The 57,671-nt window shown below is 36.4% G+C and carries 62 protein-coding genes and 1 pseudogene (2 of these 63 cut by a window edge); 46 read left to right on the top strand and 17 right to left on the bottom strand.

The window, feature by feature from the left end; genetic code table 11:
• The 3 genes in view from HX004_RS10050 to HX004_RS10060 are tightly spaced (at most 12 nt apart) and all read left to right on the top strand, a layout consistent with a single transcriptional unit that may run on beyond the window.
• Window positions 1–887, top strand: the 3' portion of a protein-coding gene (locus tag HX004_RS10050; protein ID WP_286442360.1) for an HlyD family secretion protein. Its footprint begins 100 nt before the window's first position; the window shows 887 of its 987 coding nt (coding positions 101–987); the start codon falls outside the window, past its left edge; the stop codon is at window positions 885–887.
• Between the two features lie 12 nt (window positions 888–899).
• Complete coding sequence (locus HX004_RS10055; RefSeq protein WP_286442361.1) at window positions 900–2,066, top strand: ABC transporter permease; 1,167 nt, start codon at window positions 900–902, stop codon at window positions 2,064–2,066.
• A complete protein-coding gene (locus tag HX004_RS10060; protein ID WP_286442362.1) occupies window positions 2,056–3,264 on the top strand; it encodes an ABC transporter permease in 1,209 nt (402 codons plus the stop codon). The genes HX004_RS10055 and HX004_RS10060 overlap by 11 nt, the downstream gene beginning before the upstream one ends.
• A gap of 24 nt (window positions 3,265–3,288) precedes the next feature.
• Here HX004_RS10060 and HX004_RS10065 read toward each other — a convergent pair whose 3' ends face one another.
• A complete protein-coding gene (locus tag HX004_RS10065) occupies window positions 3,289–4,128 on the bottom strand; it encodes a DUF6929 family protein (protein ID WP_286442363.1) in 840 nt (279 codons plus the stop codon).
• Window positions 4,129–4,190: 62 nt separating this feature from the next.
• On the opposite strand from HX004_RS10065, the gene HX004_RS10070 reads away from it, so the two are divergent.
• From HX004_RS10070 to HX004_RS10085, 4 genes are all read left to right on the top strand, one after another.
• The gene (locus tag HX004_RS10070) at window positions 4,191–5,066 is read left to right on the top strand and encodes a PPK2 family polyphosphate kinase (protein WP_286442364.1); all 876 of its coding nucleotides are present in this window, start codon (window positions 4,191–4,193) and stop codon (window positions 5,064–5,066) included.
• 154 nt (window positions 5,067–5,220) lie between these two features.
• Window positions 5,221–6,600: an MATE family efflux transporter gene (locus tag HX004_RS10075; protein ID WP_286442365.1), complete on the top strand. Its 1,380-nt coding sequence runs from the start codon at window positions 5,221–5,223 to the stop codon at window positions 6,598–6,600.
• A gap of 7 nt (window positions 6,601–6,607) precedes the next feature.
• Window positions 6,608–6,853 carry a DUF8828 family protein gene (locus HX004_RS10080; protein ID WP_158961209.1) on the top strand — a complete coding sequence of 82 codons (246 nt, stop codon included), beginning with the start codon at window positions 6,608–6,610 and terminating at the stop codon, window positions 6,851–6,853.
• A gap of 297 nt (window positions 6,854–7,150) precedes the next feature.
• The gene (locus HX004_RS10085; RefSeq protein WP_286442366.1) at window positions 7,151–8,392 is read left to right on the top strand and encodes an MFS transporter; all 1,242 of its coding nucleotides are present in this window, start codon (window positions 7,151–7,153) and stop codon (window positions 8,390–8,392) included.
• A gap of 88 nt (window positions 8,393–8,480) precedes the next feature.
• Here HX004_RS10085 and mgtE read toward each other — a convergent pair.
• The 8 genes and pseudogenes from mgtE to HX004_RS10125 form a co-directional block, all read right to left on the bottom strand.
• Window positions 8,481–9,797, bottom strand: a pseudogene (mgtE, locus tag HX004_RS10090) (magnesium transporter); the annotation flags it as partial.
• 103 nt (window positions 9,798–9,900) lie between these two features.
• Window positions 9,901–10,170, bottom strand: a complete 270-nt coding sequence (locus tag HX004_RS10095) for a hypothetical protein (RefSeq protein WP_286442367.1) — start codon at window positions 10,168–10,170, stop codon at window positions 9,901–9,903.
• A gap of 162 nt (window positions 10,171–10,332) precedes the next feature.
• On the bottom strand, window positions 10,333–11,643 hold the full coding sequence (locus HX004_RS10100; protein ID WP_286442368.1) for a DNA recombination protein RmuC: 1,311 nt from the start codon (window positions 11,641–11,643) through the stop codon (window positions 10,333–10,335).
• A 133-nt stretch (window positions 11,644–11,776) separates the two neighbouring features.
• Window positions 11,777–14,629, bottom strand: a complete 2,853-nt coding sequence (carB, locus tag HX004_RS10105) for a carbamoyl-phosphate synthase large subunit (RefSeq protein WP_286442369.1) — start codon at window positions 14,627–14,629, stop codon at window positions 11,777–11,779.
• Window positions 14,630–14,772: 143 nt separating this feature from the next.
• Window positions 14,773–14,934 carry a 50S ribosomal protein L34 gene (gene rpmH / locus HX004_RS10110; RefSeq protein WP_002990519.1) on the bottom strand — a complete coding sequence of 54 codons (162 nt, stop codon included), beginning with the start codon at window positions 14,932–14,934 and terminating at the stop codon, window positions 14,773–14,775.
• A gap of 335 nt (window positions 14,935–15,269) precedes the next feature.
• Window positions 15,270–15,902 carry a response regulator transcription factor gene (locus HX004_RS10115; protein WP_286442370.1) on the bottom strand — a complete coding sequence of 211 codons (633 nt, stop codon included), beginning with the start codon at window positions 15,900–15,902 and terminating at the stop codon, window positions 15,270–15,272.
• 6 nt (window positions 15,903–15,908) lie between these two features.
• Window positions 15,909–18,152, bottom strand: coding sequence for a tetratricopeptide repeat-containing sensor histidine kinase (locus HX004_RS10120; RefSeq protein ID WP_286442371.1), 2,244 nt, complete (start codon window positions 18,150–18,152; stop codon window positions 15,909–15,911).
• Between the two features lie 30 nt (window positions 18,153–18,182).
• Window positions 18,183–18,779: a hypothetical protein gene (locus HX004_RS10125; RefSeq protein ID WP_286442372.1), complete on the bottom strand. Its 597-nt coding sequence runs from the start codon at window positions 18,777–18,779 to the stop codon at window positions 18,183–18,185.
• Window positions 18,780–18,941: 162 nt separating this feature from the next.
• On the opposite strand from HX004_RS10125, the gene HX004_RS10130 reads away from it, so the two are divergent.
• Window positions 18,942–19,448 carry a hypothetical protein gene (locus HX004_RS10130; RefSeq protein ID WP_286442373.1) on the top strand — a complete coding sequence of 169 codons (507 nt, stop codon included), beginning with the start codon at window positions 18,942–18,944 and terminating at the stop codon, window positions 19,446–19,448.
• 70 nt (window positions 19,449–19,518) lie between these two features.
• Here the strand turns inward: HX004_RS10130 and HX004_RS10135 are convergent, their stop codons facing one another.
• Both HX004_RS10135 and HX004_RS10140 read right to left on the bottom strand, forming a co-directional pair.
• The gene (locus HX004_RS10135) at window positions 19,519–19,983 is read right to left on the bottom strand and encodes an SgcJ/EcaC family oxidoreductase (RefSeq protein ID WP_286442374.1); all 465 of its coding nucleotides are present in this window, start codon (window positions 19,981–19,983) and stop codon (window positions 19,519–19,521) included.
• A gap of 59 nt (window positions 19,984–20,042) precedes the next feature.
• On the bottom strand, window positions 20,043–21,284 hold the full coding sequence (locus tag HX004_RS10140) for an ABC transporter permease (protein WP_286442375.1): 1,242 nt from the start codon (window positions 21,282–21,284) through the stop codon (window positions 20,043–20,045).
• Between the two features lie 512 nt (window positions 21,285–21,796).
• Here HX004_RS10140 and hisS point away from each other — a divergent pair.
• A complete protein-coding gene (hisS, locus tag HX004_RS10145) occupies window positions 21,797–23,167 on the top strand; it encodes a histidine--tRNA ligase (RefSeq protein ID WP_286442376.1) in 1,371 nt (456 codons plus the stop codon).
• A 73-nt stretch (window positions 23,168–23,240) separates the two neighbouring features.
• Here the strand turns inward: hisS and HX004_RS10150 are convergent, their stop codons facing one another.
• On the bottom strand, window positions 23,241–23,960 hold the full coding sequence (locus HX004_RS10150) for a S24 family peptidase (protein ID WP_286442377.1): 720 nt from the start codon (window positions 23,958–23,960) through the stop codon (window positions 23,241–23,243).
• A gap of 80 nt (window positions 23,961–24,040) precedes the next feature.
• Between HX004_RS10150 and HX004_RS10155 the strand changes: the two genes are divergently transcribed.
• The 26 genes from HX004_RS10155 to HX004_RS10280 all read left to right on the top strand — a co-directional run bounded on the left by HX004_RS10155 (window position 24,041) and on the right by HX004_RS10280 (window position 41,389).
• Complete coding sequence (locus HX004_RS10155; protein WP_286442378.1) at window positions 24,041–24,214, top strand: hypothetical protein; 174 nt, start codon at window positions 24,041–24,043, stop codon at window positions 24,212–24,214.
• Entirely contained in the window at window positions 24,211–24,360 is a 150-nt protein-coding gene (locus HX004_RS10160) for a hypothetical protein (protein WP_286442379.1), read from the top strand. Before HX004_RS10155 ends, HX004_RS10160 begins: the two co-directional genes overlap by 4 nt.
• Window positions 24,344–24,544 (top strand): hypothetical protein, encoded by a 201-nt coding sequence (locus HX004_RS10165; RefSeq protein ID WP_286442380.1) that lies wholly within the window; start codon window positions 24,344–24,346, stop codon window positions 24,542–24,544. The genes HX004_RS10160 and HX004_RS10165 overlap by 17 nt, the downstream gene beginning before the upstream one ends.
• Window positions 24,545–24,784: 240 nt before the next feature.
• Entirely contained in the window at window positions 24,785–25,018 is a 234-nt protein-coding gene (locus tag HX004_RS10170; RefSeq protein ID WP_286442381.1) for a hypothetical protein, read from the top strand.
• 572 nt (window positions 25,019–25,590) lie between these two features.
• The gene (locus HX004_RS10175; RefSeq protein ID WP_286442382.1) at window positions 25,591–25,941 is read left to right on the top strand and encodes a hypothetical protein; all 351 of its coding nucleotides are present in this window, start codon (window positions 25,591–25,593) and stop codon (window positions 25,939–25,941) included.
• Window positions 25,938–26,396, top strand: a complete 459-nt coding sequence (locus HX004_RS10180) for a CHAP domain-containing protein (protein ID WP_286442383.1) — start codon at window positions 25,938–25,940, stop codon at window positions 26,394–26,396. Before HX004_RS10175 ends, HX004_RS10180 begins: the two co-directional genes overlap by 4 nt.
• 14 nt (window positions 26,397–26,410) lie before the next feature.
• Entirely contained in the window at window positions 26,411–26,920 is a 510-nt protein-coding gene (locus HX004_RS10185; protein WP_286442384.1) for a hypothetical protein, read from the top strand.
• A 162-nt stretch (window positions 26,921–27,082) separates the two neighbouring features.
• Window positions 27,083–28,288, top strand: a complete 1,206-nt coding sequence (locus HX004_RS10190) for a DUF2586 family protein (RefSeq protein WP_286442385.1) — start codon at window positions 27,083–27,085, stop codon at window positions 28,286–28,288.
• A 1-nt stretch (window position 28,289) separates the two neighbouring features.
• Window positions 28,290–28,709: a hypothetical protein gene (locus HX004_RS10195; protein ID WP_286442386.1), complete on the top strand. Its 420-nt coding sequence runs from the start codon at window positions 28,290–28,292 to the stop codon at window positions 28,707–28,709.
• A 66-nt stretch (window positions 28,710–28,775) separates the two neighbouring features.
• Window positions 28,776–29,090, top strand: a complete 315-nt coding sequence (locus HX004_RS10200) for a hypothetical protein (protein WP_259189520.1) — start codon at window positions 28,776–28,778, stop codon at window positions 29,088–29,090.
• Window positions 29,091–29,324: 234 nt separating this feature from the next.
• Window positions 29,325–31,247 (top strand): tape measure protein, encoded by a 1,923-nt coding sequence (locus HX004_RS10205; protein WP_286442387.1) that lies wholly within the window; start codon window positions 29,325–29,327, stop codon window positions 31,245–31,247.
• A 1-nt stretch (window position 31,248) separates the two neighbouring features.
• Window positions 31,249–31,845 carry a DUF6046 domain-containing protein gene (locus HX004_RS10210; protein WP_286442388.1) on the top strand — a complete coding sequence of 199 codons (597 nt, stop codon included), beginning with the start codon at window positions 31,249–31,251 and terminating at the stop codon, window positions 31,843–31,845.
• Window positions 31,820–32,821, top strand: a complete 1,002-nt coding sequence (locus HX004_RS10215) for a hypothetical protein (protein ID WP_286442389.1) — start codon at window positions 31,820–31,822, stop codon at window positions 32,819–32,821. The genes HX004_RS10210 and HX004_RS10215 overlap by 26 nt, the downstream gene beginning before the upstream one ends.
• Window positions 32,822–33,313, top strand: coding sequence for a hypothetical protein (locus HX004_RS10220; protein ID WP_286442390.1), 492 nt, complete (start codon window positions 32,822–32,824; stop codon window positions 33,311–33,313).
• 16 nt (window positions 33,314–33,329) lie between these two features.
• Entirely contained in the window at window positions 33,330–33,539 is a 210-nt protein-coding gene (locus HX004_RS10225) for a hypothetical protein (RefSeq protein WP_286442391.1), read from the top strand.
• Window positions 33,536–33,880 carry a hypothetical protein gene (locus HX004_RS10230; protein WP_286442392.1) on the top strand — a complete coding sequence of 115 codons (345 nt, stop codon included), beginning with the start codon at window positions 33,536–33,538 and terminating at the stop codon, window positions 33,878–33,880. Before HX004_RS10225 ends, HX004_RS10230 begins: the two co-directional genes overlap by 4 nt.
• The gene (locus tag HX004_RS10235; RefSeq protein ID WP_286442393.1) at window positions 33,861–34,139 is read left to right on the top strand and encodes a hypothetical protein; all 279 of its coding nucleotides are present in this window, start codon (window positions 33,861–33,863) and stop codon (window positions 34,137–34,139) included. The genes HX004_RS10230 and HX004_RS10235 overlap by 20 nt, the downstream gene beginning before the upstream one ends.
• A 10-nt stretch (window positions 34,140–34,149) precedes the next feature.
• A complete protein-coding gene (locus tag HX004_RS10240; protein ID WP_286442394.1) occupies window positions 34,150–35,037 on the top strand; it encodes a hypothetical protein in 888 nt (295 codons plus the stop codon).
• On the top strand, window positions 35,030–35,512 hold the full coding sequence (locus tag HX004_RS10245; RefSeq protein WP_286442395.1) for a hypothetical protein: 483 nt from the start codon (window positions 35,030–35,032) through the stop codon (window positions 35,510–35,512). Before HX004_RS10240 ends, HX004_RS10245 begins: the two co-directional genes overlap by 8 nt.
• Window positions 35,509–36,189: a hypothetical protein gene (locus HX004_RS10250; RefSeq protein ID WP_286442396.1), complete on the top strand. Its 681-nt coding sequence runs from the start codon at window positions 35,509–35,511 to the stop codon at window positions 36,187–36,189. Before HX004_RS10245 ends, HX004_RS10250 begins: the two co-directional genes overlap by 4 nt.
• A gap of 1 nt (window position 36,190) precedes the next feature.
• Entirely contained in the window at window positions 36,191–36,706 is a 516-nt protein-coding gene (locus HX004_RS10255) for a hypothetical protein (RefSeq protein WP_286442397.1), read from the top strand.
• A gap of 68 nt (window positions 36,707–36,774) precedes the next feature.
• The gene (locus HX004_RS10260; protein ID WP_286442398.1) at window positions 36,775–38,286 is read left to right on the top strand and encodes a hypothetical protein; all 1,512 of its coding nucleotides are present in this window, start codon (window positions 36,775–36,777) and stop codon (window positions 38,284–38,286) included.
• A 3-nt stretch (window positions 38,287–38,289) separates the two neighbouring features.
• Complete coding sequence (locus HX004_RS10265; protein WP_286442399.1) at window positions 38,290–38,493, top strand: hypothetical protein; 204 nt, start codon at window positions 38,290–38,292, stop codon at window positions 38,491–38,493.
• The gene (locus HX004_RS10270) at window positions 38,484–39,524 is read left to right on the top strand and encodes a hypothetical protein (protein ID WP_286442400.1); all 1,041 of its coding nucleotides are present in this window, start codon (window positions 38,484–38,486) and stop codon (window positions 39,522–39,524) included. The genes HX004_RS10265 and HX004_RS10270 overlap by 10 nt, the downstream gene beginning before the upstream one ends.
• Window positions 39,525–39,529: 5 nt before the next feature.
• Window positions 39,530–40,612: a hypothetical protein gene (locus HX004_RS10275; protein ID WP_286442401.1), complete on the top strand. Its 1,083-nt coding sequence runs from the start codon at window positions 39,530–39,532 to the stop codon at window positions 40,610–40,612.
• Window positions 40,613–40,894: 282 nt separating this feature from the next.
• Window positions 40,895–41,389, top strand: coding sequence for a hypothetical protein (locus tag HX004_RS10280; RefSeq protein ID WP_286442402.1), 495 nt, complete (start codon window positions 40,895–40,897; stop codon window positions 41,387–41,389).
• On the opposite strand, the gene HX004_RS10285 is transcribed toward HX004_RS10280, so the two are convergent.
• On the bottom strand, window positions 41,372–42,592 hold the full coding sequence (locus HX004_RS10285; RefSeq protein WP_286442403.1) for a DUF445 domain-containing protein: 1,221 nt from the start codon (window positions 42,590–42,592) through the stop codon (window positions 41,372–41,374). The two genes, HX004_RS10280 and HX004_RS10285, sit on opposite strands and share 18 nt — an antisense overlap.
• A gap of 227 nt (window positions 42,593–42,819) precedes the next feature.
• Window positions 42,820–44,502: an RluA family pseudouridine synthase gene (locus HX004_RS10290; protein ID WP_286442448.1), complete on the bottom strand. Its 1,683-nt coding sequence runs from the start codon at window positions 44,500–44,502 to the stop codon at window positions 42,820–42,822.
• An 83-nt stretch (window positions 44,503–44,585) separates the two neighbouring features.
• On the opposite strand from HX004_RS10290, the gene HX004_RS10295 reads away from it, so the two are divergent.
• The 10 genes from HX004_RS10295 to HX004_RS10340 all read left to right on the top strand — a co-directional run bounded on the left by HX004_RS10295 (window position 44,586) and on the right by HX004_RS10340 (window position 53,335).
• A complete protein-coding gene (locus HX004_RS10295) occupies window positions 44,586–45,197 on the top strand; it encodes a hypothetical protein (protein ID WP_286442404.1) in 612 nt (203 codons plus the stop codon).
• Between the two features lie 168 nt (window positions 45,198–45,365).
• The gene (ffh, locus tag HX004_RS10300) at window positions 45,366–46,703 is read left to right on the top strand and encodes a signal recognition particle protein (RefSeq protein WP_286442405.1); all 1,338 of its coding nucleotides are present in this window, start codon (window positions 45,366–45,368) and stop codon (window positions 46,701–46,703) included.
• An 85-nt stretch (window positions 46,704–46,788) separates the two neighbouring features.
• Entirely contained in the window at window positions 46,789–47,676 is an 888-nt protein-coding gene (locus tag HX004_RS10305; RefSeq protein WP_286442406.1) for a bifunctional 5,10-methylenetetrahydrofolate dehydrogenase/5,10-methenyltetrahydrofolate cyclohydrolase, read from the top strand.
• 115 nt (window positions 47,677–47,791) lie between these two features.
• Window positions 47,792–48,856, top strand: coding sequence for a DUF2971 domain-containing protein (locus HX004_RS10310; RefSeq protein ID WP_286442407.1), 1,065 nt, complete (start codon window positions 47,792–47,794; stop codon window positions 48,854–48,856).
• A gap of 12 nt (window positions 48,857–48,868) precedes the next feature.
• Complete coding sequence (locus HX004_RS10315; RefSeq protein WP_286442408.1) at window positions 48,869–49,324, top strand: bleomycin resistance protein; 456 nt, start codon at window positions 48,869–48,871, stop codon at window positions 49,322–49,324.
• A 143-nt stretch (window positions 49,325–49,467) separates the two neighbouring features.
• The gene (locus tag HX004_RS10320) at window positions 49,468–50,193 is read left to right on the top strand and encodes an MBL fold metallo-hydrolase (RefSeq protein ID WP_286442410.1); all 726 of its coding nucleotides are present in this window, start codon (window positions 49,468–49,470) and stop codon (window positions 50,191–50,193) included.
• A gap of 154 nt (window positions 50,194–50,347) precedes the next feature.
• Window positions 50,348–51,622 (top strand): YncE family protein, encoded by a 1,275-nt coding sequence (locus HX004_RS10325; protein ID WP_286442411.1) that lies wholly within the window; start codon window positions 50,348–50,350, stop codon window positions 51,620–51,622.
• Window positions 51,623–51,636: 14 nt separating this feature from the next.
• On the top strand, window positions 51,637–52,233 hold the full coding sequence (locus HX004_RS10330) for a Crp/Fnr family transcriptional regulator (protein ID WP_502888478.1): 597 nt from the start codon (window positions 51,637–51,639) through the stop codon (window positions 52,231–52,233).
• 44 nt (window positions 52,234–52,277) lie between these two features.
• Complete coding sequence (locus HX004_RS10335; protein ID WP_286442413.1) at window positions 52,278–52,922, top strand: hypothetical protein; 645 nt, start codon at window positions 52,278–52,280, stop codon at window positions 52,920–52,922.
• 11 nt (window positions 52,923–52,933) lie between these two features.
• Entirely contained in the window at window positions 52,934–53,335 is a 402-nt protein-coding gene (locus HX004_RS10340) for a DoxX family protein (RefSeq protein WP_286442414.1), read from the top strand.
• A 26-nt stretch (window positions 53,336–53,361) separates the two neighbouring features.
• On the opposite strand, the gene HX004_RS10345 is transcribed toward HX004_RS10340, so the two are convergent.
• Window positions 53,362–54,102: a phytanoyl-CoA dioxygenase family protein gene (locus HX004_RS10345; RefSeq protein ID WP_286442415.1), complete on the bottom strand. Its 741-nt coding sequence runs from the start codon at window positions 54,100–54,102 to the stop codon at window positions 53,362–53,364.
• Between the two features lie 159 nt (window positions 54,103–54,261).
• Here HX004_RS10345 and HX004_RS10350 point away from each other — a divergent pair, with 159 nt between their 5' ends.
• The gene (locus HX004_RS10350; protein WP_286442416.1) at window positions 54,262–56,043 is read left to right on the top strand and encodes a MutS-related protein; all 1,782 of its coding nucleotides are present in this window, start codon (window positions 54,262–54,264) and stop codon (window positions 56,041–56,043) included.
• 158 nt (window positions 56,044–56,201) lie between these two features.
• Here the strand turns inward: HX004_RS10350 and HX004_RS10355 are convergent, their stop codons facing one another.
• Window positions 56,202–57,014: a purine-nucleoside phosphorylase gene (locus HX004_RS10355; RefSeq protein ID WP_286442417.1), complete on the bottom strand. Its 813-nt coding sequence runs from the start codon at window positions 57,012–57,014 to the stop codon at window positions 56,202–56,204.
• On the bottom strand, window positions 56,974–57,671 hold the 3' portion of the coding sequence (lpxK, locus tag HX004_RS10360) for a tetraacyldisaccharide 4'-kinase (protein ID WP_286442418.1). It continues 340 nt past the right edge of the window; only the last 698 of its 1,038 coding nucleotides appear in the window; the start codon falls outside the window, past its right edge; its stop codon occupies window positions 56,974–56,976. Before lpxK ends, HX004_RS10355 begins: the two co-directional genes overlap by 41 nt.

The following is a 57,671-nucleotide window of genomic DNA, read 5'->3' on the forward strand; positions in this document are numbered from 1 at the left end:
TACAAGGGCAAGTGGATGCAACTCAAATTAATGTATCGTCTAAAATTCCAGGAAGGATTGATGCTATTCTAGTCAAAGAAGGAGATAAAGTACAAGCAGGACAAGTATTGGTTCAGATTAGTACGCCTGAGATAGATGCCAAATTGCAACAAGTAGAGGCTTTAAAAGCTGCTGCTCAAGCACAAGATGCTAAGGCAAATACAGGAGCGCGAAAAGAAGAAATTCAAGCGGCTTATAATATGTGGCAACAAGCGAAAGCAGGAGCTGATTTTGCTCAAAAAACCTATGCAAGAGTAGAAAACTTATACAAGGAAAAAGTAATTCCAGCTCAGCAAAAAGATGAAGCTTATGCTAAATATACTGCTGCTCAAGAGGTTGAAAAGGCAGCCCATGCAACCTATCAAATGGCAAAAAGCGGAGCGAGATCAGAAGATAAGGCTGCAGCTTTAGCGGTGTTTAACCAAGCGAAAGGAGCCGTTGAAGAAGTGTTAATCTACAAAGGAGAAGGCGCAGTAAAATCACCTCAAGAGGGAGAGGTTTATACCATCATGCCCAACAAAGGTGAAATTGTTAATTCGGGTTATCCAATTGTCAATTTAGTCGATTTAAACGATGTATGGGTGAATTTTAATATTCGAGAAGACTTGATGAGCAAGTTCAAAATGAATACTAAATTCCAAGCAAAGGTTCCCGCTCTAGGCAACCAAGAAATTGAATTAGAAGTACAATATATTGCCGTACAAGGAGATTATGCTACTTGGAGCGCTACCAAAGCCAAAGGAGATTTCGATATGAAAACCTTTTTAATCAAGGCCTATCCTACGCAAAAAGTGGAAGGATTAAGACCAGGTATGAGTGCTTTAGTCGTAGAAAGTAGTTTGAAGTAAAAATAAAATAACGTGAGTAAAGGTTTTTTATCCCTATTGAAAGAAGAGTTTAAGCGAATGCTGACAACACCGCGTATTTTGGTGTTGATTCTCGGCATTCCTTTATTGCTATTTCTATACTATGGGGCATTGTTACAAGAAGGGGTTTCTCGAGATTTGCCCGTAACAATCCTCGATTTAGATAAAAGTAGTACTTCACGTAAACTAGCGAGTTTTATCGATGCGAGTTCAGCCATGCAAATTGTTTATGAAGTAAACGATGAGTTAGAAGGACAAAAAACAGTGCGCAGGGGAGATTCTTTTGCGTTAATCATTATTCCTAAGGATTTTCAGAAAAACGTACAAAAAGGAGTAAAAACCAATGTAACTTGTTATTACAACGGGCAATATTTACTACCCGCAGGTTTAATTCAGCGCGATTTTCAAACGGCTGCGGGTTATTTAGCTGCAGGAGTTCGCACTATATCGTTAGAACAAGGTGGTTTAATGCCTAATCAAGCTTTAGCGGCTGTAGCGCCAATCAAGGTAGAAGAGCACGTCCTTTTTAATCCCTATACCAGCTATGAATATTATTTGGGCTTAGCATTTATGCCCATGGCCTTACAAATTATCATGTTGGTGGTTTCGATTTATGTTTTTGGTGTAGATCTAAAATATAGAAAAGGACAAGAATTACTCGAACGCACAAACAATAAGGTTTGGATGGTGGCTATAGCTAAAATTTTGCCCTATACACTAGTGTTTATGATACTTGGACTTTATATGAATGCTTATGTATTCTATAAATTAAGTATGCCCTTTAAAGGAAATTTCTTTGTTTTAAATGCCTTTTTCTTTCTGTTTATTTTGGTGTGTCAAAGTATGGGCTTCTTTTTAGCTTCGGTAATGAATAGCTTGAGAATTGCGCTAACTATTGGAGGAGCTTATGCTGCTGTTGCCTTTTCTTTTGCTGGTTATACTTTTCCACCAGAAGGAATGAGCGGATTTGTACGTGGAGTAAACTACGTATTTCCCTTTCACTCCTATATGCGTTTTGTTGTGAATTACGCCATTCGCGGTATTTCTTTTAACGCCGAACAAGCGGGGTACTTAATTGCCTTTGCCGTATTTATTTGTTTAGGATTGATTGGAATCCCTTTTTATTATAAAAAATTACAGAAAGGAGGCTATGATGCTTAGAGGTTTAATCGAACATTTCGCATTAATTATAGAATCTTGTAAGCGAGAAATCAAAATGATTTTTAAGGATTCTGCTATTGTGATTACGTATATTGTCTGTGTACTCTTAGTTGCTTTTGTGTATTCTTATGTTTATTCGAAAGAGGTGATTACAGAATTGCCCGTAGCTATTGTCAATCAAGATCAATCGAAAATGAGTTTTCAAATTGACCGCATGTTAGACGCTACACCTCAACTAAAAGTCGATTTGCGCACAGCAAGTATGGATTTGGCTCAAGAAGCTTTTTATCAAGAAAAGATTAAGGGAATCATCGTAATTCCAGAACATTTCGGACGAGATTTACAAAAGGGAAAAGTACCAACATTAGGCGCTTATTGCGATGCGTCTTATATGTTGTATTACAAACAAACACTAGGAGCTGTTATGGTTACTGCAGGTACTTTAGGAGGACAAGTCAAGGTCAATAAGATGATGGCAGGAGGAATGCCTATGAAACAAGCGGCAGCAACGAGACGTCCTTTTGATGTAACGGCTAAGCCACTGTTTAATATTAATGGAGGCTATGCTACATTTTTGATGCCTGCTGTGTTTTTAATTGCTATTCAGACGTTACAACTCAATGGAATGGGAATCTTGGCTGGTACATTGCGCGAAAAACGAAAATTTGGTCAAGCCTTTGCTTATGCAACAGGACGTTTTTCTAATTTCTTTTTAACGATTGGGAGAAGTTTAGCTTACCTTATTTTATCGATGTTGATGATGTGGTTGGTTCTTGCAGTAGTAATGCATCTTTTTACGTTCCCTCAACGTGGTAATTTAGTTGAAGTTACCTTGTTTTTAATTCCATTTTTATTAGCGGTTTCCTTTTTGGGAATGACGCTAGCGAATTGCTTTAAACACAGAGAGGATTCGATTATGACAATTACGTTGTTTTCAATTCCAACTTTATTGATGACGGGATTATCCTGGCCAACAACAGCTTTTCCTACAGCCATTAAGGTTGTTTCCTTCTTTGTTCCCTCAACAATAGGAACAAAAGGGTTTGTTGCCTTGACGCAATTTGGCGCTTCTTTGCAAGATGTAAGTGATTTATTTATGCAAATGTGGTTGGTTTGCCTGTTTTACTTTATGTTGGCCGTTTGGACCAATTGGCGTTTGAGAAGAAAAGAAGGGGAAATCCCCTCCCAAGAGAGATAAAAAAAATAGGATCGCAAGGCGATCCTATTTTTGTATGGTTAATTGATAAATGGAAGTCGGTAGTTCTGGATTATCGGGATCTGTACACAAAAAGAAGGAAACCTCTTTTTTACTGTTTTTATAAACCGTTATGCCTTCAAATTTTTGATCGGCACTAATCGTCTTCGTTTTATCAAGCTTCATTTTCTTTGTGTTGATTCGCCCAATAATAGAACCTTTAATTTCTCCATCAGCATAAGTAGAACCCGAATCTTCTGCTGTTGCAATGAAATAGAGGTCTTTATCAACTAAAACAGCATCCGTAAATCCCGTTTGTACATTCTCTAGTTTGGGTAATTTAAAAGGAGTATAGGTAATTCTAAAGTTATCCAAAATGCTCTCTCCTGTTACAACAAATACACCGTTTTGTTGCTTAGGACCATTTCCTCGGTTGAAAAAGTACCAAGTTTCACTGTCGTAAACGACACCTTCAATATTGAAATCTGCATCGTCTAAATGAGCAAAAGCTTTCATGGATTCATAAAGAAGCTCTAATGATTGTTTACTCACAGGTTCGTTTGTCATTTTGTGAATCTCATACAACGAGCTGCGATTGGGTTTAGAACCTGATCCAAATAAATAGTAATTAATCCCGTCAAAAGTCATCGATTCTAAATCGGGTTTTTCTGCTTTGGCTATATTTTCTTGGCCGATATAATCTTCAGTAAGAGCCGTTTTGTTTAGTTGTTTGGATGGAATATCATAGTGATAGAGATACGAACTATCATCGGCAATTAAATGGAGTTTGTCTTCTGCATAATACAATCCTGATGCTGCACTTAAACCGATAATATGGTAAAGGAACTCTAATGTCAGTTTTCTCATGGTTACTTAAATTGAATTTTATAAATTTAATACATCCGAATTACTTAATGAATTAAATTGATATGAGTTTTGAAAATAAATATAAGGCAATAGGGAAGACGAATTTGAGTAAATTATCGACAATTCCCGATTTTGAGATGAGCCCCAAAAAAGCCATACGCAAATTAGAGGAAGTAAGTAGACATCTGAGTAAATTTCAAGAATTGATGTATGCCCACAACCGCTACAGTTTTTTGATTTGCATTCAAGGAATGGACACCGCAGGAAAAGATAGTCTCATTCGAGAAGTATTTAAGTCATTTAACGCTAGAGGTGTGGTGGTGCAAAGCTTTAAGAAGCCCACATCTACTGAATTAGAACACGATTATTTATGGCGACATTATATCGCTCTACCAGAAAAAGGAAAATTTACCGTTTTTAATCGCACCCATTATGAAAATGTATTAGTTTCTCGAGTACACCCAGAAATTGTGTTGAATGAGCGCTTGCCTCAAATTACGAACACAGAGGAGATTGGAGAAGAATTCTGGGAGAAGCGATACAAGGAAATTAGCAATTTTGAAGAGCATATCAGTAATAATGGAGTGATTGTGCTCAAGTTTTTTTTGCATTTGAGTAAAGAAGAGCAAAAAAAGCGCATTTTACGTCGTTTAGGTAAGGAAAAACACCATTGGAAATTTGCTCCAGAAGATGTCCGCGAACGGGAGTTTTGGGAGGAATATCAAAAATATTATGAAGAAGTTATCGAAAAAACAAGCACAAGCGAATGTCCATGGTATGTGATTCCCGCAGATAATAAAGGATTGGGACGTTATATTTTCGCCAATATTTTATTGGAAATTACCCAGCGATTGACCGATGTTAGTTTGCCTGAATTACCAGAAGACATCAAAGAAAATTTGTCGAAGTACAAAGAGCGTTTGCTCAATGAAGAATAGAAACTATACATTAAAAAGAGGGAAGCTTGACTCTCCTCTTTTTATGAAACTTAGGAGATAGGACAGCATGCTTTCGTCATTCTTTATAAAGAATTTGTTAACCTGACTGATTCTTTCATTTTCAAGTCAGTATATTTGCACAAATTTTTAGTACATGAATCTTTCTATTTATATCAAAGAATTTCGATACAATATTCAATTAGCTTATCCGATTATTTTAGCCATGTTAGGACATACTGTGGTTGGGGTAATCGACAATATCATGGTAGGAAAAATTGGACCAACAGAATTAGCAGCCGCTTCATTGGCTAATAGTTTTGTATTTATTGCAATTTCTTTAGGAGTAGGATTTTCTACTGCTATTACACCATTTGTAGCGAAGAGTGATGCCGCTCATGATTTAGAAGAAGGACGATCTACTTTTGTCAATGGATTGTTTCTATGTACAGTAGTAGGTGTTGTACTGTTTTCAATTATTTTTTTAGCAAAACCCTTTTTGGTTTATATGGGGCAACCTGAGGAAGTAACGGTATTGGCTAAACCCTTTTTAGACATTGTAGCACTATCGATTATTCCTTTAGTCATGTATCAAGGGTATAAGCAATTTGCAGATGGAAAATCACAAACGAAAAACTCCATGTACGCGACGTTAATCTGTAATGGAGTGAACTTGTTGTTTAACTATTTACTGATTTATGGAATTTGGATTTTCCCAACGCTGGGCATGCTAGGTGCAGCCTATGGAACTTTAATTTCTCGCATTGTGATGATTATTTACATGCATTTTGCCTTGAAAAGACAAGAGATGTTTAAGCCGTATATGAGTAAGTTGAGTTTGAGCGAAATTAAAAAAAGCGTACTAAAGCAGATTACAAAAATAGGAGTACCTTCGGGATTAATGAGTTTCTTTGAGGTAGCTTTATTTGTAGGAGCCGTTTGGTTATCTGGAATGTTGGGAACAGTTTCTCAAGCAGCCAATCAAATTGCCTTAAGCATGTCTTCCATGACCTTTATGTTTGCCAGTGGTCTGGGAGTAGCCGCGACAATTCGCGTCGGAAATCAGATGGGATTGAAGAACTATACGCATATGAGAACGGTAGCTCGTTCAATTATGTTGATGGCTTTGGGAATCTATGTTCTTTTTGCGTTGTTGTTTGTTGCTTTCCACAATTATATTCCCCTGCTTTTCTTGGATGCTAAAGATGCAGCGAATGCGTTGATGAATGAGGAAGTAATCAAAATAGCCGGACAACTGTTATTAGTAGCTGCTATTTTTCAAATTTCTGATTGTATGCAGGTCGTAACGCTTGGTGCTTTACGCGGATTACAAGACGTAAATGTACCCATGGTTATTACTTTTGTTTCGTATTGGATTGTGGGATTTCCTTTGTCTATTTATTTAAGTCTGTACACGAGTATTGGTACACCTGGAATTTGGATTGGATTACTTGCTGGATTAACTGCTGCCGCTATTCTGCTATACGCACGTTTTTACCAAATATCCAATCGATTGATTAATAATAATTTAAATTAACTATATAATGCAATTACCAAAATTTGTTTTAGCAGATAATACAGATCATTTAGATGATATCTTTATTATACACTTAGAGTTTCCTCGTTTTATCATCAATTTAAACACAGATGAAATTGAGTTTTTAGAAACAATTGAAGAGTCAGAAGAGTCAGAAGTAGAAGCAGAAATGGAAGCTTTAGTGGTACAAGCTGGAGAATTCTACGAAAGAGAAATGGCAAGATATGTAGAATCAGAAGAGTTAGAAGACTAATTCCTTTGAATCAAGAGTCCAAAACAGCGGTAAAGAATTCTCTTTCACCGCTGTTTTTTTGTATTAATTTATCAGTAAAACTACTCTTTTATGCGGTTTGAATGCGGATTGTGGATTTTTGTACTTTGTGTTTTAGTGCAAATGATGCATTTAAGTACGATTTTCAGTGTATTATTTTAACTATTAAAACGATTGCTAATAAAAGATTTCGCTTTTAGTAGTAATGCTATTTTGAAACCTTAAAAAAGGAGGAAAGGGTTAAAATTCCCTACCTTTGTGTACTTGAAAATTTAGGGTATGAACAAAATTTTAAGTATCCAACATAAAGTGTTGGAAAAGGTTAATAAGCAAACAGTATCGCATCAGACGGTGTATCCAATCTTACTGGCGATTAGTTTCGGACACTTGTGTAACGACTTATTACAAGCAGTTGTTCCTGCAACGTATCCACTATTAAAAGAGAACTATCAATTGAGTTTTGCACAAATTGGATTGATTACCTTCTTTTATCAAATGTCTTCTTCTTTATTACAACCTTTAGTGGGGAATTATACAGATAAAAAACCTCAACCGTATTCTCAAATTTACGGTATGTTGTGTACGACATTGGGAGTGATTTTACTAGCTTTTGCCCCAAGTTACCTCTGGGTATTGGTTGCGGTAACTTGTATTGGAATAGGTTCGTCTATCTTCCATCCCGAGTCGTCACGTGTTTCGTATGTGGCCTCTGGTGGGAAACGAAGTTTAGCCCAATCCATTTTTCAAATTGGAGGAAATACGGGTACCGCTTTAGCGCCTTTGTTAGTGGCTTGGATTGTTTTACCGACAGGACAGCAACAGTTGCTTTGGTTCGTTGCCATTGCCATTGTAGCTCAATTTGTCTACTATGCAATAGGAACGTGGTATAAGGGAGTGTTGAGTCATGCAGCTACTAAACAAAAAAAGAAAATTCTAATTCCCGCGTTATCCTCATTCAGAGTCAATAGTGCTATTGTTGTGCTTTTACTCTTGATTTTTTCGAAGTATTTTTATGTAGCGAGTATCTCTAGTTACTTCCAATTTTATACCATGGATAAATTTGGAATTACAGAAGTACAAGCTCAAGTATACTTATTTTACTTTTTAATTGCCGTAGCCTTGGGTACGTTAATTGGCGGTTTCTTGGGGGATAAGGTAGGACGTAAATACATTATTTGGTTTTCTGTTCTTGGAGCAGCGCCTTTTACGTTGCTATTACCTCATGTAGATTTAGCTTGGACAGGTATTTTGATTGTTGTCATTGGGTTTATTATTTCTTCTGCTTTTCCTTCTATTTTAGTTTATGCACAAGAATTATTACCTAAGAAAATCGGGATGGTATCTGGGTTGTTTTACGGTTTTGCCTTTGGAATGGGAGGATTAGGATCTGCGCTGTTAGGCTGGTGGGCCGATCATACTTCGATTGAGTACATCTACAGCGTTTGTGCGTATTTACCATTGATCGGTATTATTGCTTGTTTTTTACCCAATATGAAAAAAGTTACTTTTAGAGAAGAATAGGTTATTACTTCAAAATATAAGCGTTTTTACACTATAAAAAAATCCGATGCATTTGATGCATCGGATTTTTTGTATGAATAGAAGTGATTTACAATAGTTTTCCTGTAAGGAATAAGGCTGCAATGGTAAAGTAGATTATCAATCCTGAAACGTCTACTAAGGTTGCAACAAAAGGGGCAGAGGCCGTTGCGGGGTCCATACCAAACTTTTTCAAAACAAAAGGAATAATAGATCCAGATAAGGTTCCCCATAACACGATGAATAAGAGTGAAATCGAAACACTTAAGCCGACATACAACCAAAATTCACCATAGTCGTAGATTCCCGTTTCTTGCCAAATGAAAATGCGCACAAAACCAATGATTCCCAAAATACCTCCCAGCATCAAACCAGAAGCAATTTCCTTGCGCATAACATACCACCAATCACTGAGTTTTAGCTCTCCCAATGCCATGGCACGAATGATTAAAGAGGCCGCTTGTGAACCAGAGTTTCCTCCACTGGAAATGATTAAAGGAACAAATAAGGCTAAGACAACCGCTTTTTCAATTTCTTGATCGTAGTAACTCATGGCCGAAGCGGTTAACATTTCACCTAAAAATAGAACAATTAACCATCCGGCACGTTTTTTTACTAATTCAAATAGGGGAGTATGCGTATAGGATAAATCTAATTCTTCCATCCCCCCAAACTTTTGAATGTCCTCCGTATCACGTTCCTTAATTTTATCTAAAATATCATCAAAAGTTACAATTCCGACTAGAACACCTTTTTCTGTGATAATAGGTAAAGCAGAACGATCGTATTTCTCAAAGTCATCAAAAGCATCCTCCATTGGAGTGGTTGTGACTAAAGAAACAAAGTTATGGTCGATAAGATCTGCAATTAAGGTCTCTTCGTCCGCCATTAATAATTGTCCGATTTTTAAGTCATCAATCAGAACATTGTGTTCATCAACAACGTAAATATAGTTTAACGTTTCTGCCTTTTTTCCATATTTTTTAATGTGTTGAAAAACTTGTTTAACGGTTTTATTTGCTTTGGTCTGAATGTATAAAGGCGTCATTAAACGCGCAATACTATCTTCTTTGTATCCTATTAAATTCAAAGCAATTTGCTTTTCTGTATCGTTTAATAGGTTGATCGAATACTTGATTAATTCATCAGGAAAATTTTCTAATAATTCCGTTCTATCATCTGGCTCTAAATTATTTAATACTTCAGCATAATCTTCACGCGTCATGCTGCGCACAATCTCTTCCTGAATATTAATCTCTAAAAATGAAAACACTTCGACCTTCAGCTCGGGGGAGAGTTTTAAGAAATGGAGATTTCGTTCTCTTCTTCTCATTTCTGAAATAGCTTCAGCAATGTCGGCTGGGTGCATATCTTTAAAAAACATAGTTAGATTTTTATAAAGTGTTTAACAATCATTTTTTCAATTCGAATGCAAAAGTAAAGCTTAGATATAGGAAATTAAAATTTCTAATCATATTCTAATAATAAAGTTAAACAAAATTAAGCAGACTAGGAGTTAGGAGGAGGTTATATTTTGTTTGTTGATTGGTGTTTGTTGTTTGTTGTTTGTTGATTGGTGTTTGGTGTTTGGTGTTTGTTGATTGTTGATTGGTGTTTGTTGTTTGTTGTTTGTTGTTTGGTGTTTGGTGTTTGTTGTTTGGTGTTTGTTGTTTGGTGTTTGGTGAAATCGGAACGAAGTGAAAATCGAAACAAAGTGAAAATCGAAACGAAGTGAAAATCGAAACGAAGTGAAGATTCATCGAACACCAAAATAAATATAAAATAGGTGAGATATATTCATCGAACACCAAAATAAATATAAAATAGGTGAGATAGATGGTGCCTTTTTGTTTAAAGTAAATACCTTTTTATTTCAGTAAAACCAACCGATACCTCTTAACTGATTTCTGCTAACCCACTCTCTATTCTTGAAGTAAATCAGGATCAATCGTTTTCTTTGTCTTAGCGCCCATATCTTTTAATTTCTGAACGGAAGTCAGCAAGTTTCCTTTTCCTAGACTCAGCTTGTTAAATGCGCTGTCGTATTCGTTTCTTGTTTCGTCCAGTTTTCGACCTATTTTGGTTAAATCGTTGATCAATCCTACAAATTTATCGTGTAACAAACCAGCTTGTCTAGCAATTTCATAGGCATTCTCTTGCTGTTTTTGTTGACGCCAAATGGTTTCTACCGTGCGTAAAGTAGCGAGTAGAGTAGAAGGAGTAACAATGACAATATTCTTTTCAAAAGCTTTGGTATATAGTGTGTTATCAGCATTAATTGCTATAGAAAAAGCGGTTTCAATTGGAATAAACAACAAGACAAAATCAGGACTAGTACCTTTATAAAGTTCGTAGTAATTTTTATCCGATAAGTTTTCGATATGCCTTTTAATCGAGAGAATATGCTCTTGTAAATAGCGGTTTTGCTCCTGTTTCTCGGTTGTGTTGATGTATTGCTCATAAGCAACCAAAGAAACCTTAGAATCGACGACTAAATGACGGTGATCAGGCAAATAAATCACAACATCCGGTTGGAGGCGATTGCCGTTATCACTTGTATAACTTTGTTGGGTTTTATATTCTCTATCTTTTTCTAACCCTGATTTTTCCAACACACTTTCCAAAATCATCTCCCCCCAATTCCCTTGCATTTTGTTATCGCCTTTTAAAGCTTTGGTCAGGTTAAGGGTTTCTTCACTCATTTTAGCGTGCACTTGCTGCAAACCAAAAATTTGTTGACGTAGAGCGGCATGATGATCAATACTCTCCTTGTGCGTTTGCTCTACTTTCTGTTCAAACAAGCCTATCTTCTCTTGTAGGGGAGTAAGAATTGTTTCCATTTGGACTTTGTTGAGTTGAGTGAACTTATCACTTTTTTCTTCTAGGATTTTGTTGGCTAGATTTTCAAATTGTGTGGTGAATTGCTCTTGCAAGGCCAGGGTTTGTTTTTGTTGTACTTCTAGTTTTTCTTTGAAGTTAGCAATCTCCGTTTCTCGAATGGAAATACGGGCAATCAATTCTTGATTGTCTTGTCTTACTAGTTCTGTTTGTTCTTCTAGTTTGTGCTTTTCTTGTTGTAACTGTTGATTTTGCTGAGTAAGAAATTCTTTTTCAGCTAGCAGTTGCAAAGTCTCAGCGGTAGTTGAAGATGATTTGGATGTCTTTTTTCCAAGGAGAAAAACGATGATTAAAACAGCAAGGACCAAAAGTCCAAAAGTAATTTCTTGCGGCATAGTACAACATTTGAATATCCCTCAAAAATAGCGAATATTGAGCGGTTCTCTTGTATTTAAGTTGTCCTTATTTATAGCAAAAAAGGCTAGCTAAATGAATAGCTAACCTTTTTGTTATGAGGGTAAATGGATTTTATTTACTCAAATACATTTTTCTACGAGAATAGATTTCATAGAACTGATCATCTCTTAAGTTGTCGATGAATAAGATGCTTTCTCCTGTTGATTTCATCTCTGGGCCTAAAGCTTTATTCACATTTCTAAACTTGTTGAAAGAGAATACAGGCGTTTTGATTGCATATCCTTTTAACTGTGGGTTGAAAGTAAAATCGGTTACTTTATTTTCACCTAACATTACTTTAGTCGCATAGTTTACATAAGGTTCACCATACGCTTTTGCAATAAAAGGTACCGTTCTAGAAGCTCTTGGATTCGCTTCGATGATGTAAACGATATCGTCTTTAATTGCAAATTGAATGTTGATTAAACCTACTGTTTGTAATGCTACGGCAATCTTTCTTGTGTGATCTTTGATTTGGTTTAATACAAATTCTCCTAAGTTGAATGGCGGCAACATGGCGTGACTATCTCCAGAGTGAACTCCACATGGCTCAATATGCTCCATGATTCCGATAATATACACGTTTTCACCATCGCAAATTGCATCAGCTTCTGCCTCGATAGCTCCATCTAAATAGTGGTCTAACAACAGTGAGTTACCAGGAATTTGGTTTAATAAATCAATAACGTGTTCTTCTAATTCTTTTTTGTTGATGACAATTTTCATCCCTTGTCCTCCCAATACATACGATGGACGAACTAATAATGGGAAGTCTAATTTATCTGCTAATTGCAATGCTTGATCTGCAGTTTTAGCCACACCGAATTGAGGGAATGGAATGTTTAACTCTTCTAATAAAGTAGAGAAACGTCCGCGATCTTCTGCTAAGTCTAAAGCGTCAAAGCTTGTTCCGAAAATCTTAATTCCGTGACGGTGTAATTTTTCTGCTAATTTTAAAGCCGTTTGACCACCTAATTGAACGATTACTCCCTCTGGTTTTTCATGGCGGATGATATCGTAAATGTGCTCCCAGAATACTGGTTCGAAATACAACTTATTCGCCGTATCGAAATCAGTAGAAACAGTTTCCGGGTTACAGTTGATCATGATTGTCTCATATCCTGCTTCTTCTGCAGCTAATACTCCGTGTACACAAGAGTAGTCAAATTCGATTCCTTGACCAATTCGGTTTGGTCCAGAACCCAATACCACTACTTTTTTCTTGTCTGTTACAATACTTTCATTTGAAACATAACGTGTTCCATCTGCTTTTTGAATGTCAGCTTCAAAAGTAGAATAGTAGTATGGTGTTTTAGCAGGGAATTCAGCCGCACAAGTATCCACTAATTTGAATACGCGTTGAATATCCATTTTATCTCTTAAATCGTGTACTTTACTCTCTAGTGTTTTCAACATATGAGCAATTTGTCTGTCAGCAAATCCTTTTTGTTTTGCTTCTAACAACAAATCTTTCGGTAAAGTTTCGATGGTATAGTTTGAAATTTCTTTCTCTAATAAATATAGTTCTTCGTATTGTTTCAAGAACCACATATCGATTTTTGTAATCTCGTGGATTCTGCTCAATGGAATTCCGTGTTGAATTGCATCATAGATGACGAATACGCGATCCCAGCTTGCATGCGTTAATTTATCGATGATTTGGTCATAGTTCGTATATCCTTTTCCATCGGCTCCTAAACCATTGCGTTTAATCTCTAACGATTGAGTTGCTTTGTGTAGTGCCTCTTGGAAAGAACGTCCAATACCCATTACCTCACCTACGGATTTCATTTGCAATCCTAAAGTTCTATCTGCACCTTCGAATTTGTCAAAGTTCCAACGTGGGATTTTTACAATTACATAGTCTAAAGTCGGCTCGAATAAAGCAGAAGTAGATTTTGTAATTTGGTTTTGCAATTCGTCTAAAGTATATCCTAAAGCTAATTTCGTTGCGATTTTTGCAATTGGATATCCCGTTGCTTTAGAAGCTAAAGCAGATGAACGTGAAACACGTGGATTAATTTCGATCGCTACGATGTCTTCTTTTTCGTCTGGAGATACAGCAAACTGTACGTTACAACCTCCAGCGAAGTTTCCAATACTGCGCATCATTTTGATCGATAGATCGCGCATTCTTTGGAAAGTTCTATCCGATAAAGTCATTGCCGGTGCTACCGTGATACTATCTCCTGTATGGATTCCCATTGGGTCCATATTTTCGATCGTACAGATGATAACTACGTTGTCGTTTTTATCGCGTAATAACTCTAATTCGTATTCTTTCCATCCTAGTAAAGCTTTGTCAATTAAAACTTCGTGGATAGGAGAGGCTTCTAAACCTCTAGTTAATAAATCGTCGAAATCTTCAGCGTGGTGTACAAAAGCAGCACCAGTACCTCCTAAGGTAAAAGACGGACGGATAACCAAAGGAAAACCAAATTCTTGAGCGATTTCTTTTCCTTGTAAGTAAGAGGTAGCTGTTTTTGCTGGTGCAACAGGTACGTCAATACGCTCTAATAATTGTTTGAATTGTTCGCGGTCTTCAGTGATATTAATAGCGTTAATATCTACACCAATTAAACGAACACCAAAGTCTGCCCAAATTCCCTTTTCATCACATTCCAAACATAAGTTCAACGCTGTTTGTCCTCCCATAGTTGGTAAAACAGCATCAATTTCTGGATGCGCAACTAAAATTTCAATAATTGAACGTGCAGTTAATGGCTTTAGATAAATATGATCCGCCATAGAAGGGTCGGTCATAATTGTTGCGGGGTTCGAGTTAACTAAGATAACTTTAATTCCCTCTTCTCTTAATGATCTTGCTGATTGTGAACCTGAGTAATCAAATTCGCAAGCTTGTCCGATGATGATTGGTCCTGAACCAATGATTAATACGGTCTTGATAGAAGTGTCTTTAGGCATTTTCTTGTGTTGTTTATTATGTACTCCTTTATTTAAAAAGTAAGTATAGTGTGTGTGATTGTATTGTGATGCTTCCGACAAAGTATAAAAAAAGGCGTTACCACCAAATGAGTAACACCTTTATTTATATTTTAATCAAAACATTAATGTTTATGTTTTGTTTCACAAGAAACAGTTAATTTATGTCTTCCTTTAGCTCTTCTAGCAGCTAATACTTTTCTACCGTTAGGAGTAGACATTCTTTCCATGAAACCATGTTTGTTTCTTCTTTTTCTATTTGAAGGTTGAAACGTTCTCTTGCTCATTGCGTTTATCTTTAAATCTTAGTATTTTACTTCTCAAAAATTTTAGCTTTGATATACTTGCGCCAAAACCGAGTGCAAATATATAAAGTCATTTGATTCTTACAAAGTCTTTTTGTAAAATATTTTTAGAAACTTGCGATTATGACTTATTTAATCTCTATTTCTAAGGAGAAAATAAGTAGTCATCGCATCAAAGATAAGAAAAATATTTTTTTTTAGACCTAAAAACAGTGTTTTGTAGCGCATAAAACTGTTTTTCTTGTTAAGAAAATTAAAAATCTTTCTTTGTATTAAAAAATAGAATTTCAAATCGGTTCTTTGCTGTTTTTCTTTTGTTAGGCTTTTTTAATTAAACCATATTCAATAGCCAATGTAATCACGGAACTTAGATTGGACGTTTGAAATTTTTCTATCAAATTCTTGCGGTGACTATCTACCGTATGGGTACTGATAAAAAGTCGATCTGCAATTTGTTGTGTCGTAAAGCCTTGTGCCGCTTCTATCAAAACCTCTTTTTCTCGTCGCGTGAGTTTGGGAATGGTATTTAAGCCATTTTTATTTTTTTTCTCTAAAACAACTTGCGTCTGCGAACACAAGAAGGTCTGTTGATTATAAACGGTGTAAATTCCTTGTACAATCTCATCTACAGAGGCATTTTTTTGAATGTAGCCTGAGGCTCCTTCTTGTAGGGAACTGTTGATGACAGCATATTCATTGTGTACACTCAACATGATAATCTGCATCTCAGGATGTTTTTTCTTCAAGGCTTTGATCCAATCCAAACTATTGATGTCTTCTAAATTGATATCGAGTAATAAAATGTGAATGGGATTCTTTTTTAATCCCTTCTGCAAGCTATCAATGGAAGGGTAACAACCTGTTACTTGAATGTTTTCTTGCTTGTTTAATATGTTTTTTAATCCTTCTAATAGCAAAGGATGATCGTCTGTTAGCGCTACTTTTATCATGTATATTTATTTAGGAAATTGAAAATCTATACTTGTTCCAAGGTTAAATTCCGAATGGATGTGGAATTCTCCTTTGAGAAATTGTACCCTGGATTGAATGTTATGTAAACCAGCAGATTTGGATTGCTGTACTTGTTCAAGATTAAAACCACAACCGTCATCTTCAATGGTCACCATATACGAATTGTCGCTTTCTACGAGTTGAATAATAATTTGCTGTGGACTCGCGTGTTTCAAGGCGTTATTGACTAACTCTTGAATAATGCGATAAACTAATAGCTGTTTGTCTTGTTGTAAGGTATGGGTATACCCTAAAAATTGAACATCAATATCCAATTGATCGGTCGACATGCGATTGGCATATTCTTTTAAAGCTTCTTCCAATCCGTATTTCAACAGTAAATCAGGCATTAAATTATGGGCTACTCGTCTTAATTCATCCACTGCATTGTCCAGGTGTTCAATAGATTTAGTCATTTCTATTTTATTGGCGTCTGTGATTTTATGTTGGAGTGTACTCAGTTGAATTTTTGTTCCAGAAAGTAAACCACCTAAGCCGTCGTGTAAATCGCGGGCCAAACGGGCACGTTCCTGTTCTTGCCCATCCAATAAGGCTGTTAAGGTTGCAATTTTTGCATGTTGCTTTTCTTTTTCCAACGCGAGGTTATACAATTCTTTTTGTTGTTTCATGCTCTTTGTACGTTGTTTATACACATAAAGCAAAACAAAGAGTAGTATCGCAAAGACAAGAGCCAAGGCTAGAAAATAAGAATTGACTTTTTCTTGGTACGAAAGTGTTTTTTTGAAGTGTTGGATATCCAACAACTTATTGTCATTTTCCAATTGAGACAATTTCAAAGCTTGTGCATGTGTCTCAGTTTCCAATTGACTGATTTCTAGTTTTTTTCGCTGATTTTCCTCTGAAAGTTTTAGATTCTCCAATTCTTGTTGCTGTTGTAAACCTAAGGTTTTCATCAGTTGAATTTGTTGTTCTTTTTTCTCCGAAGACAACTGCAACGTCAATAATTGTTGTTTCTGTTGCTCTTTTTCGTATTGTGCTTCTAGGCGTCTGCTAATTTCGAGCTTATCCTGATTGTAAATAGACTGATAGGTTTGCAAATAAAGCTTGTGAAAGTGTAGGGCACCTAAATAGTTTTCTTCTCTTTCATTGAGCTGAGCTAAACTTTCATAAATGGAAAGCAGGGTGTTTTTATCCGGTAAATGGGTGCTGTTAATTGCAGATAAGGCTGAAAGTAAATAGGATGTTGCTGCTTTTGAATCCTCTTGTTGTAAGGCAATTTCAGCTAAGATCCCATAAGAGGACGCTTGAAAATTAATCTGATGTGTCTCTTGGGCCTGTTGCAAAGCCAGGTTGGCATAATAGGTCGCTTGTTCGTTGTATTGCTTTGGAAAGGCACGCAAATATAGACTCGCTAAATTATTGGCAACAAAGGCTAAATCCGAACGAAAAGGAATTACTTCCTGATTGTTTTCGTAAGTTTTAATGGCTTTTTTGTAATACTTTTCAGCTAAATCACGTGCGTAAATATTATTGGTATTTTGAGCAAACTCGCTTTCATAGAGGTACCCCATCATCATATAAGCATCAAAAAGGGCATTGGGATTATTTTGTTTGATGGCGATATCTAAGGTAAGTTTGCTGTATTTTTCTTGTAGTTCGTAGTCGTCCCAGCTGGCATAGATACTTGTTAATTCTTTATAGGTAGCCGATAAACGACTTAATTTAGTGGGCGATTGAGGCGCTTTTTCATAGTAGGAAACTGCAGTTAGTAAAGATTGAACAGCTTTGGCTTCTTGATTGTCGCGCACGTACATCCATCCATGACAATAATTAACATAGGCCTTAATTTCATCTACGTCAATTTGTTGCACATAGTCTAAGGCTTTCTTAATGGATTTTTTTGCCTCTGTTACATTTTCGTTGAGTTGAGCATTCATCGCCAAAATAGCGTAGAGATAGGCAGCATTGGCTTTGTCCTCTTGTTTTTCAGCGATGCTAATGTTCTCCTTTAATAGCTGAGTAGCTTCTTGTTGCTTTTCTTGAAAAAAAAGTGCTTGAGCATATTTTCCGACAAGTTCAAAACGAGCAGGACTACCAGGTCTTGTTTTGTCATATTGTTCTTTGTAAGTCGTCAATATTTCTTGTCCATATACAGCAGTTGAGGTACAAAAGAGTATGCACCAAAAGATAGTGAGAAGAAATAAGGTTGATTTAAAAGAATGAAACATGAATAAATACTTAGGTATAGGCGAAGTTCGTTATTTTTTAAATGTGATGCGAATTAAATGATGTTCATCGGGATCAATGACATCGTTTAAATTGCGATCGACAACAAAATAAAGATACAATTCACCAATGCGATAGTTTTTCCAAGTAATTTCATTTCCATCAATATTCACCCCATCGAGATTCCATTGATAAATGTCCCATTCTTTTTGCTTACCTATTTTGTTGATGCGATGATCGCTATTTGAGGCATAATATAAATATTGATGTCCTTCTTCGCTTAAATTAGGAAAGAACTGATTTTGATCAAAAGGAGCTGCAAATCCCGTTCCTGGGCTAAAAAACTCAATGTCGTCAAAGGCCATTGATTCATACATATTGGTAAACTGACTGTTGTCCGTTAATAACGCCTTTGCCGAGTAAAAGAGCTCTTTTTTATCTTGGTAAGGTTTGTTTAAAAACTCAATGCTAAAGCGCTCAGGTTTTAAGGTGATGTTTTGTGTTTTTTGATCAACAACAATAGTAGTGTTCCCTTGTTTGATCAAGATGTTTTTTGTTGTAACTTCTTGTGCTTGTGTTACGATAAATGTACTTAATCCAAGGGCTAAGGCTAATAAAAACTTCTTCATAAATAGAAAGATGGTTAGTTGATTACAAAAGTAGTGAATAAGTATTTTTGTTGTACTCCCCAAAAATGATGAGTTTAATCTAGTAGTAAGTTTTTTTAAAATCTTAAAATTAAGTTAATTTTTTTTATTATATTCGTTCTATTACTATTAATATTTACTAATATGATAATTTGGTCTGGACGAGGTATTTTGAGTATATTGTTTGTCATCGCTTGTGTTTTTTTATTTACTGTTTTGTTTGTACTCCTTTTTCCTGAAGAATATAATATCCATGGATTGAGCCTAGGTTTTGTTAGTGGTGGATGGTTGACTTGGTATTTGGGTAGTCAATGGAATGCCGAAGAATTTTTTTATAAAGAAAGTGAAAATCAAATGTATCGTTCCAAAAATAATCACACTTTATTTTGGATTCCCATGCAATATGTGGGGGTGTTATTTGTGGGACTTGGAGTACTAATTTCCTTGACGAAGCATGTATGGATTGGTCTTGCAGTAGCCATACTTGCGATTGTAATGATGGGGTACAAAAAAATAAAATATAGGATAATAGGCGATGTTTCTACGCATCAAGTGACCAAAGAAAGTAAGGTTCCTTCAGTCGAGAAACAGTCTTCTAGTTGGGAAAAACGTCCAGAATCAGAAGATCCAACTCGTTTTATGCCGAAATAAAAAAGATGAATCTACATCAAAAATCACTGCTAAACTGTAGTTTTTTTATTTAAGAGGAGATGAGTGCTTATTACTTCTTGAACTTTCCGTAGTTAACGGCTTCAAAACTGCCATCTGCCTTTTTGATAAAGGTTTCTTTTCCACTTTGCACTTCTGCATTCTGTGCGGCAATGCAAAACCAGATTCCCTCGATTCTTTGCGCGACAAATAAAAATAAGGTATTTCGAATTTGGGGTACTTCGTTTGCAGTTAGCGCTGTTTGGTTGCTCAATCGTATTCGCGCATGGACGGTGGCTATGTCGGCGGTTAAGTATCGAACTTTGGTGCGTTTTAGTTCCAATTTAGCGTGGTTGAAAATAACACGTAAGCCATAGTCATGGGCTTGATAGATTTCTTCTTTCTTTTGCCACCATAGTCCTGTTACATTCACAAAATCGGCGTCTTCTACAAAAATATCGGCTAATTGCTTCGCATCGTATTGATTCCAGCCAGTGACAAACTGTTCAGCAATGTGTTCAGGTAAGGTTCTGTTCATGTTGATTGTATTACTAGCATAAAAATAAGCATACCTTCGATTTTGTGTCAAGAATTAACTTATTCATAACGAAGTGCTTCGACAGGGTCTAATTTAGAGGCTTTGATTGCTGGATATAAGCCCGAAATAACTGCTACAACTAAGGTAGTGATAAAAGCCGCTAGGATGGCAGACCAAGGAATAGCAAAAGTAAAATGCAACATAGCAGTCAATAAATATGCCGTTCCAACGCCTAACAAGGTTCCAATTAAACCTCCTAATTGTCCAATAATGAGTGTTTCCGTAAAAAATTGCTGGGCAATAGTTTTTCGCTTTGCACCCAGTGATTTGCGAATGCCTATTTCCTTGGTTCGCTCTGTCACAGAGACTAACATAATATTCATCAACGCAATCGAAGATCCTAAGATGGTAATCATTCCAATGAGCCAAGCAGCAATATTTAACATGCCTATTTGCTTTTCTAAGGATCTCAACATATCATCGCTGCGTTCAATACCAAAATTAGACTCGTTGACAACAGCTAAGTTTCGACTTGTTCGAAAATCAAGCATAGCCTGATCAATCGCCTGATTTAGAAATCCTTCTTGTTGAATCCCCACTTTAATGGTATAATTAATATTGGCTGTACTGAATATATTTCGCGCAATTTGGATGGGAATAAAAATGCGTTGATCTTCATTTTTGCCAAAGGTACTTCCTTGTTCTTTGAGGATTCCCACAATTTTGAATTTATAACCGCGAATGGAAATAACCTGATCAATTGGCGATTGATCTTTGAACATATTCTTGGAAAAATCAGACCCTACCACACATACAAAGTGATTGTTTTGACAATCGGTATAACTCAATCCTCTTCCTTGATTGATGAATAAACCACTGTTGGAAAAATAATTTTCATCACAACCGACAATGCTGATTTGAGGATCGGTTTTAACGTAATCATTTTTGACTTCAATATTCGTTGCTGCATCGAAAGAAAGAGATACTGTAGCAAAAGGATACTGATAGCGTTCTTTAAAATCAACCGCTTGTGCATAGGTAATCACTGGATTTTCTACTTGATTGGATTGGTTTTTGGCCATTCTTCCTGCGGAATCGTACTGACTAATCGTAAAAGTATTGGCACCCATGGAGGAAAAATCAGCTAAAATAGTATTTTTTAAAGCACTTACTACAGATAAAATCCCCACCAAGGCCCATATTCCAATAGCAATAATAAACACCGTAATAAAGGTGCGAAGCAATTGACTTTTGATACTCGTCGTCGCGATTTTAATATTCTCAAGCGTTATTTTCCACATGTCTGATTAGTAGCTGAAAGGGGTGAAGTGTTACAAGTAAAGATAGGAAAAAGTTGCGAAAGGTGGAAAGAGGAGAGGAGGTGGTGAAATCGGAACGCAGGGAAAATCGAAACGCAGTGAAGATTCATCGAACACCAAAACCAATATAAACTAGGTGAGATAGTTGATGAGGTGATGAGGTGATGAGAAGAGGTTAAACGATTAACCTACCTAACCAATAATCTTTAGATTTGCTTTTTTGTCAGATTACCGATTAAAGAAAAAATATCCTTAAATCAGAAAAAATTTCACCCCTCTCTTCTTTCCTCTCACCTCTTTCTAATTAAAAATAGTTTTGTCTAAACGGAGATTTACAAAAACACAAAAAAGCAACCAACAAAAAAGCAAAAACACAAAAAAGTTGTTTTTTTTCGATTACAAGAAAATTCACCCTTCTCTTCTCTCTTCTTTCCCCTTTCTAATTAAAAAATAGCTATTTTTGTAGCATTAAATAATTTGAAAATTAATTGAAAATGGCAAAGAAACCAGGTATTCCAAAAGGGACAAGAGATTTTTCTTCGATTGAAGTAGCAAGAAGACAATTTATTATGCAAACAATCCGTCATCATTTTGAGCATTTTGGTTTCCATCCAATTGAAACACCTTCTTTTGAGAATTTAGAAACCTTGATGGGGAAATATGGAGAAGAAGGAGATCGATTGATTTTTAAGATTTTAAATTCAGGAGATTATCTAAGTAAGGTAGATGAAGCACTTTTGGCGGATAAAAATAGTTTAAAAGTAACGAATCAAATTTCAGAAAAAGCGTTGCGTTATGATTTAACGGTGCCGTTTGCTCGTTATGTGGTGATGCACCAAAATGAATTGGATTTTCCATTCAAGCGCTATCAGATGCAACCTGTTTGGCGTGCAGATCGCCCTCAAAAAGGTCGCTTCAGAGAGTTTTATCAATGTGATGCTGATGTGGTGGGGTCTAAATCCCTGTGGCAAGAAGTAGAATTAGTACTTTTATATGACCGTGTATTTACTGCATTGGGAATTAATGGAGTGACCATCAAGTTAAACAATAGAAAAATCTTAGCGGGTATTGCTGAGGTTATTGGCGCTAGTGATAAGTTGATTGACTTTACTGTAGCCCTAGATAAATTAGACAAGATTGGCGAAGATGGAGTGAAGAAGGAAATGATAGAAAAGGGCATCGAAGCGGCGGCAATTGAAAAAGTTCAACCGTTGTTTAATTTTACGGGAAGCTTTGAAGAAAAGATTGAGAAATTAGGTCAGTTATTAATCGATTCTGAGCAAGGAACAAAAGGAGTAGAAGAATTGGCTTTTGTCGGAAAAGAAATTGCTCAAATCGGATTGTCAACAGCTGCGCTAAATCTAGATGTTACTTTGGCTCGTGGATTAAATTATTATACTGGAGCTATATTTGAGATTGCTGCTCCTGAAACGGTTCAAATGGGATCCATCGGAGGCGGTGGACGCTATGACGATTTAACGGGAATCTTTGGATTGAAAGACATGAGTGGGGTTGGAATTTCGTTTGGATTGGATCGTATTTACTTGGTAATGGAAGAATTAGATTTATTCCCAGCAACGGTAAATGCGTCTTCTAAGGTGATGTTTTTAAATCTTGGTGATCAAGAAATGAGTTATGCGATGCAAGCAGTAGCCCAATTGAGAGATGCTGGAATTAAAACAGAAATTTATCCAGATAAAGCCAAAATGGGGAAACAATTCCAATTTGCTGATAAGAAAAACATTCCATTTGCTGTATTAGCAGGAAGTGAAGAAATTCAACAACAAAAGTATACGGTGAAGAATTTAGCTTCTGGAGAACAACAAACGGTGAGCTTAGAAGAATTAAAAGCAATGGTACAATAAAAAGTACCAGATTAAATACAAAAAGGAGTAATAAACGAGTGTTATTACTCCTTTTTTTGTCAGGTATATTGTTTTAATTGTGAATTCGAATAGAAGCGCGTACGAGAGCCATAGCTGCGATTTTATTTAAAGGAATATCCTTGTCTTGGTGATGTTGGTTTTGACTCACTAAGCGAACATAAGTCTCTCCTTTTTCTGATTTTTGAAGAAATTTAATCGTCTTATACGTAGAATGATCATCAATAAAAATGGATAGGATATAAATTTCGCCAAAGAAAATGTTGTTGATATCGACATCTACTTTTTTGAAAGCAACAATATCCCCAGCTTTTAATAGGGGATACATTGAGTCTCCCGTAGCATAAAGGGCTCCATCTACACTTGGAAGATTGGGAACACTTAAGTAATCGACGATAAATTCATCATCAAAATCCCCGTTTGATTTAGGTAATAATCCCATAGTAGCCATGGAATTAAATAATGGGATTTTCTGAAAATCCTTGATGGGATCCACTGTTTTTCGGAAGGACACGGTTGGTTCTGCAACGAGATCATCGGGTTGTCCATTGTTTTCTTTTAACATTTGACCTTCCCCTGTAATCAACCACTCTAAATTTAAATCACTGTAAGTTGCGATTATTTTCGCTACAAATACATCTGAAACCGCAGAATTAAGTTTGTCTGCATCCAAAAAACCGCGTTTTATATCGGTATTTCTTAAGAATTCACTGATGTTAATTCCTTTGTATTCAATGTATTGTAGTATTCTTTCCTTTGTTGTTACTATATTCATCGCAAAAATATTTGTTTTTTACTAAAATTGTCGCATATTTGTCTTGTACAAGAAGATCAAACCTAAAAACGAGTAAATATATGGAAAAAATCAACACTTCAATGCGTTTTAACGAAGAATTTCGTTCTCAATTTCCCGCAAACGGTAAAAAAGCCTCCACTTTGATGCGAAAATATGGGTTAGAACCATCTGGTTTTGCGATTTATTTCGCAATGTATTTAAATGCTCCGTGTAATCAAAAACTAGTAGGATGACCGTAAATCAACTGAAAGGCAAACTAGGAGAATTAGAGCTGTGGCTCAAATCAAATGGGGTACATCCCAATTATTCTCTTGTTTTACAAGACAAACAAAGGCTAGAAAAACAATTAAAAGAACGAGAAAATGAATCAAAACTTTGAACGAGAAATAGAGCTTTATGAAGTATTAAAAGCTACAGCAAATACTGGGTATTTTACCATTGGCGAACGCATACAGATTAATCAAGAAAGGGGGTATTTGCTGAGTATAGGGTCAGAAGAAGAATTGCGACCTTATCAACTAGATGCCACCATTGAAGCAAAAGTGCAGGCACTTAAAAAATAACGAAAAAGCGTTTCTCTATACAGAGTAGACCTATGATAAGAAAGAAATCAATGGAGTATAGAGGAGACAAACACTACAATTTACTTTTACTGTTTTGGGGATTTAGAAAGTAAAAGTAAAAAGAAAAGGCTGTAGGATTCATGTTGGAGAGTATCGAGTTGTACAGTTAATTAGAAAAAAATGTTTAATGGGTGTAAAACACAAGCCATGGAGTTTTATGCTAAAAAAGATTTTGTTTGTATGAAGTCACAACAATTAGGACGTAGATTAAATAAGTTGCGTCGATACCAACTCATATTAAATTTGTATAATGAACACAAAACGCCAGATATACCTGTTAGTGTAGTATGGCGTAAATATATATATCCTGTTTATCCTATTTCTCGTACAACCTTATACGAAGTTTTAGGAACAGCCGTGCACAAAGAGTTAACACGTGTAGAAGAAGAGTGTAAACAGATGAATTTATTATAAGAACGGCTAGGAGAAATAAGGCGGTTTAAAAAAAGGATAGAGAGAAGAATTTCTTGCGTTACTAGAAGTAGTAATCCAAGAAATTCTTCTCTCTTTTTTTATGAGTTTTTTTGAGAAAACAGAAAAAGTATACCGTATGCAAGGGTATCCTATTTTGATTTTTTTCTTTTTGAAAAGAGGAGTGTAAGGGGGAGAAAAGTATGGGATTGAACACTTGTGTTTTGAAACTGAACACTTGTGTTTGGAAGCCAAACAACGAATTGAACACCTGCCTAAAATGCTGCAATTTTGTTCTCGAGATGATGAAGAAATAAGTGCTGTATACATCAAATGAGGGTGAAAAGCATACGCTGTCCGAGAGGAAAAACTAGATGATATCATACTTGGGTAAAACCGAGTACTAGGAAGTAAAATCGGAGTTGTACTTGTAATCCATGGAGTTTTATAACAAGTAAAAGTACAATAAAAAAAGAGTAAAACGCCCATAGTAGATTTTCAAATTCATGATACGAATAATCTAGTGTACTTCATTTATCCGTCTGATTTGTCTCAACTATAATAACAGTTCAGGTATGAATGAGACTATGATTGTAGCAGTTGTTGGTTTGGTTTCTTCTATTGCAACTTGGTGGGCCACTCGAAAAAAGAAGAAAGTAGAAGTACAAGCTTCGGAATTGGAAAACGTAGAGAAGTCACTAAAGTATTATAGAGAATATGTAGATGATTTGGGGAATAAGTTGAAGGAAGCAACGACTCAATTATACAATACCTCTCATTTGCACCGAGAAGCGATTGACGAGCTAAATACGGCAAGGCTAGAGATTAAAAATTTAGAGCAGCGACTCGAGATTTTAGCTAAGCAAAACAGGGAACTGATTGCTGAATTAAGGAAGTATAAACAGTTAAACGGAAAGCGAGAATGACAGCATCCAAGCAATTAATCGTACAGGCAAAGAGTCAGGTAAACGTTCAAGAGTGGCCATTGAAGAACAATAAAGGTCCAGGGGTGAAAAAGTATTTAAATAGCGTAGGTCTTGGTGAGGGATATGCTTGGTGTATGGCTTTTGTTTACTGGTGTGTACAAGAAGTTAGTCGAGATTACGGTGTGTCAAATTCCCTAAAAAAAACAGGAGGCGTTTTGGATCAGTGGAACTCACGCGAAAAATTGCGCGTGACAACTCCCCAACCAGGCGATGTATTTATTATGGATTTTGGAAAGGGAATGGGGCATACAGGAATTGTGGTAGAGGTACGCGGGGATTCCATTCTGACCATTGAGGGAAACACGAATGATGAGGCTAGTCGAGAAGGCTATATCGTGGCAGAAAAGAAAAGAAAAATTAGTTCAATCAACAAAGGGTTTATCCGCCCTTTTTAAAGAATTGCAAATCCATGAAAAAGAGTAAACGAAATCTGTTTGTGGTGAGTGTAGTGATGCTTTCTATGGGAATAGTCAGCTGTTCCAGCAACAAGAGAGCCATCAATCTCCAACCTACATCCACAGAAAAAGTAACGCGAACAGTTGAAGAAGTAAAACGGGACACGCTATGGCAAGTAGAAGCAGATCAGAGTCAATATGTAGCGGAACTTGGCATACAAGGCAATAAAATCATTGTGAAAGATGCGAATATCAAGCGCAGTAAACAAAAGGTGTTGCAACCACCAGCCGTCCAAATCCATGGAAATAAGTTGATTGTCGATTGTTATGTGGAGGCTCAACGACTGTTTTTTGAATGGAAAGATCAGTACATCCAAGAGAAAACGGTGAAAGAAGTGAGAATCCCCGTGCCTGTACCTCTTGAATTATCCTGGTGGCAATCTACGCAGTTATGGTTAGGTCGAATCTTCTTGTTGTTGATCGCTGTAGGCGGTGGAGGGTATTTTGTTCAATCCAGAAGGTAAGCAAAGGCATTTGATTGTGGATAAAATAGGTAGAAATGAAAAAGTAAGAGGAAGATGAACGGCTAAAAGGTGCTGTTGAAACAAAAAGGGGTACTACACGATTTATAATAAACACAAAATGAAGAGTGTAGTAAATAGAAAGAAATAAGAAAAACAAAAGTTATGTTACCAAAGATTAATATACAATTTCAAAACGGAAACCTAGGACAAGTGGTTTCTTCTCCCGATGGAGTTTTCGGGTTATTAGCTTCTGCAACTGCTGTAGCCAATACATTCGAATTAAATAAGGCTTATCAAGTAAAATCAATGCGCGATGTAGCAGCGCTTGGAATTTCCGCGGATTCAGCCAATAGCAAATTACACAAAACAGCAAAAGAATTCTATGCAGAAGCTGGTGATGGTGTGGAATTATGGTTGATGGGAATCGATAAAAAAACAAAATTGTCGGACTGGTTTGATGAGAAAGAAGGCGTTGTTTTAGCAGAAACCTTATTAAATGCAGCTCAAGGTAAGTTGAGAGGATTGTTTACGGCTTATGATCCAGATGCTACAATTGAAATTACAGTAGCGAAAGGATTGGATCAGGATGTTGTTGTAGCTATGTCGTTGGCTCAACAGCTAGCTGAAAAATACACCCAACGCGTATATGCTCCTTTCTTTGTCTTAGTAGAAGGATATGCTTTTGACGGAGATAAAGTTGCCTTAGAAAACCTAACAGAGAAAAATTTCAACCGCATTGCAGTTTTACTAGGAGATACAAAAAAAGGGAGTAAAGGAGCGGCAGTAGGTGTTGCAATGGGAAGGTTAGCTTCAATTGGAGTACAAGTGAATATGGGACGTGTTCGCGATGGGGCATTAAAGCCATTAACCTTATTTATTGGCAATACAGTGGTGGATCAATATGACGTAGAAGCCTTGAATGACAAAGGATATAATTCTTTCCGTTTCCACCAAGGAAAAGCAGGGTACTTCATGATTGACGATGTGTTAGCAACAGGTGAAACTGATGATTATCGCAATATCACCAGAAGAAGAACCATCGATAAAGCGTTCCGCCTTGTTTATATCGCTATGCTTGATTTCTTGTTAGACAATAGCAATGTAATGCCCGATGGAACAATCAGCCCTATTTATGCTAAAACAATTGAAAATGCAGTAGAATCGACGATTAACAACGCGATGACAGCTGCTGGAGAATTGAGCGTAGATGGAGCAAATCCAAATGACAGAGGGGTGGTTTGCCAAGTAGATTTAAGTCACAATGTTGTTAGTACAGGACAAATCAAGATGACTGTACAAGTTCGCCCAGTAGGGTATAATCGTTTTATCAATGTAGAATTGGGTTTTGTACCCGTAAATCAAAAGTAATATGGTAGTTGTAGGAGGCCGTGAGTATGAATGGGGTGATATTTCACTCGTATTGGGTAATCGTGAAGTAGTAGGGATTACAGGAATTAAGTATGGAGAAAAAATAGAACGCGAAGCGAGCTATGGTAAAGGACGCTATGCGCATTCCATTCAAAGTGGAAATATCGCTGTCGATGGGGAGATTACTTTACTGCAAAGCGAGGTAATTGCCTTACAGAAAGCAGGCGTAAATCAAAGCTTATTATCCTTGAATTTGGACGCAATCGTGAATTATGGTAATCCATCTGAAGGTGAAGCTATGCGTACAGATCGAATTATCGGTATTCGATTTACAGAAGATGTAAGAGAGTGGAAACAAGGCGATAAACGCGCTGAAATTACATTGCCATTTTTAGCCCTGCGCGTAGTAAGTGGAGTATAAAATAGAATAAAAATCAATTGAAAAAGCCTCCGTAAAGAGGAGGCTTTTCTTTAAAAAACAAAAAAAATGAGTAAAGTTTTTATTGGAGAAGTAACTCCTGAGCAAGTGGAAATGTTTAAACAGCAACATAAGGTTGTGCATAAATTAAAATCAGACAGTGGCGTGTATGCTATTGTTCGCAGACCAACGATGAAAGAAATCGAATACGGTCAGACGATGTTGGCACAAAATAAATTCATTTCTTATAACAAACATCTCTTTGATACTTGTTTGTTAGCACTTAATGAAGATATCCGAGAAGATGAGTATAAAGTCAATGCTTTTGCTTCTCAGATGATGATGGTTGTCGAAATTGAGCGCGTTGAGGTGGAAAAGCTTTAGGAGAAGCACTATTTGAGCGCCGAACGACTTCTCCTACTTCTTCTGGAAAAGGAAAACAACTAACCCAGGAAGAATATTACAAGGCGTTAGACCAATGGATCAGTAGTATTCGAAAGATACATGGAGCTATTCGGTATTATTTGAAGCTAGAACCTTATGATATGGAATTATGGGAATGGGCGCATCGATTTAGAGAGTTGGAATGGATAAGAAAAGAAGAATCAAAAGTAGGACATGGCTAATTTATCAGAATATATAGAAGAAGTAAGAGAGAATACATTTAGTGGAATGCAACGATTGGGAGCAAATCAACTGAATAGTACAAATGCAAATGGGGATGATTCGATACAAGAATCACAGCAATTGCGCCAGAAAGGAGCGACACTTAATGTACTAAAGGAGCGCCAGGGTAAACTTAAAAATGAACGTGCATTAGTCAATTCCAAGGATTTAACGACTCTTCGTGCCTATAACGATGAAGTAAATGCTTTGGAAAAACAAATAAGTAAGCTTGAAAATATTACCTCGGAAAATAAATTGGGCGCCTGGTTTAAAAAAACATTCAACGAATCTTCCTTTGGAAAAATGCTCAATAATCCGTTGTTATTGCTTCAAAAAACACTCAGTGCAGGAATGGAAAATGATTCCCATAAGGTCAGTTTCGAAGTCCTACTTCATTCGGAGAAAGCAGCAAAAAAATTGATGCAAGATCTCAGTGGAATCAAAATGGATCAAGGCGCTTTGTCAGGTGCAGCTGAGGGCATGTTGAGACAGGGAGTAGATCAAAAAGACGTCACTCCTTTATTAAGTTCAATGGGAGATATTTCAGGAGGAGATGGGGAATCTTTGGGGCGTTTAGCCGCTGCTTACACCCAAGTGAATAATGAGGGGAAACTATTAAGTGGGACATTAAATCAACTCATTGGCGCTGGTTTTAATCCTTTGTTGCAAATGTCTCAATCTACTGGAAAATCTATGGAAGAGCTAAAAGCAGAAATGGATCAAGGGTTGATTTCTACTGATAGGTTGAAGCAGGCGTTTTTTGACGCAACAGGAGAAGGAGGACAATTTCATAATATGCTTGAAAAGCAGGCCGATACATTAGGAGGTAAATGGGAGGATTTTATGCGTAAAATAAATGGAGGCTTGATTCAAATGTATGAAGTAATTGGGCCAGTCGTAGAAAAACTGATCGAATTTGGAGGTTGGGCATTTGATGCGGTAGCAAATGGTTTAGAATGGCTTGTAAATAAAATCGAAGAAGGAAATCCTTTGGTATTGGGTTTTGCCTTAGCAGTAGGTGCCGTTATGTTAGCTCTTGCGGTTATGAAAACGGGAATGTTCTTGGCAGCTATAGGGCAAGCTGCTCTAACTACGGTAACGAATTTATCTAGTTTAGCTTGGTGGAAATTGAATGCAGCTATGTTAGCTAATCCCATTACCTTGTTTATAGCGGCTTTCATCTTTGTAATTAGTTTAGTAGCATCCGCTATTTATTACTTCGATACTTGGGGTTCTACGATATTAACTATGCTGGGACCCGTGGGAACTTTGATTAATGCTATTGTTCTAATAGGTAGACATTGGGATAGTATTACAGAAGCGTTTAAAAGTGATGGAATACTCGGAGGATTTAAGCGAATAGGACAAGTGTTATTAGATACGCTTTTGCATCCGATACAACGCGTCCTAGGATGGATAGGAGAATTAACAGATTGGGATTGGGCAAAGAATGCAGGTAAAGAAGTAGAGGAACTAAGAAAGAAATGGGATTTAGTAACTCCTGAAGAAACGGAGGAAAAGGCGGGGATGTTGAATGATATCAAATCAAAAATGGGTTTCGGTGATAACGCTCTACTAAAAGAAATCACAGATCAACAGACTTCTGGTATTGCCGATACTAAAGGAATACTTGGTAAACAGCAAATAGATACGTCGATTAACACCAATCAAGGAGCTCAAAACAACTCAAACGCAGCAGCAACCACTGCAAATGGAGGAACAAAACACAACTATATTACCATTAGTTTAAATGATTTAATAGGAGTTGTCAATATTAACAAAGCTGGATTCCAAGAATCAGTAGAAGACATGGAAGGAGAAGTAACCGATGCTTTACTTCGTCTATTGGGATCCGCTGTAAATGCAGGAAATTAAGATGAATGATATGATATTGAGCTCGTTAATGGGAGGTAAGATTATTAAAAAAGCACCTCCTTTTATAGCGCTAGAAAAAGCTTTAGGTATTTCGGTAGTCTCTCATAATTCAGACCCCTCTTGGAATAATGTAAATAGTCGAGTTGCTAAAGAACAACAGTTTTTTCCATTGACTTTGTCTGTAGATGGAGGAACCGCTTTTACATTACCCTACGAACCTTTAATCAGTATTGAGGGAAAAAATAGTATAGTAAAACGCTCGGTGCTCAAGTATAACGAACAATTTTCTGGAAGTACATATGGTACAGTGAAAGAACGTTGGAGCACAGATGATTATAAAATTTCAATTACAGGTGTTTTACTAGGGGAAAATGAAAGGGGAACTTATGATCAAGCCTTTCCTCGGGAAGACTTCGAATCGTTAAAGTATTATTTGTTGCAAGGCAAGGAAATTGCTGTTACTTCCCCGATTTTTGAAATCATGGGTATTCATTATATCGCTATAGAAGATTTTAGCTTTCCCTTCGTAAAAGGTGAAAATGTGTTGGCTTATGAAATAAAAGCCTTATCTGATGTACCACTACAATTATTTGAATAATAAGATGGTTACCATGTGTTATCAAGTCAGTTTTAAAACTGAGGAAGAAAAGACTTATAACCTCAATCTCTTGCATGCAGTAGAAATTGAGAAGTCTGTGGAAAAATTAGCGGCTACTTGTACCATTACCTTACCTCTTTTTCGCTATAACAATCCCTTGTTTGTCCATGAGGATATTAAACGCGGAACGGAAGTAACGGTCTGCTTGGGGTATGATAATCAGTTGGAAGAAGAGTTTAGGGGCTATGTAACTAAGATTGTGTACAACAATAGTTCCATTGTAATTGAATGTGAAGATGCATTATTCTTGTTTAGAAAGAGTTTGCAAAATGAACAACTCCAGGAAATTACGTTGAAAGATCTACTTATTCATATCAGTAAACAAATAGATCCTACCTATACAATAGATTGTGATTACGAATTTACTTATGAAACCTATACCCTAAACAATAAGACAGGATACGATATTTTGAAGGAGATTCAAGATAACCTCACTGCGAATGTTTGGTTTAATACAAAGGAGAAAATGCTACATGTTCACTTGCTTTACACCGATAAATTGGGAAAAGTAAAATACTCTGCACATCAAAATATAGAATCTTCTACTTTGGAATACACTACAGGAGAAGATAGAAAAGTAGAGGTTATTGTGGAAATTATGGAGGCTAATGGAAAAGCGAAACAAATCAAAGTAGGAGAGCATGGAGGAGAGCAGTTTTCGCTAAAAATTGGAAATGCAAAAGGGAAGGATATTCAAAAATTAGCCAAGTCCATTTATGAAAAAAAGAAAGCAGATCGCTTAAACGGATCCTTGACAAGTTGGTTGGTTCCTTTTGTGTCTCCTGGGTTTACCGTAGAAATTATTGATCAAGAATATCCAGAACGAAGGGGATCCTACTATGTTGCAAGTGTAAAAACTAGCTTTAGTGATGCTGGGGGAGTGAGAACGATTGAACCTGGAATAAAATTAGGATAGATGAGTGCAAAAAATGTAAGACAATTCATCCAACAGATTGTTGGAGATATGTGGAACCTCCCATTTACAGCAAAAGTTACGCAAATAAAAGGAGAGACCTGCTCCATTCAACTCGCTAGTGGATTGGAATTGAATGGCGTCAGGCTCAAGGCAACTCAAACAGGAGAGGAACAAAAAATATTGCTTACGCCTCGAATTGGCAGTGATGTAATTGTTTTCTCTCAAAGTGGGGACCTAAACAATTTATTTGTTGTGCAAATCAATGAAGTAGATAAAATTGAACTTGTAAATGAGGCAATGCAAATTACCTTAGAAGATAAGGTGAGTATCGTAGTGGATGGCGTGGATCTCGGACAAACGTTGGCCAATCTATGTGAGGCGATCAAAACGCTGACTGTTAGTACGGGAACCGGTCCTTCCGGAACGCCCCTACCACCAACGCAACAAAAAATCCAACAGTTAGAACGCGATTTAAAAACATTGTTTAACTAATGTAAAAGGATAAAGTATGGCTTTAGATAAGAGTAAACTAGAAACGGGAATCAGGCAATTGCTTGAAGATATGATGAAAAGAGAAGAAAACTCTTTTGACGAATTTGCGAACCGCTTGGCGACGGTGATTGATACATATGTCAAAGAAGGAGAAATCGAGTATTTAGGCGGATTGGCAAATTCGGGTGGTGCAGTAACAGGAACTATACAAGGAACTATAAAATGAGTAAAAATATTGGAATACAGATTCAGGGAGATAAGGAACATCCTGCTTTCATGGACTTGCACGTTGAGGTGCAACGAGATCAACAAGGCCTCATTATACAAGGAATCGTCGTGAATGATATCGTGGAGCAAAATAAATCCTTGCTTTTGATTACACATCCAGGCGAGTGGAAAATGAATCCAACCTTGGGTGTCGGATTGAGTAATATGCTCTTGGATCACGATTACCTCGCGTGGAGACATCGCATACGCGAACAGTTTGCCCTAGATGAGTTGGTCGTTTATCGCTTGGACTTATTCCCTAATAAACCCTTTGTCATTGATGCAAACTATAAAAAATAACCAATCACTATTTGATTTCGCCCTACAAACCTATGGTAATGTATGTGCCGTATTCGATATTGCTTTAACCAATAATAGTTGTTGTACCGATCTTTTTGAAGTAGGTACGATGCTCGAACTACCCAAAAGTGAATACACTGCAAAAGGTGTTTTGGAGTACTACCACAGAGAGCATATTGAATTGGCAACAGTAGATGGTGAAAATGATGAAATCCCTTTAGAGGAATTCCTTTTGAAAGGGATAACTCCAGTACTATAATACAATAAATATGGCTAGAGAAATAAGAGAAATAAAAAAGCAGATGACCGATCATTATATCGCAAATGCTGCTGTTAGTAAAACATACAACTTAGATCCAGTAAAAACTTTTGAACAGCAATTTAGCAAGGTTTCTATTGAGAATATGTTGTTTGATACCCTTGCATTTGCAATTTGGTTGTTTGAGAAGTTGTTGGATCAAAATAAAGTGGATATCAATGAGGAAATTGCCAAATCGCGTATTCACAATCAAAAATGGTATAGAGAAAAAGCGCTGGACTTTATGTTTGGTCGATCATTAACAGAATCAGATCGTTACGATACAACGGATTTAACCGAAAAGGAAATTCAGGAAGCGAAAATTATTGCCAATGCTGCTCCAGTTAAAATGCAAGGGTATTTGAGAATGAAAGTGGTTAAGCGCAAAGGTGAGGAATTACACCCTTTATCGCCTGCAGAATTAAAAGCATTTGAAAGTTATATGAATAGAGTAACGGATGCAGGAACCTACGTGGTTCCAACAACGAATGCTGCGGATGATTTGAAACTGCATTTAGATGTGTATTACAATGAAATGATTTTGGCTCAAGATGGATCTCGTTTGGATGGAACAGTTCAAAAACCCGTGATAGACGTAATGAATAGTTATTTGAAGAGTTTGCGTTTTAATGGGGCTTTTGTAGAAACTAAATTGATGGATGAGATTCAGAAAATAGAAGGAGTTTCTATGGTTAAAATCGTAGGAGCTTGGTCTAAGTATGGTTTTTATGGCTATGAATCAACAGAAAATCCCAATGTAGGGCTTATTAATGAGGTGAGAATTGCGGATGCGGGTTATATGAAACTCGATGAAACCAATACAGTAGTGAATTACAAAGCTTTTATGGATTATGAATAATGTTTTTTATCTCAATTGGAATCGATTAACCACTTTCTTTATTCCCAAAGTCTTGCGAAAAACATTGATACTAACCTTTATCAATAGTGCTGTTTTACCTTTAAAAGCCAATCATATCGCATTTCTAAGTTTTAAAAAGAATACAGAATACATTTTAAAACACAATGGACAAGTTGTTTATCTACAAAAAATGCTCAATGATAAATTCGATAAGAATGAAAGACGGATAAAAGTAGACAATGTAAAACCAATTATACCGCTTAGGTTGTATTATGTGGAAGATGCTAAACCGTTGTTTTCCTATCATATTGAAGAGGGAAAATCGAAGCATTTTTTTAGAAGTGGACATTATTACAATGAATTTGATTTTATCGTATCAATTCCCAATGATCTAATTGAATCTGAATCTCAGATGCAAGCACAAATCAATTACTATAAACTGTTTTCAAAAAACTATAAAATTGTAACACAATGAAAAAATTAATATTCTCAGGTACTGGGTATCCTGTATCCATAAAAACACTGGAATACCTTCAAGATAATACCCTGAATACGGTTGCAGCCTTTACTAAATCAAAAGTAAATTACGAGGTAATTTGGGGGATGAATCTCAATCTAACAAAGACTCGTATCAGTGATGGAGCGTTTGTTTATAATGGAGAAATCATCCCTTTTACAGGAGGTGTATTAGGTATAGATCCTACTATAACAATTAATGAGTGGATTGACAGTGATACCTTTAATACTAATCCCAATTCCTTAACAGCGGTTGAAACATTACCGGCTTATAGTAGTAAGGTAGGGAGTATAGGAACAGGAGGGATTCATACATTTTCAGTCGCTTCATTGAAGCGATATAAACAACAAGTCGTTATAGATTCTGGGGTAGTTATTCGAACCGAACCAGATGTATGGAAAGGCGTGTTTGATGGAATAATTCATTGTGATCATAAACCGTTAACGGAGGATGAATTGGCGAATACAATGATTATTTACACTTTGACGAGACACAACCAAAATACATCCTATTTAAATGGAGCTAGCCATAATTTGCTCCATCGTTTTTCTGATCATTTTCTTATTAGTGTAAGTATGGCATTAAGTCCTGGGGAATCACCAATGGTACAATGGCAAATAGTAAGATTAAAGTAAGATGAAAAAGCTGAATATAGAGGAGAAATTTGATAATGAAGTAAAACAAAGACTGATTGATAGTCAGTTTATAGCTTCAGAAGAGACGATTGGTGCGGAAGAGTTTAATGACTTGGTCGCTAAGACAAATGAACTTGTGGAGAGGATGAACAAGCAGAAATCAGTACCTCAAGAAATTGAGGAAATTATCGGAACAGATGCTCTTCACTTATTCATTGATAGTTCAGCAGGAGAAAGCATAACGGCAGATTATATGCAAACGACACTAACAGCAACAGTAGAACGATATTTTAACGATTATAGTGATGAGGTGGTGTCTTGGCAGTGGTTTCGAGAATCAGGAGATTCAGTCGAAGACCGCGATTCCGATGCTATTTGGAGTCAGGGAAAAACAGAGCGAATGATTCATCTAACAGAAGAGGATTTTACAGGGAACATTCACCTCAGACCCATCGTATTTGTCTGTCAAGCGATGGTGCACAATCAACGTTTAATTGTTCAAACAAAGATAGGATAATGAAAAAGGGAGTTTTAAATATAAAAGTAGATTATAGACCACTCAATACGTATAAAAACGCAAAAATAATGAGTGGGAGTACAAGGCAGAATTACAATGCAAATACGCGTTATTTCGAACCAGATCGAAGGATTGATCCTTATGTTGTATGGGTTGAATGTGGGGTAAATGACGTACATAAGATTGTCAGTGGTTTGGTTAATAGTAGTTTAACGGATGTGAGCTGGAAAATATCATCTGCTACGGGCTATCAAGAAATTTTAACCACAGACAAGGAATTCAAGATTGGTACTGGCGATGAAAAAGGAAAAATCACCATCTTTAAAAATGTAAGTGATCTTGAACCCGTTACCCTTCTGTTTTCGGCTCGTTTTATCGACGCGACAACAAAACGTGTCGTAAATTTTCAAGAGTCATTCAATCTGGTAACCTTGCCTGTTGCTCAAGCGCCAATAGCGATTGAAACAGCTGCACCAGTAGGATACAATCTCTTTCCAACGGAAAATAATCAGGGGTTAATTTGCCAGGCGGATTTATACCAAGGCAAAGAAAAGGTACCTGCAGCTTACTGGTGGTACAAAGGAACCACCTTACTTACCGAGGCAAATGGATACAAAGGAACTGCCAAAAATCAATTATTTGTACCCGCATCAGCTCTAACAGCAAAGGGAGATATTTTCAAATGTGAAGTGGCGGATTGTTCGGAGTATTTCAATGGGTTAGTTCAACAAAAAGTAGAAGCGGATACTGAAGTAATTGAGTGGAGAAACTTATATCAAACTAGAGGGATGAATATACTCGAAGGCACAAGTAAAAGTTCTACATCAGTTAAATTTGAAGGATGGAATTTATATGCTTATAATTCAAGAAGTGTAGCAAAACCAAATACTTTTTATACTGCAAGTTATTTTGTTCAAAATTCAGATAAAAATATGACGGTTCGAATTTTTGAAGTTGGGAAAGATGGTATACGAATTAAAGAGAGTGATAATGGAAATATAATTCCTGCAGGTAGTAAAGGGGTTACTAGAGTGACAGTAAAAACTGGACCAGAGACTTATTTCGTAGAATTTGTTATTCGCAGAAATACTCCTTTATCAGATACTTCGTTGACTGTATTAGATTTTTCAGAAGCTAAATTAGAAGAAAGTGATATTTTTTCTAATTGGTCACCATCTAAAAAAGATCTACAAGATTTAACAGATAAAAAAACAGCGCAGTATAAATCAAATACGTCGCTTCCGGAAAACTATCGTCCCAATCCCAAACCAACAAAATTGTATACGGACACATTTATGTTGATGAAAAAGTTTCCAAAGTACGAAGAGGAAATTTTGTATCCGACTTCCGTATCGCCTGATTCCACAACAGTCCAAGTGGAAATGGTTTTAAATACGAGTGATGGTATTATCAAACAACCCGAGCGTTTCTTTTCTGTAGGATGGCTCAAACAAGCCAATGGAACCTTTAAATACAAAGGGTTTAAAGTGAAAATTGCCATTGCAGATATTAAAGCATTAAATGAGGCAAACAAACAATTGGACTACGAATTAAGAGAGGATTTAACATTAAAAGCATAAGACGTGATTTACATTATAATGAAGGAAGCTCAGGCTTTAGCAAAGGGAATAATTCCTGAAGGTCACTATTTTCCAACAAATGATGAACAAGTGATTTTTAAAAAAGATCTATTGACCATTCACAGTCAGCAAGGACATAGCATTGATTTTGAATATGAAGAATTAGAAACGGCGCAAGCAATAAATAAAATTGACACATGGAAATAGTAAGAGGATCGAGAACAATTAAATTGGGGAAAAAAGGAGATACCATCTCCAGTTCGTTAATTGCAGATAAACCATTGGTAGCCAAATACCAAAATAATGTAGCCGTTGGAAGTTGGGCAAATGCAGCTGAAAATCGTATCGTTTACGCACAAGTGTTAACCTCATTGACCAATACTCCACTTTCAACGACACAGTTAACTGCTGTAGTTTGGAAATTTAATGGGCAAGTCATCGCCAATACGGATGCGCGATTTGAAAAGACAACCTATAGTATTGGATCAATTCAAGTACCGGCATTGAAAATTAAAGCAGACATTATGAATGGGATTGATACGACAAGTTCAATCGAATTCAATGCTAATGCGTATACAGGTGGATACACCACGGCAATCACTGCCCTTATCAATGTGATGAAGGAGAATATTAGCGTCAACACCTATAGCGCCTATATTATTGATGCTAATGGACGTGGGGCTACTATTACAACAACCTATCCAACGGTTGCCTTAAAGGCAATATTAGAAAAGGGAGGTATTGCCTTAACAACGGGAATTACCTATCAATGGTATAAATCAACCTTAGATGAATCGCTGGATTTAGCGAATGATAGTGTTGCTGATAATCGCATGTTGTTACCTGGAAAAACAGCCCAAACGTTGACCTTAACGGCGGCGGATATTCAAACGTATGATACCTATTTGGTTGATATTTTTGAAAGTGGACAATTGGTGAAAACGGCGATGATGTCAGTACGTGATGAAACGGATTCGTTGGAGTTAATGTACAATGTGGAAGGAATTGAAGATGATTTGCAACCAGGAGGATCTATTAAATATACTCCTAAAGTAGTATACAGAGGAACCACAACGCCAGCTTCAGGTGTATGGACTTACAAATACCAAAAAATCAAACTCAATGGAACAAACGTAGGGGCTCAAACAACAGGAGCTTCATTAACCATCCGATATGCAGATATTGAAGCTGCAGCAGTGGATGAAATAAGCGTGCTATTTGAGGCAACTGAAAATTAAAACATATGGGACAAGTTAATGGATCTAGAACAATACGGCTAAGAGAGCGCATCAAATCGGTGCGCATTCAAGCTACGGCAACGCAGTTTCAAAACAATACGCCTTCTACCATTACATTAAAGGCAATACCCTATAATTTTACTGCTGTAAGTTATGCTTGGTATAAAGGAACGGGAACGACTGTGGTTGGAACGAATCAAAATTTTATTGTAGCCAATACGCAAGTTACAACAGTAGAAACCTATCGCGTAGTGGTGAAAAACAACCAAAATCAAGAATATGAAGATGTAATTTCTATTTCTAAAGTTGTAGATGGTCCTCAAGGACGTCCAGGTCAACTACCTATTCAACGTGAATGGGTGGCTGGTGATGCCTATCGAAACAATGATGAAGTGGTTGATTACATCTATCATCGTGCAACAGATAGTTGGTGGAAGCTAAAATCTGGTTACAACAATGTAACTGCTCAAATCAATCCAACGAATGAATTCATCCGATTGAACTCGATGGAGCAATTAGCGGTTAATTTGTTGATTGTAGAAAATGCAAATATCGCTGGCTTTGTTTTTAAAGATCAACAAATGGTTTCTCAATCGCCTACTCCCGCCAATCCCAATCTTGTTCTTGATGGCGTTAATGGACAGCTTAAAGCGATGAAAGGACAAATCGGAGAATTCAATATTAATGAAGGACTGGAATACAATAAGCAAGGATTTAGGATTGTAGGTCTGCAAGCAAAGGCTTATCAAAAATTTTTTAGATTTGATAGAGATGGACTTAAATTAATTAATGATGATTGGTATAATGGAATGTTCTGTTCTGAAAATGAAAGTGGTTTTATGCAGTGTAATATTGGTAATAATCACAATGTTCGATATGAAATTGAAACCGGTGGGGTTGATTACTACATGAAAATATTTGGTACTGGAAAATATCGAAATGAGACTTATAAGGCTGCTTTATGGATTCAAGCGGTTGCCCATGCTGTAGATGCTATTTTAATTGAGAGAGGGGGCATGACCATAAAAAACGGAGATTTAAATATAAAAAATGGAGTACTCAGAGTAAATGGAAGAATAATAAGTTAGTATAGAGTATTTAATTGATATTAGAATGAATATACAGATTATGTTTTAAGGTATTAAGGTCTGTTGTGCTTGATTATTTATTAGAATCAACGAACATTAATAATTAAAAAAAGATAGCATTGTATATAAAAACACATAAATTAAATTTTATGTGTTTTTTATTTTTTAGATAAAATAATAATCACTTCTGATTTTTTTTAAAATAACTTCTAAACAGAAAACAACCCAAAAATTTATGTCTTACCTTAGCAAAAGGGAAAAAAAGAATTAAAACAAGGGGGTATGTCGGTAGAAAATGTTGGAATACAGGATTTTATTGAGAATTATAAGGCAACGGATCGCGATTGGTTGGAATTAAAATGGAATGGAAAATTCGGTGCGAAGTTCAAAGATGAGAATTACATCTTTAGGCAACAGATTGCAAACATCGTTTGCGATCAGATTCACACGGTGAATCTCGATTTGATACGAGACTTATTTATTGAATTAGGTAAAGCAGCTCAGGTGAGCTTTTCCGTTTTTAAAAACTACCATATTTTAGCCCAAGAACTCTTAGAACGCGGAGGTAAACACTATCTTTTTGATTACATCTGTGCGGCGCATATTTCCTTTGATACCTTTTTGAGTACAGCTAATATTCAACTTTCACCAGAGCGAACAGATGAAATACTATCCCATTTCGATTTCTTGAAGCAAACGGAATCTGATCCTCAAGTACAAAAAATGTTGACGGATCACATCCGCAGTCGTTTCGTAAGCCTACAAGAACTGAGTTAGGCAGTAAATCAATAAACCCACTAAGGTGCCGTTAATTCGGATAAATTGCAAATCTTTACCCACTTCGAGTTCGAGTTTATCGCTGAGTTCTCGACCATCCCATTGATCCACCGTATTGCGAATCAAGGTACTTACTTCCTGTGTATTGCGTAAAGCTAATCGATAGAGCGTTACCTGTGTCCATTGATTAAGGCGCTCTTGTAAATCTGTATCTTGTTCCAACTGTTGACCAAGGGATTGAATGGAATTTTTGATATAAATGCGCAAAGTAGAGTTTTCTTCTTGCAGTTGATCAAGTAACGTTTTTTTAGAGGTTTGCCAAAAATCAGTGAGGTATTGATGGATGACTTCTGCTGTTACAAATTGATGAAGCAAGTCGTGTAATTTTGCTTTCCAAGTGGGAGAAGTAGCTATTTCTTGGATAAGTTGTGTTAACTGTAAGGTAACTTCTTCTCTTACTTTATGCTGTTCATTGGTCTGAATATCCTCCAAGAAAGCGTGTAGTCCTTTAATTAATTGATTGGTAACCGTTTTGCCACCCACTAATCCCAACAGTGGTTTTTTCTCCACAATTTGATTGTAAATTTCCTCCCGATGATTGTCAATGTATACTTGGATTTTAGGGAGAACTAAAGTAATGAGTCGATTGTGCTCATTTTGTTCTACCGCATAGTGAATCCCTTGTGCAAGCAACTGTTGAGTATTGATTTGATCGATGCCTTGTTGGGCTTTTTGGGTTAGAAAATCGATGATTCGTTTTTCATCTAAATCTTTAACAATCGATTGAAGTAGAAAAATGAGCTCTCGCTCTAGGAGTAGTTGATTTTTGGGTTGATTCAACCAAGTAGATAGAAAATGAGCGAGTTGAAGCTTGTCAATATAAGGACGTATGGTAGCAGGGGTAAGAAAATTATCCGTTACAAAAGAACCGAGATTATCGCCAATGTCATTTTTCTTGTTTTCAATTAGATTCGTATGAGGGATTTTAATCCCCATCGGATGTTTAAACAAAGCGGTAACGGCAAACCAATCCGCTAAAGCACCCACCATTGCTGCTTCAGAAAAAGCTTTGACATAGCCCATCCAACTGGCTGGATTGTGTTTCAGTGCATATACCATCCCAAGGTAAATCCCGGCCATGAGTAAAAACAATCCAGTGGCAATTCGCTTGTGTAGTTGAAGTTGAGCTTTTTTATCTGTCATTATCAGTTATGAGTTATCAGTTATCAGTTGAACATCCCTAAATACGGTTGACCGTTTTTTAAACATGATTTAGTACTAAAGATATGATTTTTCTAATGAAGAAATCCTTCAACAAACGACAAACAACTCACAAACAACTCACAAACAACTCACAACAAACAACAAACAACAAACAACAAACAACTCACAACTCACAACTCACAACTCACAACCAACGACAATCACGCTCAAAATCGCTCTTTCACCTGAAAGGAAACCGTTTCATAGGTTTTGGGGTGTTTAAACGTTATAGATTCTGCATGTAAAAATAAGCGACTGCTCTTTGTGCCGTACAAATCATCCCCAACAATAGGGGTATTTAATCCCAGAGGATGAGAGGCATGCATGCGCAATTGGTGTGTTCTTCCCGTAATGGGGTAGAAGTATACTTTTGTTTTTCCGTCTTTTCGTTCGATGACTTCCCATTTGGTTTTTGCGGGTTTACCGTGTTCAAAGCATACCATCTGACGGGGGCGATCCTCAAGATCCACGCGTAGCGGTAGCTCAATATAGCCTTCATCTTCTTGAATAAGCCCATCTAATAACGCAACATAGCGCTTGGTTACTGTTTTTTTGATGAATTGACTTTGTAGTGCTTTATGCGCTTCTTTGTTTTTAGCAATGACTAAAATACCTGAAGTGGCCATATCCAAGCGATGAACAATAATCGGTCCAGTCGCTTTAGGATATCGGATTTTCATTCGCTCGTAGATTGAATCTTGAATATAGATACCGGGAACACTTAAAAATTCTTCGGGTTTATTGACGATGGCAAAATCTTCATCTTCGTAAATCACTTCAATCGGACGTTGTAATTCGGGATTGACAAGTAGCGGATTATCATCTACCTCTAGTCCTTGCAACATATGCCCGAGAATCGGTTCACATTTACCTCGACAAGCTGGGTAGTAGTGTTGGTGTTTGCGAATTTCAGATTTCGGTGATTCTCCCCACCAAAATTCCGCCATAGCAAGAGGTGTATAACCGTTGAGGTAAGCGTATTGCAATAGCTTTGGTGCAGCACAATCACCTGCTGCTGCAGGCGGTTGCTGTAGAGCCGTTTGTTCAAAAATATCCAATAAATCTTGCTCTTCTTTGTTGTAATTAAGAAAGCGATATTGTTGAAATAACTTGCGTTGTAAAGCATTGGATTTTTGCTTTCGCTCCTCTTTTAAATTAGAAAGATGAAGGTCAAAATCAGCAAGGAGCTGTTGGGTTGTAGCAATTTGCTCTTGCCAGTAGACAGTTAGTACACGCAATTCGTGTTTGTCGCGTAAACTCTGTTTGATTAAGTCCTCATTGAAAATTTCAAAATCAGTAGAGCTAAGCAAGAGAATCTGAGTCTCTCTTTCTATTTTACGCGCTTGTTTGAGCTGTTTAAGTGCCTCTTTTTTCTGTGCTAATGCTTCTTTTTCCTCTACTCGTTGTGTTTGTAAAAGACGTTTGGCATTTTGGTAAATATTGTCCTGTTGTAGTTTCTCAATTTTAGCATTGATGGCATTCAAAACCGCTTCTTCTTTAGCGAAAAAGCTGTCTTTGTTCCACAAATCAAATACAGGAGGAACAAAACCATCCAAATGGGTGTAATTTCCCAATTTCCCAGAAAAACCACATAAATAACCCAATTCACCTTTTGAATTTTCTACGAGTAATACCCCAAACATTTTACCAGCAACTAAACACTGCGAATTTGTTGGATCGAATAAAGGGGAAATTAAAACATGCGTTTCCAATTCGCGTTGCAACTCTTCACTGGCCACAATACTCAAGGGATGAGGCTCATAATAAAACGGGAACGTGAATTTTTTTGGTTTATTGATTAGTGAAATATCCGATTGAAATTGTCTAAAAGCTACATCAGGAATCGACATGGGTTTGAATTTGATTGCCACAAAATTACGGATTATTCGCAGAGGAACAATTGGAATTTTTGGAATAAAGATATTCCGTTTTTATGTTAAAAGAAGTATCTTGTCCCTTTGAAATAAACGAGATGAAAAATCCTTCCACTTATCAAGCACCTACGCATTTAACCTCTTTTGTATCCTATGAAAATTCAGCGTATTTTCAAGAAATGATAACGATTGAATGGCGTGGGCAACTACAGTCTTCTTCCCAAGGGAAAAAGTTTAAAATTCACTATTGTGGTGAATATGCAACCGACATTAATCTGTTGGTAAATGATGAGGATTACCCTGTTTTAGTCTATGCTGAAGATATAGAAACACAAGAGCGAATTTTGCTTTTTGACTATGCAAAGCACGGTTATGATGCGATGTTTTGCGAGGAGTATGAGGAAGAAATCCTTCAAGAAAGGGATGGGCAATTACAAGAATTGGAGTTAGGAGGAGAGCATACCTTTGAAATTATCGCTTACGCCTATCACAACATCGATTATGAGGAAGAAATGGAAGAATTTCTAAATGAAAACAATGAAATTGAGTTGCTTTCAGGGGCTGTTATTGCACCAGAAGAATTGAAACGCAACGGATTTGATTTCTTTGGAATCGACGTTGTCAACCAAGATGGAAATCGACAGACGATTGTGGAATTTGAATTGGCTTAATTCAGATACAATTTCAACTGATAAAGGAAAATATCACTTTCAAAAACGGCAGTAAAAATCACAATTACAAGATTATTTTTAAAAAAGACTATTTTCCTGCTTTTGCTTTTTGTGACTTAAGGAGTTAAATAGTATCTTTGGCGCTTCAAAGGATTAAATAATACCGATATGTTTGATAATTTAAGCGATAAATTAGATAAAGCCTTTCATATTCTTAAGGGACATGGTAAGATTACAGAAGTAAACGTTGCAGATACTTTAAAAGAAGTGCGTAGAGCCCTTTTAGATGCCGACGTAAACTTTAAGATTGCCAAAGATTTTACGAGTAAAGTAAAAGATAAAGCCCTAGGACAAGATGTATTGACTACGCTTCAACCAGGTCAATTGATGATTAAGATCGTGAAAGACGAACTTACTCAGTTAATGGGAGGTGAAGCTGCTGGAATCAACTTATCTGGAAATCCATCTGTTATTTTGATGTCAGGTTTACAAGGATCAGGTAAAACAACCTTTTCTGGTAAATTGGCTAACTTCTTAAAAACAAAAAAGAATAAAAAACCTTTATTAGTAGCGTGTGACGTATACCGTCCTGCAGCTATTAATCAATTACACGTTGTTGGAGAACAATTGGGTATTGAGGTGTATTCGGAAGAAGGAAATAACAATCCAGTTCAAATTGCAGAGAACGCAATTAAACACGCAAAAGCAAATGGATTCAACGTTGTGATTGTCGATACCGCTGGTCGTTTGGCTGTGGATGAGGAGATGATGACGGAGATTGCTAATATTCACAAGGCAATTACACCACACGAAACTTTATTCGTTGTGGATTCCATGACGGGACAAGATGCCGTAAATACTGCAAAAGCATTTAACGATCGTTTGAATTTTGACGGGGTAATCCTAACAAAATTAGACGGGGATACAAGAGGTGGAGCTGCCATTTCAATTAAATCAGTTGTAAACAAACCAATTAAATTTATTGGTACAGGAGAGAAAATGGACGCAATCGACGTTTTCTATCCAGAGCGTATGGCTGATCGTATTTTGGGAATGGGAGACGTTATTTCCTTAGTTGAACGTGCACAAGCACAATATGACGAAGAGGAAGCGCGTAAAATCCAAAAGAAAATTGCGAAAAACGAGTTCGGATTTGACGATTTCTTATCGCAAATTCAACAAGTGAAAAAAATGGGTAGCATGAAAGACTTAGTAGGTATGTTACCAGGAGTTGGAAAAGCGTTGAAAGACGTAGAAATTGAAGATGATGCCTTTAAACACATCGAAGCGATTATCCACTCGATGACACCCAAAGAAAGAGCTACGCCTTCTGTCTTAGACGCAAAACGCAAGCAGCGTATTGCCAAAGGATCAGGAACGGATATCCAACAGGTCAACCAATTGTTGAAACAGTTCGATCAAATGAGTAAAATGATGAAGATGATGCAAGGAGCAAAAGGAAAGAATTTGATGCGAATGATGGGACAAATGAAAGGAATGCAATAAATAATAAAAAGAAGGTTTAAGGTTCAACGCGAAGTTTAAACCTTCTTTATTTTACATACAACAACACACTAATTATTACGATTTAATGCAACTACTAGACGGAAAAAAGGTATCGGAAGATATCAAGAATGAAATCGCTGCTGAGGTTCAACAAATGAAAGCTCGCGGTGAAAAAGTACCTCACTTAGCAGCAGTGCTTGTGGGAAGTAACGGAGCAAGTTTAACTTATGTAGGAAGTAAGGTAAAATCATGTGAGCAAATTGGATTTGAATCTACTTTGGTCGCTTTACCTGAAGAAACGACAGAAGAAGAATTGTTAGCGAAAATTAAAGAATTGAACGTTGACCCAGCAATCGATGGTTATATCGTTCAATTGCCTTTACCGAAACACATTGACGAACAAAAAATCCTAATGGCTGTAGATGCAGACAAAGACGTGGATGGATTCCATCCAACAAACTTTGGAAAGATGGCCTTGGAAATGGAAACATTTTTACCCGCTACTCCTTATGGAATCATGGAATTACTGGAGCGCTATAAAGTAGAAACAGCAGGTAAAAACGTGGTGGTAATCGGTCGTTCACATATTGTAGGTCGTCCAATGAGTATCTTGTTGAGTAGAAAAGGATACCCTGGAGATGCAACAGTAACTTTAACACACAGCCGTACTAAAGATATCGCTGCTATTACAAGAGAAGCGGATATTATCATCTCTGCATTGGGAGTGCCTTACTTCTTAAAAGCAGATATGGTTAAAGACGGTGTAACCGTGGTTGACGTGGGAATCACACGCGTACCAGATGCAAACGCTCCAAGAGGGTATGTAATCGCTGGAGACGTTGATTTTGATGAGGTAAGCAAAAAAGCATCTTTCATCACCCCAGTACCTGGTGGAGTTGGTCCAATGACTATTGCCATGCTATTGAAAAATACACTTTTAGCTCGTTCAAGAAGAGCGAAAAAGGGAGAATAATAGGAATGAAAATCTGTTTGATTTAATATAAGTTATTTAGAAAAACCACTGTTAAATCAGTGGTTTTTTTGTTTAAAATTATTTTATATTTTAGTAATTGATAAAATCTGTTAGTTTGGAAAAAATATATAAGTATCGCCCTCTTTCTAGTTTTTTGTTTAAAGAATTATTGTATCAAGAATTATATTTTGCATCTTATACTGAGTTAAATGATCCACTTGACTTAAGTTTACTACTAGAATTTACTATTACTGATAAAGAAGATGTAAGTTATTTAATTTGGTTTTTATTTAAAACTAGTTTGGATATAGATAATGAGAGTGAGAAACTTGTTCAAATAAATTTAATTAACTTTTATAATGATGATGTTTTATTTCATCAATTGAAAGAGGAAATTTACAAAAATGTTCAAAATTTACAGGAACCTATCTATGTACATAAAATAATCGATATCGTTCAAAAAGCCATTAAAAAAACTAGAATAAATGTAGTATTTAACCTTTCTTCCTTTACCAAGGAACTAGAAAGGTTAACAAGTAAATTTTTTCAAAATAGTTATGTCACATGTTTTTCAGAAACAAATGATAATTATTTAATGTGGTCACATTATTCAAGTAGTCATAGTGGAATTTGTTTAGAGTTTAGTTCTGAGTATAGGGGAGACTTTGCGTATGAAAGTAAAGAGTTAAGAAATCCGAATGCTAAAAAGTATGCTGAGAGAGCGTCTGAATGGGATATGAAATCTATTATTTATAAAGATCAGATTTGGAAGGTAGCATATTCTAATGAACAGTCATATGTGAATTTTTTTAAATTTAGAGCAGTTTTTGAAAATGAATTTAATTGTGATTTAATCGGATTATCTAAAAGTTGGACACATGAATATGCAAGAGAACTGCAAAGATTGTTATGTGTAAAAACAAAAGCATGGGAATATGAAAAAGAATGGAGAAGTGTTAGAATTAATTTTGATAGAAAGTTAGAATCAGAAGAGAGAATAGACTATTATCCTGTTGAAGCGTTAACAGGAATATATTTTGGTGTAAATACTCCTGAAAGTGTTAAAATACGAATTTTAAGAATAATGAATCGAAAGAACTCAAAAGTAAATTTTTATAATTCCGTATTGGAGAATAATGGTGATATGTATTTTATTGATTGGGATTATAAAGATGAATAAAAAATAGAAAACATGAAAAGCGAAAATATAAAATGGGCAGCTTTAGTGCCTGAATTAGTTGTTTCGGATATAAAGACGAGTTTACAATTTTGGTGTGACTATCTTGGTTTTGCTATTTTATATGATCGCCCAGAAGAATTCTTTGCCTATTTGATATTAGGCGAAGCTCAAGTGATGCTAGAACAATATGACCCAACCGATCGCAGTTGGGAAACAGGACCAATGGAAAAACCCTATGGTAGAGGTATCAATTTTCAAATTGAAGTAGAAGCGGTAGCTCCAATATTGGAGCGATTGCAACAAGCCAAGTACCCCTTGTTTATTCCTTTAGAAGAACGTTGGTACAGAGCCGATGATATTGAATTTGGACAGCAACAATTCTTAGTGCAAGATCCCGATGGTTATTTAGTGCGCTTAATCGAAGACTTAGGAGAGCGTAAAAGTAAGGTTATGAGTTATCGGTTATGAGTTATCGGTTATGAGTTATCGGTTATGAGTTATCGGTTATGAGTTATCGGTTATGAGATTTTCTGATTGAAGGGATATTTTTCGTTGTTAATGAAAATTTTCACACCATCACAAACCTTACACCATCACAAACCCCCAAAAAAATGCAAATACTACACTTTTCAATCCAGCAAGAAATCAACGGACAGTTCATTTCGTTATTTCCCACAGTAATCAAAACGGCAAGTGAAGTTGTATTGATTGATTGTGGCTATGAAGAAACTTTTGAGCAATTTAGAAGTGAATTAGCGAAGCTATCGATTGAGATAACAGATATTACAGCTATATTCATCAGTCATGATGATATTGATCACTTAGGAGGATTAGCGTTGTTCTTACAAGAAAATCCCAACATAAAAGTATATAGTAGTACTATAGAAAAGCCTTCAATTTGTGGTGAAATCAAAGCAGAGCGCTTGATACAAGCCGAAAATTCGCTAGCGCATCTACCAGAAGACTATCGTCCTTGGGCAGAAAGTTTTATTGCTCAACTGAAAAAGATCAAGCGCTTTCCTGTCAATCAAACCTTTAACGATGGAGATTTTGTATTAGAAGGTTTACAAGTGATTGATACACCTGGTCATACCCAAGGTCATATTTCTTTATTGGATGTGGCAAATGGTGTTTTAATTGCCAATGATGCTTTGGTAGTAGAAGAAGGACAACTCAATATTGCCAATCCACAGTTTACCTTAGATTTACCTCAAGCGATTCTATCTGTTCAAAAGATCAAAGCGTTACAGTCGAAGAAAATTATCTGTTATCACGGCGGGATTCTTGAAATCAATATACAAGAAGCTTTAGAAAAACTAATTCAGCAATACAGTTAGTTTAGAGCCTATTGTATGATATATCATTCATAATGGATGTTTTTTAGGCTTTATGCGTTATATTTCGCACATTATTCCTACGTAAATATCCATAATAATAGGGATAGGTGAGCTAGTAAAATAACGTAATTTTATAGCTATAAAGAAGATGGATATGAAAATAGAAAACAACCATACAGCTCTTCAACAAGAATGGCTTTTAAAAGGAGAAGAATATGCCAAAGGAATCAATGACATGGTTGCTTTTGGAAAAGAACACGGATGGGAAAATTGGAAAGGCGAAGAACCAGAAGATAAAAGAGAACATTTAGGTCAAGCGATTCTCGATTTATTAAAACAGGCAAATGTGGAAGGAAATGTAGAGGCATTTAGAGCAGCATTTCCACCGGCTTATCCGCCATTAATTCCATTCTTAGAGGAAAAATCACAATACATAGGAGATTTAGTAGCCATTGAAGCTAATAGCGTTGCTTTTTTAGCAGGTACTTCCTATGAAACGCGTACTGCTTATTTGCTTTCGGGTACAACGGTTCACATACTAGATGATACAATTAAAGGATTAGGGAAGTCAATGCGCAATGGTGTATTTGCTATTGCTTATGCGGATACCCTTGTTACGTATCAAGGGTGGAATGGTCCTGAAATTGCTACTTTTCAATTAGGTGAATTGGCGAATTTGGGTATTTCTAAATTAATTCCCTTTAACGATGGAACACGTATTCTATTTGTAACATCAGAAGGAGTGTACTTGTTGGAAGAAGAAAAACAACAACTCATTCACCCTGTTTTATCTGAAGAGGAGCAAAAAGAAGCGGAAGAAGAAGGGTATGATTTCTATATTGATATGGAAAATGCAACTCTATCTCATGATAATACCTACATTGTTGTTGGAGATCAAGATCGCGATCACCGCATTTTGCACATCGATGGAAAGGAAGTGGGAAGCGTAGGACCGCAATCGTCTTATCCTCATTTCTGTTTGTTCTCCAAAGATGATCAACAGTTAATTACCAATTCTTGTCACTTCTACAACGGAGTTACCATTGGAGTAGATGCAACGAAATTAGAAGGCATGCAGGTAGAAGCCTATGAAGAAAGCGATGACTTTATGTATATGGATGAAGGAATGCGCGTGTATCAAGGGGTTGCAGTACAAGATTATTATGTTTTAGGTGATGCCTATGGATATATTCGCTTCATCAATAAAGCAGGAGAAGATATTGGTCAATTTTTTCTTGGCGGAACGATAAGTGGAATGGCGGTGTCAGAAGATGAGACAGTACTGTGGGTAGGGACCTATGCAGGAGCTTTACACAAATTAGAACTAGACAAAGCCATACGCGATACACATACCATTGGAACTCGTCCTTTATACGAACAATTTCGCTTGCTTGTATGGAAAGATGAACCGCAAGTATGGCGTTGGTAAAAAAAGAAAAAAAGGTGAAAGAAAATCATGTAGAAGTGCTAGTAACTCATTTAAAGCAGACTATTGTTTTAAATGAACAAGAAATACAGCGAATTAGTGAGGTAGTAGAAATTGTATCGCTCAAGCGAAAAGAATTGCTCTTACAACCAGGGCAACTATCTCAGCATATGCGATTCATTGCTCAAGGAAGTGCGCGTTGTTATTATCTCGATGAACATTCACAAGAACATACGCTGCAAATCGGAGTTGAAGAGTGGTGGATTAATGATTTGTATAGCTTTTTGACGCAAAAAGAATCAAAATTGTTTATTCAAGCCATTGAACCTGCTGTAATTGTTCAGATTAGCAGAGAGAATCTCGAGCTACTATACACGGAAATTCCCGCAATTTCTACTTTCTTTCGATTAAAAATACAAAGTGCTTATGTCGCCTTACAAGAGCGAACCATCGAAAATATGAGCACAGAAGTCTATGCGCGTTATCAGCGATTTATCAAGGATTATCGCAATATTGAGCAGCGAGTGCCACAATATATGATTGCTTCATACTTGGGCGTTACTCCCGAATTTCTGAGTTATCTCAAGAAGAAAAACATAGAAAGTCTTTCTTAAGATATCTTAAGAACCACCTTAGAGCGAGCTAATACATTTGTCCTATGAAAGTAAATAAGCATAGACAAATGAAATTAGCTCGTTTTTTTATGGTCCTAATCGGACTCTTACCTCTTGTTGTTTTTGGACAGCAAACAACTTATACTCCTGATCTGATGGTCGGAAATAGATCGTATGGATATACGCATACCATCAGTCATCAATTGTCTGATAAGATTACCTTACAAAATCTCGTTTTATTCGATTCAGAATATCAAGACGACAACCATAATATCTTTTTTATCCGCAATACAGTTGCGTATAAATTGCCTAAAAACTTCATTTTAAATGCTGGTTTTGGCGTGAAAAATCCCGGGAAGTTTGCCAGTGTATATCTCCAATATCAGTGGAAGAAAAAAGATTTTCAATTGGTTTATGGCATAGGAACAACCTATCAAAAGGGATTCACTTTAGAACAGTCTCTATTGGTCGAATATACCCCCAAATTAACGGAACAATGGCAGGGATTATTTCGTCTGTCTGCCGTTGGAAATGTCAATCAATACGAATATACCCGCGGATTTCAGCATATTCGAATAGGTGTAAAGAAAGATAATCTTACGATGGGGGTAGCTGCGAATTTAGAGCAGTTCAATATGAGCTGGGATCACTTCGAAAATTACGGAGTTTTTGTAAAAGTAAATTTATAATTAGATATAAGATGAATAGAAAAGTAGACACTGGACTGCTATTGAGCAGAATTGCCATTGGATTTCCCATGTTGTTTTACGGGATTGGCAAATTGATACACGGAATTGGATTTATTCAACAAACCTTAGTGGATAAAGGCTTGCCCGTTTTTTTTAGTTATGGCGTATATGTAGGGGAGGTAATCGCTCCTCTACTATTGTTGTTGGGATGGAGAACGCGTTTGGCAGGAGCTGTTTTTGCCATCAATTGTGTGACGGCAATTCTATTGGTTCAAAGTTCGGACATCTTTAGCCTCAATGAAAATGGTGGTTGGAAAATTGAACTTTTGATGTTGTATGCATTAGTTGCCGTGAGTTTGTTCTTCACTGGTGGTGGAAAGTATGCAGTATCAACGACCCATCAATGGGATTAAAAAAAGCTTCTTCAAGAAGCTTTTTTTTATAGAAATAAAGTTGAATTTAACTGTTTTTTTTCCTTAGATGTAGGATGATTTTTCGAATCAATAAAGGGACGAAGGATTGGACTATCATCTACAAAGAGAAGGTCTAAGGAAAAGCGGTTATTTCCATACAGTCCACGGTGAATCATATTGGCAGAAAAAATGAGCAAATCACCGCGTTTGAGTTTAATTTGTTTGCCTCGAACCAAAGCATCACTCGGTTTTTTTCCATTTTGACCCAAACGAACATCTTGTTCCTCTTCTAAATCCCAGCTGCGATGAGTGCCTGGAATTAGTTCAATGCCTTCTTCATCTTGGAAGGGAATACGGAAGTGAAGCACATTTTGTGTCAGTATACTTTTCTGTTGTTCTTCAATCGACATACCCGTATACTGAATATCCCGATGCCAATAATTTTTTTGTTCTGTATTAAAAGGATCAAAGAATAATTGGGTGTTTAGAAAAAGAAACTTCGCTGGAAATAGGGTAGAGAGAAGCGGTTGAAAATGATTTCCAGCTATAAATTGAAATAAAAGCATACGTTCCTCTTCGGATAAGGATGTACTTGATGTTAAACTGTGACTATTAATTAATCGAGTACGATAATCTTCTTGATAATCGATTAACCATTGTTGATGAAACTTTGTGAGAATCGGTTCTATTGGTTTTAATTCTTCCAATTGAAAAAATTGTGGAATATATAAATAGCCCTCCGTAGTATAAGAATTGAGTTGAATCATAGGTGTAGCATTCAGTAAGTATTAAAAGTACACTATTTCCATAAGGTATAAAATTCTTTGTGATTCTTTTCCTTCTGCATCAAGTCTCCACTAGCATTATTATGTATATTTGTTAAAATCTAAGAATTGACCCCCTCATACAATTAAAACAAATACAGCATGGAAATTTACGCTAAGAGATACGCTCTTTATCAACAGAAATACAATGAAATTAGGAAAAAGTACAAATTAATAGGCGCTTTGCGTTTAATTGCTTTTTTAGGTATTGTCTACTGTTTTTATTTGTCCGTTTCTCGTGGAGATTACCAGTATTTGTATGTGACTGGAGGACTTGTCATCGTCTTCTTGATTTTTCTGCGTATACACGCTTCGTATTCATGGAAAATGCGCTATGCTGAAGCCTTAATGCAAATTAATAAAGAGGAGGATCAATTCATAAAAGAAGATCAATGGAACTTTGAAGATGGTGCTGAATTTCACACCCCTGACCATTCTTATGCGTATGATTTGGATATTTTTGGACCTAAATCCATTTATCAATACCTCAATCGAACTGCTTCTTATAAAGGAAAAGAATATTTAGCCACCCTTTTAAAAAGCAGAAGTAATAAAGCGGATATACTCAAAAATCAAGAGGTAATTAAAGAGTTATCTCAAAAAGTCGAATGGAGACAAGAGATTTATGCCTATAGTAAGTTGTCCAATTTGAGTAAAGACGTTTATCTGCGTTTAAAAGCATGGAGTGAATCCAAGGTCAATGAATTGAGTAAGGTTTCTTTAGTGCTCGCTTATGTATTGCCTTTGATTTTTGTCCTCGCTTCGATTGGATTTTTTATCGATTCCACTAATGCTGTTTGGGGGTATATTGCATCGACAGTTTTTTCTTTCAATTTAATCTGTGCGTTGTCTAAAGTCCGCGCCATTCAAGTGGAATTAGGTGGAGTAGAAAAAATACACGAAACTATTGAGAGTTATAGTTCGATTATCAAGCGCATTGAAAAAGAAGAATTTGCCACAGCACGCATGAAAGAATATTTAAAAGAAATCAAAAGCGATTCTTTTAAAGCGAGTGCGGAGCTGAAAAAATTATCCCGCCTTTTTGAGCAATTGGAAACAGTAGCAAACTTGTTTGTTTCAATTTTGTTTAATGGCTTGTTTCAATTTCACGTACACGTCTTACACAAATTCTTGAAATGGAAGAAAGAAAAAGGAAGATTAGTTCTTACCGTGATAGATATTGTCGGAGAAGTAGAAGCATTTAACTCCCTGGGGAATTATTCCTATAACAACAGAAGTTATACGTTTCCTGTGTTGAATGAAACCAAAAAAATGTCCTTCCAAAATTTAGGACATCCTTTGATCCATGCGAAGAAACGCGTGACCAACGACATTGATTTTTCTAATCAACGTTTTGTAATCTTAACGGGATCCAATATGTCTGGGAAAAGTACGTTTTTGAGAACCATAGGAGTGAACTTAGTTTTAGCGGGAATAGGAGCGCCGATTTGTGCGACCAAAGCAACCTTCTTTCCACTGCCTTTGCTCGTTTCTATGCGATTAACTGACTCTTTAGAAGATAGTGAGTCTTATTTCTATGCTGAGGTAAAACGCCTAAAAATGATTATCGAACAAGTGCAAAGCGAATCGTGTTTTGTTTTGTTGGATGAAATTCTAAGAGGAACAAACTCAGACGATAAACAAAGTGGAACCATTGGCGTAATTCTCAAATTAATTCGCGAACAAACCTATGGAATGATTGCGACTCACGATTTAGAGGTGTGTAATACAACGAACGATTATCCTGAAATTTTGATGAATAAGTGCTTCGAAGTAGAAATTAAAAATGATGATTTACATTTCGATTACAAAATAAGAGATGGAATTTGCCAAAATAAAAATGCAACTTTCATCATGAAGAAAATGCAGATTATTGATAGTTAGTTATCTGTTATCAGAAATCTGTTATCAGTAGGTTTTTCTGAAATAGGAGATGTTTTCTTTAAATGACAAACACCAAACGACAAACATAAACTTTGCAAAAAAACAAAAAAGGCTCTCCATTGTAATGAAGAGCCTTTTTTTATGTAATAATTAGTTTGTTACAATTTAGAAACCAATGTGTTGATTAAATCGCGAGCAATAGGTTCAGCAGCTTGTACTGCTTTTAAAACTTCGTCGTGGTTTACATCGGCGATTCCCTCTTCATTCCCCATATCGGAAATAACAGAAATACCGAAAATTTTCATATCCATATGACGAGCAACAATTACTTCTGGTACAGTTGACATTCCCACACAATCTCCACCTACCGCTTTTACCATTTTGTATTCTGCTAATGTTTCAAAAGTAGGTCCTTGTAAACCATAGTAAACACCTTCTTTAATATCGTAATTCTTTTCCTTCGCAATAGCTTTCGCCTGTTCGATAATGCTCTTAGTGTACACTTCGTTCATATTGACAAAACGAGGGCCGAAACGCTCATCGTTGTGACCGCGTAAAGGATGATCTGGGAAAGCGTTGATGTGATCTTTGATAATCATAATATCACCTACTTTAAACGAAGGATTAACCCCGCCTGAAGCGTTGGATACAATTAAAGTATCTACACCTAAATATTTCATTACGCGAATGGGAAACACCGTAGTTTTGATGTCGTATCCTTCATAGTAGTGAAAGCGACCTTGCATAGCCACAATCTTTTTACCTCCTAAAGTTCCAAAAATCAAAGCACCTTTGTGCCCTTGAACAGTTGATACTGGAAAATTGGGAATATCTGCATACGAAATTTCATGTTCGATGGCGATATCCGCAGTTAAATTCCCTAAACCAGAACCTAAAACAATACCGATTTCAGGTTTAAAATTTGTTTTTTCAATGATGAATTGAACGGTTTCTTGTACTTTCTCCCACATAGTGTAAAATTTTAGTGTCAAACGCTTCGCTATTGTTTAAGAAAGCAGTTTGAATAGGTAAATAAAATAATTGGCTCTCAGGAAGAAGACCTTGGAGTCGAACATAATCCTTTTCCGTAGTGATGATTTTCTTTCCTTGCGCTTTATTCAAAATTAGTTCAAGATCTGCAGACGAAAAATGATGATGGTCAGGAAAAGTTAAACACAATGTATCTTCTTTTTTGAGGTGATCAAAAAAGGATTGTGGTTTTGCAATCCCTGCCACTAAGATAAAGTCGTCCTGAATTAATCGAGTAACCTCCACTGAATCAGACTTTGAATATGCAATTTTACTAAAATCAATATACGTAAAAAAAGACAATTGTCCTTGCTTTAGATGTAATTCTTGTGTTATGCTTTTTTGTTGTGCTTCGCTCAGGTCTTTGGGACACTTCGTAATGATGATGATATCGGCGCGTTTGGCTCCTTTTCTCGATTCGCGTAAATTTCCCGTAGGCAACATAAAATCCTTGAAATACGGATCGTCATAGGTGGTGAGTAATATGTATAATCCCCCTTGAAAGGCCAGGTGCTGAAAGGCATCATCCAACACAATTACTTCTGTGTTAGGCTTGCGTTGCAAAATATTTTCAACCCCGTTCACGCGTTTGGCATCCA

The organism is Myroides sp. 1354, assembly GCF_030324495.1.
GTDB lineage: Bacteria > Bacteroidota > Bacteroidia > Flavobacteriales > Flavobacteriaceae > Flavobacterium.

Coding starts and splice junctions, on each gene's coding strand:
- HX004_RS10215 (WP_286442389.1), top strand. CDS start 31,820: ATGTACCACTACAATTATTTGAATAATAAGATGGTTACCATGTGTTAT.
- HX004_RS10285 (WP_286442403.1), bottom strand. CDS start 42,592: ATGACAGATAAAAAAGCTCAACTTCAACTACACAAGCGAATTGCCACT.
- HX004_RS10355 (WP_286442417.1), bottom strand. CDS start 57,014: ATGTGGGAGAAAGTACAAGAAACCGTTCAATTCATCATTGAAAAAACA.
- HX004_RS10175 (WP_286442382.1), top strand. CDS start 25,591: ATGAATGAGACTATGATTGTAGCAGTTGTTGGTTTGGTTTCTTCTATT.
- HX004_RS10160 (WP_286442379.1), top strand. CDS start 24,211: ATGACCGTAAATCAACTGAAAGGCAAACTAGGAGAATTAGAGCTGTGG.
- HX004_RS10165 (WP_286442380.1), top strand. CDS start 24,344: ATGAATCAAAACTTTGAACGAGAAATAGAGCTTTATGAAGTATTAAAA.
- HX004_RS10350 (WP_286442416.1), top strand. CDS start 54,262: ATGGAAATTTACGCTAAGAGATACGCTCTTTATCAACAGAAATACAAT.
- HX004_RS10150 (WP_286442377.1), bottom strand. CDS start 23,960: ATGAATATAGTAACAACAAAGGAAAGAATACTACAATACATTGAATAC.
- HX004_RS10270 (WP_286442400.1), top strand. CDS start 38,484: ATGGAAATAGTAAGAGGATCGAGAACAATTAAATTGGGGAAAAAAGGA.
- HX004_RS10250 (WP_286442396.1), top strand. CDS start 35,509: ATGAAAAAATTAATATTCTCAGGTACTGGGTATCCTGTATCCATAAAA.
- HX004_RS10065 (WP_286442363.1), bottom strand. CDS start 4,128: ATGAGAAAACTGACATTAGAGTTCCTTTACCATATTATCGGTTTAAGT.
- HX004_RS10210 (WP_286442388.1), top strand. CDS start 31,249: ATGAATGATATGATATTGAGCTCGTTAATGGGAGGTAAGATTATTAAA.
- HX004_RS10100 (WP_286442368.1), bottom strand. CDS start 11,643: ATGCCGCAAGAAATTACTTTTGGACTTTTGGTCCTTGCTGTTTTAATC.
- HX004_RS10325 (WP_286442411.1), top strand. CDS start 50,348: ATGAAAATAGAAAACAACCATACAGCTCTTCAACAAGAATGGCTTTTA.
- HX004_RS10140 (WP_286442375.1), bottom strand. CDS start 21,284: ATGTGGAAAATAACGCTTGAGAATATTAAAATCGCGACGACGAGTATC.
- HX004_RS10340 (WP_286442414.1), top strand. CDS start 52,934: ATGAATAGAAAAGTAGACACTGGACTGCTATTGAGCAGAATTGCCATT.
- carB (WP_286442369.1), bottom strand. CDS start 14,629: ATGCCTAAAGACACTTCTATCAAGACCGTATTAATCATTGGTTCAGGA.
- HX004_RS10275 (WP_286442401.1), top strand. CDS start 39,530: ATGGGACAAGTTAATGGATCTAGAACAATACGGCTAAGAGAGCGCATC.
- HX004_RS10290 (WP_286442448.1), bottom strand. CDS start 44,502: ATGTCGATTCCTGATGTAGCTTTTAGACAATTTCAATCGGATATTTCA.
- HX004_RS10185 (WP_286442384.1), top strand. CDS start 26,411: ATGAAAAAGAGTAAACGAAATCTGTTTGTGGTGAGTGTAGTGATGCTT.
- HX004_RS10295 (WP_286442404.1), top strand. CDS start 44,586: ATGTTAAAAGAAGTATCTTGTCCCTTTGAAATAAACGAGATGAAAAAT.
- HX004_RS10230 (WP_286442392.1), top strand. CDS start 33,536: ATGAGTAAAAATATTGGAATACAGATTCAGGGAGATAAGGAACATCCT.
- HX004_RS10080 (WP_158961209.1), top strand. CDS start 6,608: ATGCAATTACCAAAATTTGTTTTAGCAGATAATACAGATCATTTAGAT.
- HX004_RS10180 (WP_286442383.1), top strand. CDS start 25,938: ATGACAGCATCCAAGCAATTAATCGTACAGGCAAAGAGTCAGGTAAAC.
- HX004_RS10070 (WP_286442364.1), top strand. CDS start 4,191: ATGAGTTTTGAAAATAAATATAAGGCAATAGGGAAGACGAATTTGAGT.
- HX004_RS10200 (WP_259189520.1), top strand. CDS start 28,776: ATGAGTAAAGTTTTTATTGGAGAAGTAACTCCTGAGCAAGTGGAAATG.
- HX004_RS10315 (WP_286442408.1), top strand. CDS start 48,869: ATGAAAAGCGAAAATATAAAATGGGCAGCTTTAGTGCCTGAATTAGTT.
- HX004_RS10260 (WP_286442398.1), top strand. CDS start 36,775: ATGAGTGGGAGTACAAGGCAGAATTACAATGCAAATACGCGTTATTTC.
- HX004_RS10245 (WP_286442395.1), top strand. CDS start 35,030: ATGAATAATGTTTTTTATCTCAATTGGAATCGATTAACCACTTTCTTT.
- HX004_RS10115 (WP_286442370.1), bottom strand. CDS start 15,902: ATGATAAAAGTAGCGCTAACAGACGATCATCCTTTGCTATTAGAAGGA.
- HX004_RS10345 (WP_286442415.1), bottom strand. CDS start 54,102: ATGATTCAACTCAATTCTTATACTACGGAGGGCTATTTATATATTCCA.
- hisS (WP_286442376.1), top strand. CDS start 21,797: ATGGCAAAGAAACCAGGTATTCCAAAAGGGACAAGAGATTTTTCTTCG.
- rpmH (WP_002990519.1), bottom strand. CDS start 14,934: ATGAGCAAGAGAACGTTTCAACCTTCAAATAGAAAAAGAAGAAACAAA.
- HX004_RS10305 (WP_286442406.1), top strand. CDS start 46,789: ATGCAACTACTAGACGGAAAAAAGGTATCGGAAGATATCAAGAATGAA.
- HX004_RS10130 (WP_286442373.1), top strand. CDS start 18,942: ATGATAATTTGGTCTGGACGAGGTATTTTGAGTATATTGTTTGTCATC.
- HX004_RS10240 (WP_286442394.1), top strand. CDS start 34,150: ATGGCTAGAGAAATAAGAGAAATAAAAAAGCAGATGACCGATCATTAT.
- ffh (WP_286442405.1), top strand. CDS start 45,366: ATGTTTGATAATTTAAGCGATAAATTAGATAAAGCCTTTCATATTCTT.
- HX004_RS10155 (WP_286442378.1), top strand. CDS start 24,041: ATGGAAAAAATCAACACTTCAATGCGTTTTAACGAAGAATTTCGTTCT.
- HX004_RS10235 (WP_286442393.1), top strand. CDS start 33,861: ATGCAAACTATAAAAAATAACCAATCACTATTTGATTTCGCCCTACAA.
- HX004_RS10280 (WP_286442402.1), top strand. CDS start 40,895: ATGTCGGTAGAAAATGTTGGAATACAGGATTTTATTGAGAATTATAAG.
- HX004_RS10120 (WP_286442371.1), bottom strand. CDS start 18,152: ATGTTTCATTCTTTTAAATCAACCTTATTTCTTCTCACTATCTTTTGG.
- HX004_RS10190 (WP_286442385.1), top strand. CDS start 27,083: ATGTTACCAAAGATTAATATACAATTTCAAAACGGAAACCTAGGACAA.
- HX004_RS10085 (WP_286442366.1), top strand. CDS start 7,151: ATGAACAAAATTTTAAGTATCCAACATAAAGTGTTGGAAAAGGTTAAT.
- HX004_RS10335 (WP_286442413.1), top strand. CDS start 52,278: ATGAAAGTAAATAAGCATAGACAAATGAAATTAGCTCGTTTTTTTATG.
- HX004_RS10255 (WP_286442397.1), top strand. CDS start 36,191: ATGAAAAAGCTGAATATAGAGGAGAAATTTGATAATGAAGTAAAACAA.
- HX004_RS10220 (WP_286442390.1), top strand. CDS start 32,822: ATGAGTGCAAAAAATGTAAGACAATTCATCCAACAGATTGTTGGAGAT.
- HX004_RS10060 (WP_286442362.1), top strand. CDS start 2,056: ATGATGCTTAGAGGTTTAATCGAACATTTCGCATTAATTATAGAATCT.
- HX004_RS10095 (WP_286442367.1), bottom strand. CDS start 10,170: ATGAATCTTCACTTCGTTTCGATTTTCACTTCGTTTCGATTTTCACTT.
- HX004_RS10170 (WP_286442381.1), top strand. CDS start 24,785: ATGAAGTCACAACAATTAGGACGTAGATTAAATAAGTTGCGTCGATAC.
- HX004_RS10195 (WP_286442386.1), top strand. CDS start 28,290: ATGGTAGTTGTAGGAGGCCGTGAGTATGAATGGGGTGATATTTCACTC.
- HX004_RS10135 (WP_286442374.1), bottom strand. CDS start 19,983: ATGAACAGAACCTTACCTGAACACATTGCTGAACAGTTTGTCACTGGC.
- HX004_RS10225 (WP_286442391.1), top strand. CDS start 33,330: ATGGCTTTAGATAAGAGTAAACTAGAAACGGGAATCAGGCAATTGCTT.
- HX004_RS10075 (WP_286442365.1), top strand. CDS start 5,221: ATGAATCTTTCTATTTATATCAAAGAATTTCGATACAATATTCAATTA.
- HX004_RS10205 (WP_286442387.1), top strand. CDS start 29,325: ATGGCTAATTTATCAGAATATATAGAAGAAGTAAGAGAGAATACATTT.
- HX004_RS10125 (WP_286442372.1), bottom strand. CDS start 18,779: ATGAAGAAGTTTTTATTAGCCTTAGCCCTTGGATTAAGTACATTTATC.
- HX004_RS10320 (WP_286442410.1), top strand. CDS start 49,468: ATGCAAATACTACACTTTTCAATCCAGCAAGAAATCAACGGACAGTTC.